Source organism: Pseudomonas sp. NMS19W, assembly GCF_051554255.1.
Taxonomy (GTDB): Bacteria; Pseudomonadota; Gammaproteobacteria; order Pseudomonadales; family Pseudomonadaceae; genus Aquipseudomonas; species Aquipseudomonas kribbensis.
Genome location: NZ_CP136718.1, coordinates 750,172 through 807,842, shown reverse-complemented (window position 1 = coordinate 807,842; position 57,671 = coordinate 750,172). Strand labels below are relative to the sequence as shown.

Annotated in this window: 47 protein-coding genes, 2 tRNA genes, 1 other RNA gene and 4 pseudogenes (1 of these 54 running past the window's edge); 23 read left to right on the top strand and 31 right to left on the bottom strand. The window is 57.9% G+C overall.

Annotated elements, in window-relative coordinates:
* Positions 1-169 precede the first annotated feature (169 nt).
* The 14 genes and pseudogenes from rpsO to rlmE form a co-directional block, all read right to left on the bottom strand.
* Positions 170-439 carry a 30S ribosomal protein S15 gene (gene rpsO / locus R1A29_RS03505; protein ID WP_085698397.1) on the bottom strand — a complete coding sequence of 90 codons (270 nt, stop codon included), beginning with the start codon at positions 437-439 and terminating at the stop codon, positions 170-172.
* A 115-nt stretch (positions 440-554) separates the two neighbouring features.
* A complete protein-coding gene (truB, locus tag R1A29_RS03500) occupies positions 555-1,472 on the bottom strand; it encodes a tRNA pseudouridine(55) synthase TruB (protein WP_007953739.1) in 918 nt (305 codons plus the stop codon).
* 4 nt (positions 1,473-1,476) lie between these two features.
* The gene (gene rbfA, locus R1A29_RS03495; protein ID WP_119426654.1) at positions 1,477-1,875 is read right to left on the bottom strand and encodes a 30S ribosome-binding factor RbfA; all 399 of its coding nucleotides are present in this window, start codon (positions 1,873-1,875) and stop codon (positions 1,477-1,479) included.
* Positions 1,876-2,035: 160 nt separating this feature from the next.
* Complete coding sequence (gene infB / locus R1A29_RS03490; RefSeq protein ID WP_438300666.1) at positions 2,036-4,555, bottom strand: translation initiation factor IF-2; 2,520 nt, start codon at positions 4,553-4,555, stop codon at positions 2,036-2,038.
* Positions 4,556-4,582: 27 nt separating this feature from the next.
* The gene (nusA, locus tag R1A29_RS03485) at positions 4,583-6,064 is read right to left on the bottom strand and encodes a transcription termination factor NusA (RefSeq protein ID WP_217831039.1); all 1,482 of its coding nucleotides are present in this window, start codon (positions 6,062-6,064) and stop codon (positions 4,583-4,585) included.
* Between the two features lie 47 nt (positions 6,065-6,111).
* Positions 6,112-6,570: a ribosome maturation factor RimP gene (gene rimP, locus R1A29_RS03480; RefSeq protein WP_065260004.1), complete on the bottom strand. Its 459-nt coding sequence runs from the start codon at positions 6,568-6,570 to the stop codon at positions 6,112-6,114.
* A gap of 138 nt (positions 6,571-6,708) precedes the next feature.
* Positions 6,709-6,785: transfer RNA gene (locus R1A29_RS03475), tRNA-Met, on the bottom strand.
* Between the two features lie 97 nt (positions 6,786-6,882).
* Positions 6,883-6,968: transfer RNA gene (locus R1A29_RS03470), tRNA-Leu, on the bottom strand.
* 22 nt (positions 6,969-6,990) lie between these two features.
* A complete protein-coding gene (gene secG, locus R1A29_RS03465; RefSeq protein ID WP_011332406.1) occupies positions 6,991-7,374 on the bottom strand; it encodes a preprotein translocase subunit SecG in 384 nt (127 codons plus the stop codon).
* Positions 7,375-7,386: 12 nt separating this feature from the next.
* Positions 7,387-8,133: pseudogene (gene tpiA / locus R1A29_RS03460) on the bottom strand (triose-phosphate isomerase); the annotation flags it as partial.
* A gap of 65 nt (positions 8,134-8,198) precedes the next feature.
* Positions 8,199-9,536, bottom strand: a complete 1,338-nt coding sequence (gene glmM / locus R1A29_RS03455) for a phosphoglucosamine mutase (RefSeq protein ID WP_438300665.1) — start codon at positions 9,534-9,536, stop codon at positions 8,199-8,201.
* 16 nt (positions 9,537-9,552) lie between these two features.
* Positions 9,553-10,404, bottom strand: coding sequence for a dihydropteroate synthase (gene folP, locus R1A29_RS03450; RefSeq protein ID WP_248744004.1), 852 nt, complete (start codon positions 10,402-10,404; stop codon positions 9,553-9,555).
* 8 nt (positions 10,405-10,412) lie between these two features.
* Complete coding sequence (ftsH, locus tag R1A29_RS03445) at positions 10,413-12,323, bottom strand: ATP-dependent zinc metalloprotease FtsH (RefSeq protein WP_085711849.1); 1,911 nt, start codon at positions 12,321-12,323, stop codon at positions 10,413-10,415.
* Positions 12,324-12,525: 202 nt separating this feature from the next.
* On the bottom strand, positions 12,526-13,155 hold the full coding sequence (gene rlmE / locus R1A29_RS03440) for a 23S rRNA (uridine(2552)-2'-O)-methyltransferase RlmE (protein ID WP_085711850.1): 630 nt from the start codon (positions 13,153-13,155) through the stop codon (positions 12,526-12,528).
* Positions 13,156-13,256: 101 nt separating this feature from the next.
* Here rlmE and R1A29_RS03435 point away from each other — a divergent pair, with 101 nt between their 5' ends.
* The gene (locus tag R1A29_RS03435; RefSeq protein WP_011332401.1) at positions 13,257-13,565 is read left to right on the top strand and encodes a YhbY family RNA-binding protein; all 309 of its coding nucleotides are present in this window, start codon (positions 13,257-13,259) and stop codon (positions 13,563-13,565) included.
* A gap of 9 nt (positions 13,566-13,574) precedes the next feature.
* On the opposite strand, the gene R1A29_RS03430 is transcribed toward R1A29_RS03435, so the two are convergent.
* The 8 genes and pseudogenes from R1A29_RS03430 to grpE form a co-directional block, all read right to left on the bottom strand.
* Positions 13,575-13,979 carry an MFS transporter gene (locus R1A29_RS03430; RefSeq protein WP_085711851.1) on the bottom strand — a complete coding sequence of 135 codons (405 nt, stop codon included), beginning with the start codon at positions 13,977-13,979 and terminating at the stop codon, positions 13,575-13,577.
* Between the two features lie 28 nt (positions 13,980-14,007).
* A complete protein-coding gene (gene greA, locus R1A29_RS03425; RefSeq protein WP_085711852.1) occupies positions 14,008-14,484 on the bottom strand; it encodes a transcription elongation factor GreA in 477 nt (158 codons plus the stop codon).
* Positions 14,481-17,702, bottom strand: a complete 3,222-nt coding sequence (gene carB, locus R1A29_RS03420; RefSeq protein ID WP_438300664.1) for a carbamoyl-phosphate synthase large subunit — start codon at positions 17,700-17,702, stop codon at positions 14,481-14,483. Before carB ends, greA begins: the two co-directional genes overlap by 4 nt.
* Positions 17,703-17,828: 126 nt before the next feature.
* On the bottom strand, positions 17,829-18,965 hold the full coding sequence (gene carA, locus R1A29_RS03415; protein WP_085711854.1) for a glutamine-hydrolyzing carbamoyl-phosphate synthase small subunit: 1,137 nt from the start codon (positions 18,963-18,965) through the stop codon (positions 17,829-17,831).
* Between the two features lie 257 nt (positions 18,966-19,222).
* Entirely contained in the window at positions 19,223-20,029 is an 807-nt protein-coding gene (dapB, locus tag R1A29_RS03410; protein ID WP_085711855.1) for a 4-hydroxy-tetrahydrodipicolinate reductase, read from the bottom strand.
* 9 nt (positions 20,030-20,038) lie between these two features.
* Complete coding sequence (gene dnaJ / locus R1A29_RS03405; RefSeq protein WP_249485688.1) at positions 20,039-21,163, bottom strand: molecular chaperone DnaJ; 1,125 nt, start codon at positions 21,161-21,163, stop codon at positions 20,039-20,041.
* Between the two features lie 296 nt (positions 21,164-21,459).
* Positions 21,460-23,377: pseudogene (dnaK, locus tag R1A29_RS03400) on the bottom strand (molecular chaperone DnaK).
* A gap of 102 nt (positions 23,378-23,479) precedes the next feature.
* On the bottom strand, positions 23,480-24,049 hold the full coding sequence (grpE, locus tag R1A29_RS03395; protein WP_085685597.1) for a nucleotide exchange factor GrpE: 570 nt from the start codon (positions 24,047-24,049) through the stop codon (positions 23,480-23,482).
* Between the two features lie 240 nt (positions 24,050-24,289).
* Here grpE and recN point away from each other — a divergent pair, with 240 nt between their 5' ends.
* Positions 24,290-25,963 carry a DNA repair protein RecN gene (gene recN / locus R1A29_RS03390; RefSeq protein ID WP_438300663.1) on the top strand — a complete coding sequence of 558 codons (1,674 nt, stop codon included), beginning with the start codon at positions 24,290-24,292 and terminating at the stop codon, positions 25,961-25,963.
* 75 nt (positions 25,964-26,038) lie between these two features.
* Here the strand turns inward: recN and fur are convergent, their stop codons facing one another.
* The gene (gene fur / locus R1A29_RS03385) at positions 26,039-26,443 is read right to left on the bottom strand and encodes a ferric iron uptake transcriptional regulator (protein ID WP_064119476.1); all 405 of its coding nucleotides are present in this window, start codon (positions 26,441-26,443) and stop codon (positions 26,039-26,041) included.
* A gap of 97 nt (positions 26,444-26,540) precedes the next feature.
* On the opposite strand from fur, the gene R1A29_RS03380 reads away from it, so the two are divergent.
* Positions 26,541-27,068 carry an outer membrane protein assembly factor BamE gene (locus R1A29_RS03380; RefSeq protein WP_085711859.1) on the top strand — a complete coding sequence of 176 codons (528 nt, stop codon included), beginning with the start codon at positions 26,541-26,543 and terminating at the stop codon, positions 27,066-27,068.
* 58 nt (positions 27,069-27,126) lie between these two features.
* Here R1A29_RS03380 and R1A29_RS03375 read toward each other — a convergent pair whose 3' ends face one another.
* The 3 genes and pseudogenes from R1A29_RS03375 to R1A29_RS03365 form a co-directional block, all read right to left on the bottom strand.
* Positions 27,127-27,441, bottom strand: a complete 315-nt coding sequence (locus tag R1A29_RS03375) for an RnfH family protein (RefSeq protein ID WP_085711860.1) — start codon at positions 27,439-27,441, stop codon at positions 27,127-27,129.
* Positions 27,434-27,868, bottom strand: coding sequence for a type II toxin-antitoxin system RatA family toxin (locus R1A29_RS03370; RefSeq protein WP_003221509.1), 435 nt, complete (start codon positions 27,866-27,868; stop codon positions 27,434-27,436). Before R1A29_RS03370 ends, R1A29_RS03375 begins: the two co-directional genes overlap by 8 nt.
* Before the next feature lie 7 nt (positions 27,869-27,875).
* Positions 27,876-29,278, bottom strand: a pseudogene (locus R1A29_RS03365) (sodium-dependent transporter).
* Positions 29,279-29,397: 119 nt separating this feature from the next.
* Here R1A29_RS03365 and smpB point away from each other — a divergent pair.
* Positions 29,398-29,880: an SsrA-binding protein SmpB gene (gene smpB, locus R1A29_RS03360; protein ID WP_007953781.1), complete on the top strand. Its 483-nt coding sequence runs from the start codon at positions 29,398-29,400 to the stop codon at positions 29,878-29,880.
* 50 nt (positions 29,881-29,930) lie between these two features.
* Here smpB and R1A29_RS03355 read toward each other — a convergent pair whose 3' ends face one another.
* A complete protein-coding gene (locus tag R1A29_RS03355) occupies positions 29,931-30,698 on the bottom strand; it encodes an FCD domain-containing protein (protein ID WP_438300662.1) in 768 nt (255 codons plus the stop codon).
* 261 nt (positions 30,699-30,959) lie between these two features.
* On the opposite strand from R1A29_RS03355, the gene R1A29_RS03350 reads away from it, so the two are divergent.
* The 14 genes and pseudogenes from R1A29_RS03350 to R1A29_RS03285 all read left to right on the top strand — a co-directional run bounded on the left by R1A29_RS03350 (position 30,960) and on the right by R1A29_RS03285 (position 48,992).
* A complete protein-coding gene (locus tag R1A29_RS03350; protein WP_085729534.1) occupies positions 30,960-32,654 on the top strand; it encodes a lactate permease LctP family transporter in 1,695 nt (564 codons plus the stop codon).
* 161 nt (positions 32,655-32,815) lie between these two features.
* The gene (locus tag R1A29_RS03345; RefSeq protein WP_305836592.1) at positions 32,816-33,640 is read left to right on the top strand and encodes a (Fe-S)-binding protein; all 825 of its coding nucleotides are present in this window, start codon (positions 32,816-32,818) and stop codon (positions 33,638-33,640) included.
* A complete protein-coding gene (locus tag R1A29_RS03340; protein WP_438300661.1) occupies positions 33,637-35,091 on the top strand; it encodes a LutB/LldF family L-lactate oxidation iron-sulfur protein in 1,455 nt (484 codons plus the stop codon). The genes R1A29_RS03345 and R1A29_RS03340 overlap by 4 nt, the downstream gene beginning before the upstream one ends.
* On the top strand, positions 35,091-35,762 hold the full coding sequence (locus R1A29_RS03335; protein WP_438300660.1) for a LutC/YkgG family protein: 672 nt from the start codon (positions 35,091-35,093) through the stop codon (positions 35,760-35,762). Before R1A29_RS03340 ends, R1A29_RS03335 begins: the two co-directional genes overlap by 1 nt.
* Positions 35,759-38,581, top strand: coding sequence for an FAD-binding and (Fe-S)-binding domain-containing protein (locus R1A29_RS03330; protein ID WP_438300659.1), 2,823 nt, complete (start codon positions 35,759-35,761; stop codon positions 38,579-38,581). The genes R1A29_RS03335 and R1A29_RS03330 overlap by 4 nt, the downstream gene beginning before the upstream one ends.
* Positions 38,582-38,711: 130 nt before the next feature.
* Positions 38,712-38,990: a hypothetical protein gene (locus R1A29_RS03325; RefSeq protein ID WP_085711868.1), complete on the top strand. Its 279-nt coding sequence runs from the start codon at positions 38,712-38,714 to the stop codon at positions 38,988-38,990.
* Between the two features lie 95 nt (positions 38,991-39,085).
* Positions 39,086-39,475: a transfer-messenger RNA gene (gene ssrA / locus R1A29_RS03320) on the top strand.
* A gap of 187 nt (positions 39,476-39,662) precedes the next feature.
* Positions 39,663-40,919 carry an integrase domain-containing protein gene (locus tag R1A29_RS03315; protein WP_438300658.1) on the top strand — a complete coding sequence of 419 codons (1,257 nt, stop codon included), beginning with the start codon at positions 39,663-39,665 and terminating at the stop codon, positions 40,917-40,919.
* A 966-nt stretch (positions 40,920-41,885) separates the two neighbouring features.
* Positions 41,886-43,286, top strand: a complete 1,401-nt coding sequence (locus R1A29_RS03310; RefSeq protein ID WP_438300657.1) for a YfjI family protein — start codon at positions 41,886-41,888, stop codon at positions 43,284-43,286.
* Positions 43,270-43,629: a hypothetical protein gene (locus R1A29_RS03305; RefSeq protein ID WP_438300656.1), complete on the top strand. Its 360-nt coding sequence runs from the start codon at positions 43,270-43,272 to the stop codon at positions 43,627-43,629. The genes R1A29_RS03310 and R1A29_RS03305 overlap by 17 nt, the downstream gene beginning before the upstream one ends.
* Positions 43,607-44,587, top strand: a complete 981-nt coding sequence (locus tag R1A29_RS03300; protein ID WP_438300655.1) for an integrase domain-containing protein — start codon at positions 43,607-43,609, stop codon at positions 44,585-44,587. The genes R1A29_RS03305 and R1A29_RS03300 overlap by 23 nt, the downstream gene beginning before the upstream one ends.
* Positions 44,584-44,861 (top strand): annotated as a pseudogene (locus tag R1A29_RS03295) (hypothetical protein). Before R1A29_RS03300 ends, R1A29_RS03295 begins: the two are co-directional and overlap by 4 nt.
* Positions 44,862-45,016: 155 nt before the next feature.
* Positions 45,017-47,584, top strand: a complete 2,568-nt coding sequence (locus R1A29_RS03290) for a hypothetical protein (RefSeq protein WP_438300654.1) — start codon at positions 45,017-45,019, stop codon at positions 47,582-47,584.
* Entirely contained in the window at positions 47,529-48,992 is a 1,464-nt protein-coding gene (locus R1A29_RS03285) for a hypothetical protein (protein WP_438300653.1), read from the top strand. The genes R1A29_RS03290 and R1A29_RS03285 overlap by 56 nt, the downstream gene beginning before the upstream one ends.
* Positions 48,993-49,098: 106 nt before the next feature.
* Here R1A29_RS03285 and R1A29_RS03280 read toward each other — a convergent pair whose 3' ends face one another.
* A complete protein-coding gene (locus tag R1A29_RS03280; RefSeq protein ID WP_438300652.1) occupies positions 49,099-50,013 on the bottom strand; it encodes a hypothetical protein in 915 nt (304 codons plus the stop codon).
* Positions 50,007-50,909: a hypothetical protein gene (locus R1A29_RS03275; protein ID WP_438300651.1), complete on the bottom strand. Its 903-nt coding sequence runs from the start codon at positions 50,907-50,909 to the stop codon at positions 50,007-50,009. Before R1A29_RS03275 ends, R1A29_RS03280 begins: the two co-directional genes overlap by 7 nt.
* 427 nt (positions 50,910-51,336) lie before the next feature.
* Here R1A29_RS03275 and R1A29_RS03270 point away from each other — a divergent pair, with 427 nt between their 5' ends.
* The 4 genes from R1A29_RS03270 to R1A29_RS03255 all read left to right on the top strand — a co-directional run bounded on the left by R1A29_RS03270 (position 51,337) and on the right by R1A29_RS03255 (position 54,653).
* Positions 51,337-51,819: an isochorismatase family protein gene (locus tag R1A29_RS03270; RefSeq protein WP_438300650.1), complete on the top strand. Its 483-nt coding sequence runs from the start codon at positions 51,337-51,339 to the stop codon at positions 51,817-51,819.
* Positions 51,820-51,957: 138 nt separating this feature from the next.
* A complete protein-coding gene (locus R1A29_RS03265; protein WP_438300649.1) occupies positions 51,958-52,323 on the top strand; it encodes a DUF6124 family protein in 366 nt (121 codons plus the stop codon).
* A gap of 236 nt (positions 52,324-52,559) precedes the next feature.
* The gene (gene rimJ, locus R1A29_RS03260) at positions 52,560-53,147 is read left to right on the top strand and encodes a ribosomal protein S5-alanine N-acetyltransferase (RefSeq protein WP_438300648.1); all 588 of its coding nucleotides are present in this window, start codon (positions 52,560-52,562) and stop codon (positions 53,145-53,147) included.
* 69 nt (positions 53,148-53,216) lie between these two features.
* Positions 53,217-54,653, top strand: a complete 1,437-nt coding sequence (locus tag R1A29_RS03255) for an ArnT family glycosyltransferase (protein WP_438300647.1) — start codon at positions 53,217-53,219, stop codon at positions 54,651-54,653.
* Positions 54,654-54,717: 64 nt separating this feature from the next.
* Here R1A29_RS03255 and R1A29_RS03250 read toward each other — a convergent pair whose 3' ends face one another.
* Positions 54,718-55,539 carry a phosphatase PAP2 family protein gene (locus tag R1A29_RS03250; RefSeq protein WP_438300646.1) on the bottom strand — a complete coding sequence of 274 codons (822 nt, stop codon included), beginning with the start codon at positions 55,537-55,539 and terminating at the stop codon, positions 54,718-54,720.
* Positions 55,536-56,207, bottom strand: a complete 672-nt coding sequence (locus R1A29_RS03245) for a histidine phosphatase family protein (RefSeq protein WP_438300645.1) — start codon at positions 56,205-56,207, stop codon at positions 55,536-55,538. Before R1A29_RS03245 ends, R1A29_RS03250 begins: the two co-directional genes overlap by 4 nt.
* A 254-nt stretch (positions 56,208-56,461) precedes the next feature.
* Between R1A29_RS03245 and R1A29_RS03240 the strand changes: the two genes are divergently transcribed.
* A protein-coding gene (locus tag R1A29_RS03240) for a methyl-accepting chemotaxis protein (RefSeq protein ID WP_438300644.1) crosses the window boundary here: on the top strand, positions 56,462-57,671 show its 5' portion. Its footprint extends 74 nt past the window's final position; 1,210 of the gene's 1,284 nt are visible here — the first part of the coding sequence; it begins with the start codon at positions 56,462-56,464; its stop codon lies beyond the right edge, outside the window.

The window sequence follows — 57,671 nt, the reverse complement described above, 5'->3', positions numbered from 1 at the left end:
TTGGGGGAACTGGTTTCTTGCGAAATTCTTGGGCAACGTCGGGAATCGGCCCGCTGATTGTCCGGGTAAAACGGTAGTTCAGATAAAACTTGAGGCTGGGAGCCTGCCATGCGCCAGCGGGAAACCCGTTGACGCACGACAGACAACCAACCTCTAGCGCAATCGCTGATTAGCGACGCAGACCCAGGCGAGCGATCAGAGCGCTGTAACGGCTCAGGTCCTTGCCTTTCAGGTAGTCCAGCAGCTTGCGACGCTGGTTAACCATGCGGATCAGACCACGACGGGAGTGGTGGTCTTTACCGTTGGCCTTGAAGTGACCTTGCAGTTTGTTGATGTTGGCGGTCAGCAGTGCAACTTGCACTTCTGGCGAACCAGTGTCACCAACAGCTTGCTGGTAGTCAGCTACGATTTGGGCTTTTTCTTGAACGTCGAGAGCCATGAGGCAATCCTTTTATCAGGAAACCGTTACAAAAACGGTTTCAACAGGCCAGGGACAAATCCCTGTATCTATAAATGAGTAGTGACCGTGCCTGTTAACAGCCACACTCGTTCGGTCATTCTGACCGAATCAGTCGACGCGGCGCGATGCGCCCGTCTTCGCTCACTTCACCGATACCGATGAAGCGACCGTTATGATCCTGTACCCGCACCATGCCGAACTTCGGAGCATCCGGGGCACGTACCGGCTGGCCGTTGAGCCAGTAGAACGCGCTCGCTTCCGAAAACTGCAGCAGTGGCCAATCCTGCAGGCCGCTGTCCGATGGCATCAGGAAGCGGTCGACCGCTTCGTTGCCGCCTTCGGCATGTACCGCTTCCAGCTCTTCGAGGGTCACGGTCTGCGCCAGGGTGAAAGGCCCGGCCTGGGTACGGCGCAATTCAGCGACGTACGCACCACAACCGAGTTGCTCACCGATATCCTCCACCAGAGTACGAATATAGGTGCCCTTGCTGCAATCCACCGCAAGACGCGCAGTATCGCCTTCGAAGGCCAGCAATTCCAAGCGCGCAATAGTAACAGAACGCGGTTCGCGCTCCACTACTTCGCCTGCACGGGCCAGCTTGTACAGCGGCTGGCCATCACGCTTGAGAGCCGAGTACATCGGCGGTATCTGACTGATTTGACCGCGAAATTTCGGCAGGACCGCTTCAATGTCGGCCTGACCAACGGTCACCGGACGCTCCTGCAAAACCTCGCCTTCGGCGTCTGCCGTGGTGGTGGTCTTGCCCAGTTGCGCCAGGGTTTCGTAACCCTTGTCGGAATCGAGCAGGTACTGCGAGAACTTGGTCGCCTCGCCAAAGCACAACGGCAGCACACCGGTGGCCAGCGGGTCGAGACTGCCGGTGTGCCCGGCCTTCTCGGCATTGAGCAGCCAGCGAACCTTCTGCAACGCCGCGTTGGAGGTGAACCCCAGCGGCTTGTCGAGCAGGATGATGCCGCTGACGTTACGACGGATACGTTTGACCTGAGCCACCGAGTTACTCCTTGGTGTCTTCGGGTGCAGCAGTTTCGTGCTGACTGTCTTCGGCCACCGCGCGCTCGATCAGAGCCGACAGGTGCGCGCCACGTGCGACACTTTCGTCGTAGTGGAAGTGCAATTGCGGCACGCTGCGCAGTTTCATTTCGCGCCCCAGCTGCATGCGCAGGAAGCCGGCGGCAGCGTTGAGCACCTTGATGGTCTGTGCGATATCGGCAGCGCCTTCCTGCCCCATCACGGTGATGAAGATCTTCGCGTGACCAACGTCACGGCTGACATCGACAGCGGTAATGGTGACCAGGCCGACACGCGGATCTTTGACTTCACGACGGATCAGCTGGGCCAGCTCGCGCTGCATCTGATCGCCGATACGTTGGGTACGGCTGTATTCTTTTGCCATGATTTGTTACCTGTTACTGCCCTGCGGTGAAACCCGCAAGGTCTGAAAGCGGCAAACGCCCGGCCTGACAAAAAGCCAGACCGGGCGTTGCGTTTAGAGTCCTGACGCCGTGCCGCGCATTTTCATGCGACGGCCCGACGTGGCCCTTGAAGTGCGCGAGTCAGAGGCTGCGAGCAACCTGAACCTTCTCGAAGACTTCGATCTTGTCACCGACCTTGACGTCGTTGTAGCTCTTCACGCCGATACCGCATTCCATGCCGGCACGTACTTCGGAAGCGTCATCCTTGAAGCGGCGCAGGGATTCCAGCTCGCCTTCGAAGATCACGATGTCTTCACGCAGTACACGGATCGGACGGTTACGGTGAACAGTACCCTCGATCACCATGCAGCCGGCGATGGCGCCGAACTTAGGCGAGCGGAACACGTCACGGACTTCGGCCACACCGAGGATGTTCTCGCGAACATCGCTGCCAAGCATACCGGTCAGGGCTTTCTTGACGTCTTCGATGATGTCGTAGATCACGTTGTAGTAACGCATGTCCAGACCTTCCTGCTCGACGATCTTCCGTGCGCCGGCATCGGCACGCACGTTGAAGCCGAACAGTACAGCGTTGGAAGCCAGTGCCAGGTTGGCGTCGGATTCGGTGATACCACCGACGCCGCCACCGACCACGCGCACTTGCACTTCGTCGTTGCCCAGGCCGTTCAGAGCGCCCTGCAGTGCTTCCAGCGAACCACGGACGTCGGATTTGAGGACGATGTTGAGCGTCTTCTTCTCTTCCTGACCCATGCTTTCGAAGATATTTTCCAGCTTGCCGGCGTGAGCGCGAGCCAGTTTGACTTCGCGGAACTTGCCTTGACGGAACAGAGCCACTTCACGGGCTTTCTTCTCGTCGGCAACCACGCTCATCTCGTCGCCAGCATCAGGCGTACCGTCCAGGCCGAGGATCTCGACCGGAATGGCCGGGCCCGCTTCCTTGATCGGCTTGCCGTTCTCGTCGAGCATGGCGCGCACGCGGCCGTAGTTCGAGCCGACCAGCACCATGTCGCCTTGACGCAGCGTACCGTCCTGAACCAGAACAGTCGCTACCGGGCCACGGCCCTTGTCCAGACGCGATTCAACCACGACACCACGGCCAGGAGCCGAAGGTGTTGCAGTCAGCTCGAGAACTTCGGCTTGCAGCAATACGGCTTCAAGCAGTTCGTCGACGCCGGTACCCATTTTCGCCGAGACCGGAACGAATGGAGTGTCGCCACCCCAGTCTTCGGAGGTCACGCCGTGGGCCGACAGTTCGCTACGGATGCGATCGAGATCAGCGCCCGGCTTGTCGATCTTGTTCACTGCAACTACCAGCGGAACGCCAGCAGCCTGAGCATGCTGAACAGCTTCGATGGTTTGTGGCATCACGCCGTCGTCCGCCGCAACCACCAGGATCACGATGTCGGTCGCCTTGGCACCACGGGCACGCATTGCGGTAAACGCGGCGTGACCCGGGGTGTCGAGGAAGGTGACCATGCCGCGTTCGGTTTCAACGTGGTAGGCACCGATGTGCTGGGTGATACCACCGGCTTCGCCAGCGGCTACCTTCGCACGACGGATGTAGTCGAGCAGCGAGGTCTTACCGTGGTCAACGTGACCCATTACGGTCACAACCGGCGCACGAGGAACAGCCTCACCTTCAAACTTCAGGGACTCGGCCAGGGAATCTTCCAGGGCGGTGTCGCTGACCAGGGTCACTTTGTGGCCCAGTTCTTCGGCTACCAGCTGAGCAGTTTCCTGATCAAGCACCTGGTTGATGGTCGCTGGAGTACCCAGTTTGAACATGAACTTGATGATTTCAGCAGCCTTCACCGACATCTGCTGAGCGAGATCGCCAACAGTGATGGTCTCGCCGATCTTCACTTCACGCACGACAGGGCCGGTCGGGCTCTGGAAACCGTGGGCGTTGCGTTTCTTCAGCTTGGCCTTTCCGCGACCGCCGCGACGGAAGCCATCGCTTTCTTCGTCGGTAGTGCGTGGTGCCACACGTGGCGCCGGTGCCTTTTCCTTGACCGAAGCGCGGTGCGGAGCGTTTTTGCGCTCGCCATCGCCGCCGCCACGACGATTGTTGTCGTCGGCACGTGGCTTGTCCGGACGGCGCTGTTCGTCACGCTTGCGAGTGTCGGCAGCCGGCGCAGCAGCTACAACCGGCGCGGCTTCGCGCACGGGTTCAGCGGCTGGCGCAGGCGCAGCAACAGGCTCGGCAGAAACGGTCGGTACAGCAGCAGGCTGGCGACGCGCTTCTTCTTCGGCGCGAACGCGGGCTTCTTCTTCAGCCTTTTGACGGGCAGCATTTTCTACTGCGCGACGCTCATCCAGTTCACGCTTGCGCTCGGCTTCGATTTCTTCCGGGCTACGCTGTACGAAAACTTTCTTCTTGCGGACTTCAACGCTGATGCTTTTGCTGCCAGCCACACGCAGGGTGCTGGTGGTTTTACGCTGCAGCGTGATCTTGCGTGGTTCTTCCACTTTCGCCTTGTGGCTGCTCTTCAAGTGAGTCAGCAGGGATTGCTTCTCACTGTCAGTCACATGTTCTTCGGCGGCGGTGTGCGGCAGACCTGCCTCACGCATCTGCTGCAACAGGCGCTCTACCGGTGTTTTGACCTCATCGGCCAGTTGTTTCACCGTGACTTGCGTCATGCATTTCTCTCCTCAGGCCGCGCCTAATTACTCGAACCAGTGGGCTCGGGCGGCCATGATCAACTTGCCGGCACGATCATCGTCAATGCCGTCGATGTCGAGCAGGTCGTCAATAGACTGCTCGGCCAGGTCTTCGCGGGTAATTACGCCGCGCACCGCCAGCTCCATCGCCAAATCCTTGTCCATACCCTCAAGCGAGAGCAGGTCTTCGGCCGGATGGGCGTCTGCCAGCTTTTCCTCAGTAGCGATGGCTTTGGTCAACAAGCGATCCTTGGCACGAGCACGAAGCTCGTTGACGATGTCTTCGTCAAAGCCGTCGATGTTGAGCATTTCTTCCAACGGTACGTAGGCAATCTCTTCCAGGCTGGTGAAGCCTTCGTCGACCAGCACCTGCGCCAGCTCTTCGTCGACTTCCAGCTCGTCGATGAAGTTGCGCAGGATGTCGCCGGTTTCCGCTTGTTGCTTAGCCTGGATGTCCGATTCGGTCATCACGTTCAGGGTCCAGCCAGTCAGCTGGCTCGCCAGACGCACGTTCTGACCACCACGACCGATGGCCTGAGCCAGATTGTCTGCGCCAACAGCGATGTCCATGGCGTGGGCATCTTCGTCAACGATGATGGCCGCCACTTCTGCCGGCGACATGGCATTGATCACGAACTGCGCCGGATTGTCGTCCCACAGGACGATGTCGACACGCTCGCCACCCAACTCGCCCGACACGGCCTGGACGCGCGAACCGCGCATACCGATGCACGCGCCCTGCGGGTCGATGCGCTTGTCCTTGGAGCGGACGGCGATCTTGGCGCGCGAACCCGGATCACGGGAAGCGGCCATGACTTCGATGAGGCCTTCGGCGATTTCCGGCACTTCGATACGGAACAGCTCGATCAGCATTTCCGGTGCGGTACGCGACAGAATCAGCTGCGGGCCACGGTTCTCGGTGCGGATTTCCTTGAGCAGCGCACGCAGACGCACGCCAACACGGAAGGTTTCGCGAGAAATGATGTCTTCACGAGCCAGCAACGCTTCAGCGTTATTGCCCAGATCGACGATCACGTTGTCGCGGGTCACTTTCTTCACGGTGCCGGAGATGATTTCTCCCAGGCGCTCGCGATAAGCGTCGACCACTTGAGCGCGCTCGGCTTCGCGCACTTTCTGCACGATGACCTGCTTGGCGGTCTGCGCAGCAATGCGGCCGAATTCGATGGATTCGATCTTTTCTTCGACAACGTCACCAACCTTGGCACCAGGATGCGTTTCAGCAACCTTGCTTGGCCAGGTCTCGATGGCCGGATCATCGAGATCATTCTCTTCGACGACCGTCCAGCGACGGAAGGTTTCGTAAGAACCGGTGTGGCGATTGATTTCCACACGCAGATCAACTTCGTCTTCAAAACGCTTTTTGGTAGCAGTGGCCAGAGCCAGCTCCAGCGCTTCAAAAATTACGCCTGCCGGTACGCCCTTTTCATTGGATACCGACTCAACAACCAGCAGTACTTCTTTGCTCATCGTACGCCTCGCCTTTCGCAAGCCATTGGATCCGCGGGATCCGCGTCTCAGTCAAAACTGGGAATAATGTTGGCCTTGTCGATCATATCGATCGGCAACAGGAACTCATGGTCATCTACCTGCACCACAACATCCTGTTCTTCTACACCGCGCAGAAGGCCCTGAAAGTTGCGTCGTCCTTCAAAAGGCGAGCGCAACCTGATCTTTACTTGTTCACCGGCAAATTTGGCAAACTGCTCAAGAGTGAACAGTGGGCGTTCCATGCCAGGCGAGGAAACTTCAAGGGTGTATTCAACGGAAATGGGATCTTCAACATCCAGCACACCGCTGATCTGACGGCTGACGATGGCGCAATCGTCCACCAGCACGCCGCCTTCCTTATCGATATAAACGCGCAACATTGAGTGACGACCTTGAGCCGAGAACTCAATACCCCAGCATTCATAGCCCAGGGCCACGACCACCGGGGCCAGCAAGGCCTGCAACTCTTCTAGCTTGCTCGACACCTGAACCCCCTCGTGCATGTATGTGCATGCTTTGCAAAATAAAAAAATGGGCGAAACGCCCATCCTTGAAACGCCGTCGAACAGCGGCGTTGAAAGTGTCCAGCTAACAAAAAGCCCCTTAAAAGGGGCTCCTTAAACTGGTTGCGGGGGCCGGATTTGAACCGACGACCTTCGGGTTATGAGCCCGACGAGCTACCAGACTGCTCCACCCCGCGACAAAGCTGGGGCGGAAGTATACGACCGATCCCTGACAGGGTCAATGTAACCTTCCACCTGCAAGAAAGCCCGCAACAGCGGGCTCTCCTGACTAATTGGTACCGAGAAGGGGACTCGAACCCCTACACCCTATGGGCACAACCACCTCAAGGTTGCGTGTCTACCAATTCCACCACCTCGGCAATACTACGTTTGAAACCCTTCTTACTTCTGCTCTTGAGCTGGAGGCACGTCAGTCGCTGGAGTAGCCGACTTTTGCTCTTGAAGCACCGGTACATCATCAGAAGCCGGTTGTTGCTTTGGAACTTCCAACACTGCCGGATTTGGCAAACCTGCTTGAGTCAGCTGATGAGCCTTCTCTTTAGCAAAGTATCCTAACCCCAAGCTGGTTATGAAGAAACCGGCGGCAAGTATAGCAGTAAACTTACTAAGAAAGGTAGAGGAACCTTGGCTTCCGAACACAGTATTTGAAGCACCTGCTCCGAAAGACGCGCCAGCGTCCGCACCCTTACCCTGCTGCAGCAAAACCAGAGCAACTACGCCCAATGCACCCAGCAGATGAAAAACGACTACGACTGTTTCCAGCATTTTTTCAGTTTCCGCGGCGCGACAGATCGCACCGAACTCATCTGCATTCAGGAAAGCTCCACCAATGAGCCCCCCATCGATATCCGGCATGCCGAACAGTTCGACCGCATTGGCCGCCTTCACGCTGCCGCCGTATAGAAGCCGCACATTTCGCGCGACTTCAGAATTCTCTGCCGCCAACTGCTCGCGAATGGCTTTATGCACATCCTGAGCCTGCTGCGGCGTTGCAGTCAGCCCGGTACCAATGGCCCAGACCGGCTCGTAAGCGATCACTGCATTGGCAAAAGCACCTACACCCAGCTCCTCGATGATACTGCCCAGCTGACGCCCGACAACCTCAAGAGTCTTTCCGGCTTCGCGCTGCTCCAGGGTTTCCCCTACACACAACACCGGAATCAAGCCACATGCCTGTGCCGCTGCGAACTTGCGATTCAGCATTCCGTCTCGCTCGCCCATGATCTGGCGGCGTTCGGAGTGCCCGACAAGCACCAGGGAACAACCTGCATCCACCAACTGACTCGGTGCAATTTCACCGGTCAACGCACCCTGCATCGATTCCACCGCAGAATTCTGCGCGCCGACCGAAATCGACTTTCCTTTCAAGCCATCAATCACTTGATTGATATGCAGGCAAGGCGGGAATACCGCGACATCAACACCGCTTGGCAAGGCCAGATGACGAAGGCCATTGATCAGCTCAGCGACGCTGGCGCGGGTACCGTGCATCTTCCAGTTACCAGCTACCATAGGGCGACGCATGCTGTACCTCGTCGGTCAAAGTGGGCGCAGATGTTACCCAACACAATCATGGCTGGCAAGCCGTATCAGGCAGAAACTTCAGTTACCAGTTTTGCCAGTTCTTCGGCATAGCTGCGAACCTGGGTTTCGTCCTCGCCTTCGACCATGACACGCACCAGAGGCTCCGTCCCGGACTTGCGCAAAAGCACACGCCCACGCCCCGCCATTGCCTCGGTCACACGCTTGCTGGCTTCCTTGACAGCCGGGTGATCGAGCGGACTGTCGCCACCGCCGAAACGGACATTGATCAACACCTGAGGGCACTTGCGCAACGCCTGACGGGTTTGCGCCAGACCTTCGTTTCGGGCTTTCAGCGCCATCAACACCTGCAGGGCCGCGATGATCGCGTCACCTGTCGTGGTGTGATTGAAGCAGACGACATGCCCCGAGTTCTCGCCACCAACCTGCCAGTTACGCTCCAGCAATTCGGCAATCACATAACGGTCGCCGACGTTCGCACGCACGAAAGGAATACCCAGATCCGCCAGAGCCAGCTCCAGACCAAGATTGCTCATCAGCGTGCCGACCACGCCACCCTGCAATTTGCCACGCTCATGCAGGTCACGGGCAATAATGAAGATCAGCTCGTCACCATCGACTATCGCACCGGTATGGTCGACCATTAGCACGCGGTCACCGTCGCCATCGAACGCGATCCCCAGATCAGCGTGCTCGGCAAGCACCGCCGCCTGCAACGGCCCCATATGAGTGGAGCCGCAGTTGTCGTTAATGTTCAGCCCGTTCGGTTGCGCGGACAGCACGACGACCTCGGCACCCAGCTCGCGGAATACGCTCGGCGCGACTTTATAGGTTGCCCCGTGCGCACAATCGATCACGATCTTGAGACCGGCAAAACTGGTGTTGGTCGGCACACTGCTTTTGCAGAACTCGATGTAGCGGCCGGAGGCATCGTTGATTCGCGATACCTTGCCGATCTTGCTCGACTCGACAACGGTCATTGGCGTATCGAGCAACTCCTCGATCATCAGTTCGAGCTCGTCCGGCAATTTGGTGCCCCTGCCGGAGAAAAACTTGATGCCATTGTCATCGTGCGGGTTGTGCGAAGCACTGATCACGATACCGGCTTCAGCCTGGAAGGTACGCGCCAGATAAGCAATGGCAGGCGTCGGCATTGGGCCGAGCAACATGACATCGGCGCCTGCCGATGTCAGGCCGGCTTCCAGCGCCGATTCGAACATGTAGCCGGAAATTCGCGTGTCCTTGCCGACGAGCACCTTGCAGGCACCCATTTTTCGGAATGCCATACCCGCAGCCCAGCCGAGCTTGAGCATGAAGTCAGGAGTAATCGGGTATTCACCGACACGACCACGAATGCCGTCGGTACCAAAGTATTTCTTGCTCATAAGTGCTCCATCATTCTTATTCGGCTGATTCCACGGCCGCGATCATGCGCACGACATCCACCGTTTCTGCCACATCATGGACGCGCAATATACGTGCGCCTTTGACCGATGCCAGTGCGGCCAGGGCCAGACCACCGTACAGACGTTCGCCCACCGGGCGGTTCAGGGCCTGTCCGATCATGCTTTTTCGCGAAACGCCCACCAGCAGAGGTCGCCCCAATGCATGGAGGGCTTCCATGTGCCTGAACAAGCTTAGATTGTGCTGAAGGGTTTTGGCGAAACCGAAGCCAGGATCGAGGATGATCCGTTCGGCGGGTATGCCGACCGAGGCGCATCGCTCCATACGCTCGGCGAGAAACTCCCCCACTTCACGAGTCACATCCTGATAGTGCGGATTGTCCTGCATGTTGCCGGGCTCTCCCAGCATATGCATCAGGCAGACTGGCAATCCGGTGGCCGCAGCGGCATCCAGTGCACCGTCACGCTGCAACGAACGCACATCATTGATCAGGCCCGCCCCCAGACGCGCAGTTTCCCGCATGACAGCCGGAGTGGATGTATCGACCGAAATGATCACATCGAGTTCGCGATTGATCAGCTCGACGATCGGCGCCACTCGCTCAAGCTCCTCGAGTGGAGAAACCGCACGAGCGCCAGGACGGGTTGACTCTCCTCCAACATCGATCAGCGTCGCACCGGCCAACACCATTGCCTCGGCATGACGCAGGGCCGCATCAAGCTGGCTGTATCGGCCACCATCGGAGAAGGAATCGGGAGTGACATTGAGAATGCCCATGACATGCGTCCGGGCCAAATCAAGAACCCGGTTGCCGCAAGGCAACCGGGTCAGGGACTGTACAGAAGTCATTTCAAACCTTAAACGTCAGCAGCCGGACCGCCAATCGGTGTTTCCGGACGCTCATCCTGAACCACCGGAGGAGGCGTGCCAGTGCCGGTGCCGCCCGACCAGTCACGAGGTTCGCGAGGCGTGCGACCCGCCATGATGTCGTCGATCTGTTCAGCATCGATCGTCTCGTACTTCATCAAGGCATCTGCCATGGCATCGAGCTTGTCACGATTGTCGGTCAGGATCTGCTTGGCGGTGCCGTAGCACTGATCGATGATGCTGCGCACTTCCGAGTCGATCAGCTTGGCCGTTTCGCCCGAGAAACTAGCGTTCTGACCGCCACCACCACGACCGAGGAACACCTCGCCCTCTTCTTCCGCATACATCAACGGACCGAGTTTTTCAGACAGGCCCCACTTGGTCACCATGTTCCGTGCAATCTGGCTGGCACGCATGATGTCGTTGGAGGCGCCAGTGGTCACACCGTCGAAGCCCAGGGTCATTTCCTCAGCGATACGGCCGCCGTACAGCGAGCAGATCTGGCTGATCAGCGCGCGCTTGGACAGGCTGTAACGATCTTCTTCCGGCAGGAACATTGTCACACCCAACGCACGACCGCGCGGGATGATCGACACCTTGTAGACCGGATCATGCTCGGGCACAACGCGACCGACGATAGCGTGACCCGCTTCGTGGTAGGCAGTGTTCTGCTTTTCTTTCTCGGACATGACCATGGATTTGCGCTCGGCGCCCATCATGATCTTGTCTTTGGCCAGTTCGAATTCCTTCATCTCGACGATGCGCTTGCCGGCACGGGCAGCGAACAGCGAAGCCTCGTTGACCAGGTTGGCCAGGTCAGCACCGGAGAAGCCCGGAGTACCACGCGCAATAACGGCCGGAGCAACGTCGTCACCCATTGGCACTTTACGCATGTGCACCTTGAGGATCTGCTCGCGACCACGGATGTCCGGCAGACCGACCACTACCTGACGGTCGAAACGGCCCGGACGCAGCAGCGCCGGGTCCAGCACGTCAGGACGGTTGGTTGCAGCGATGACGATGATGCCGTCATTCATTTCGAAGCCGTCCATCTCCACCAGCAACTGGTTGAGAGTCTGCTCGCGCTCGTCGTGACCGCCACCCATGCCGGCGCCACGATGGCGACCAACGGCGTCGATCTCGTCGATGAAGATAATGCAGGGTGCGTGCTTCTTGGCCTGTTCGAACATATCGCGAACACGGCTTGCACCGACACCGACGAACATTTCGACGAAGTCGGAACCGGAGATGGTGAAGAACGGCACCTTGGCTTCGCCGGCAATCGCTTTGGCCAGCAAGGTTTTACCGGTGCCCGGAGGACCAACCATCAGCACGCCGCGAGGAATGCGACCGCCCAGGCGCTGGAACTTGCCCGGATCACGGAGGAACTCGACCAGCTCACCAACTTCTTCCTTGGCTTCGTCGCAACCGGCAACGTCAGCCAGGGTGGTTTTCACCTGATCTTCGGACAGCAGACGCGCCTTGCTCTTGCCAAAGCTCATCGGCCCGCCCTTGCCGCCCGCACCGCCCTGCATCTGGCGCATGAAGAACATGAACACCGCGATGATCACCAGGATCGGGAAGCTGGCTACCAGAAGCTGGGTCCAGATGCTTTGCTGCTCAGGCTGCTTGCCTTCGACCACAACGTGATTGTCGACCAGATCGCCGATCAGGCCATTGTCCTGGATTGCCGGACGAATGGTCTTGAAGCTGTCGCCATCGTTGCGCTTGCCGGTAATCACGTAGCCGTCGACGGCCACGCGCTCGACCTTGCCATCCTTGACCTGCTGGATGAAGTCGGAATAGTTGAGGGTCTGCGGCTCGTTAGGGCTGGAGAAGTTGTTCATCACCGTCACCAGGACAGCCGCGATGATCAACCACAGGATCAGATTCTTTGCCATATCGTTCAATTAACTACCCTCTGAAGCAAGCTCCGCTACTGGCGCGCGCTTCGCATGATATTCACCGGCCTAACTTACTACATTACCTACAGCTCTGGCAGGCGCCGTCTGTAACCCTTTGTGAAACACTTTCTACACAATATTCGCTTATGCATGCAGGGCGAAATACGAAAAACCTATCACCCCGCCAAAAAACCTCGTTTTACTCGCTGCGACCTCGATAACCCCAAGCCAGCATGTATTGCTCGCGGGAACTGTCGCGGGAAGAGTCCGGCTTGATCATCTGGACCTTGTCGAATTTCCGACGAGCGTCCTTCAGGTAAACATCGAACCCTTCGCCCTGAAAAATCTTGATCAGGAAATTACCGCCCGGCTTGAGAATCCGCTCGGCCAGGTCAAGCGCCAGCTCGCAGAGAAACATGGCTTTCGGCATATCTACGGCAGGCGTACCACTCATATTGGGGGCCATATCGGAAATCACAAGGTCCACCTGTGAATTACCCACCGCCTCAAGGATTTGAGCGAGCACTTCATCCTGAGTGAAATCCCCCTGAATGAAGGTCACGTCCGGAATGCTGTCCATTTCCAGGATGTCCGAGGCAATCAGACGCCCCTGGCCACCGATCAGCCGGCTGGTGACCTGAGACCAGCCGCCGGGCGCCGCGCCCAAGTCGACCACGCTCATGCCTGGACGGATCAGTTTGTATTTCTCCTGGACTTCCAGAAGCTTGTAACTCGCACGCGAGCGGTAGCCATCCTTCTGCGCCTGCTTCACATAAGGATCGTTGACATGTCGTTTCAGCCAACCAAGGCTTGTCTTGGAACGCGCCATTGGGCACCTCGTTGATTAGGGTCGTGATTAATTGGGCGGATCCACGAGCCCTCGGGTAAAATGGCCGCCATTTTACAGAATCCAGACGAAAGGGTCAGATTATGCCGCTCACTCCAGAGCAGAAGAAACAGTACAAATCCATCGGCCACCACCTCAAACCAGTTTTGACGGTAGCTGACAACGGTTTGACTGAGGGTGTTTTAGCCGAACTCGAACGCGCATTGGCGGATCACGAGCTGATCAAGATCAAGCTCAACATCCTCGATCGCGAGGCGCGCCTGGCGTCCGTTGCAGAGCTGTGCAAGGTCGGCAAGGCCGATCTGGTTCAGGTCATCGGCAAGATGGCACTGATTTATCGCAAGAACTTCAGCGTCAACAAGCAGCTGTCGAACGTCCATCGCTTCAAGTGATGGCAAGGGTCAAGGGTGTGCTTCGCGCACCCTGCCACTCCACCCCGGCACCGGTTGCAACACCAGTACCAGTCCGGAAAAGCCCAGAACAAGATAACTGAACACCTGCCAGCGCTGCGCATCCGGCCAGCCGACACGCACTGCGACATACATCGCACTCGCATACAACGCCATCAGCAGCACTTGCCCGCGAAAATCCCGCCATAGACTGGCAAGGCCTTCGGCCCGTACCAGCACCAAAGCCTGAAAAACCACACACACGGCAGCAAAACCCACCACCGGCACTTCGAACGCACTGGCGACTTCGTCGATCAGCAGCGGTGCCAGGCCAATCTGACCCAGCACCGGCCGCAGACCAAGGTGCACCAGCCATAATCCGCCGACCCACAACATCTGGGTCAGTTGCCAGAGCATGGCGCCCGCATGCAGCGGGCGCCCTGTTTCAGATGTGACGGACTTCGACAATCTCATACTCGATATCGCCGCCCGGCGTTTTCACGACGACCGTGTCGCCCTCTTCCTTGGCAATCAAGGCGCGGGCGATCGGCGAGCCGACCGAAATCTTGCCGAGCTTGATGTCCGCCTCGTCTTCACCAACGATCTGGTAAGTCACGCTTTCATCGGTCTCGACGTTGGCAATTTCGACGGTAGTGCCAAAAATCACCTTGCCAGTGTGCGGAATGGTCGTCACATCGATGATCACGGCATTCTGCATGCGACCTTCGATGTCACGGATCCGCGCCTCGACCATGCCCTGCTGTTCGCGGGCGGCATGGTATTCGGCGTTTTCCTTCAAGTCACCCAACTCGCGGGCCGTACCGATGTCCTGACTGAGCTTCGGACGAACGACCTTGGTCAGATGAGCGTGTTCCTCTTCCAGGGCTTTCGCGCCCTGGACGGTCATTGGGTATTTATTCATGCCTTCAATCCTGCGTGTAGATCCTGCAAGCGGCGCACGGTCTTCTCGGGACCGAACTTCAGCGCTTCGCAGATGGCTTCGCCAGCAGCAATGGTGGTGGTGCAGTAGATCTTGTGCTGCAAGGCGTTACGACGAATGGAGTAAGAGTCGGCGATCGACTGACGACCTTCGGTGGTGTTGATGATCAGCGTGACTTCGTCATTCTTGATCATGTCGACCACGTGCGGACGACCCTCGGTCACCTTGTTCACGCGACGCACTTTCAGGCCTGCAGCCTCGATCAGCTTGGCAGTGCCGGCAGTGGCGACCACTTCGAAGCCCAAGTTGATCAGATCACGAGCCACACCTGCAACCAGAGGCTTGTCGTCATCACGTACGCTGATGAATGCGGTACCGCCGGTCGGCAGTACTTCGCTCGCACCCATCTGGGCTTTTGCAAACGCTTCGCCGAAGGTGTCGCCGACGCCCATCACTTCACCGGTGGACTTCATCTCAGGGCCGAGGATCGGGTCAACGCCAGGGAATTTGGCGAACGGGAACACCGCCTCTTTCACGCTGTAGAAGTTCGGGATGATTTCCTTGGTGAAGCCGATTTCCTTCAGGGTTTTTCCAGCCATCACGCGAGCCGCGATCATGGCCAGGGAAACACCGATGCACTTCGACACGAACGGTACGGTACGGGAAGCACGCGGGTTGACTTCGATGACGCAGATGTCTTCGCCTTGCAGCGCCAGCTGAACGTTCATCAGGCCGACCACGCCCAGCTCCAGGGCCATTTTCTTGACCTGTTCGCGCATCTCGTCCTGGATGTGCGCCGGCAGCGAGTACGGCGGCAGCGAGCACGCGGAGTCACCGGAGTGAACGCCCGCCTGTTCGATGTGCTGCATGATCGCGCCGATCACTACGTCCTTGCCGTCGCAGACCGCATCCACGTCCATCTCGATGGCGCAGTTGAGGAAGTGGTCGAGCAGCACCGGGCTGTCGTTCGACACTTGCACCGCGTCACGCAGGTAACGCTTGAGTTCTTCTTCCTTGTAGACGATTTCCATCGCCCGGCCGCCCAATACGTAGGACGGGCGCACCACCAGCGGGTAACCGATCTTCGCGGCAGCGCGAACGGCTTCGTCTTCGCTGCGCACGGTGGCGTTTGGCGGCTGACGCAGGTTCAGACGCTCAACCATCTGCTGGAAGCGCTCACGGTCTTCGGCACGGTCGATGGCGTCGGGGCTGGTGCCGATGATCGGCACGCCGGCCGCCTCGAGGGCACGAGCCAGTTTCAGTGGAGTCTGGCCGCCGTACTGGACGATCACGCCTTTCGGCTTCTCGACACGGCAGATTTCCAGCACGTCTTCCAGGGTTACCGGCTCGAAGTACAGACGGTCGGAAGTGTCGTAGTCAGTGGAAACGGTTTCCGGGTTGCAGTTGACCATGATGGTTTCATAGCCGTCTTCGCGCAGGGCGAGAGCGGCGTGTACGCAGCAGTAGTCGAACTCGATGCCCTGGCCGATACGGTTCGGACCGCCACCCAGAATCATGATCTTGTCGCGGCCGGACGGCGCGGCTTCGCACTCTTCCTCGTAAGTCGAGTACAGGTAAGCGGTGTCGGTGGCGAACTCGGCGGCGCAGGTATCGACGCGCTTGTAGACCGGGAACACTTCCAGCTTTTGACGGTGAGTGCGCAGGTTCTTCTCGGTGACGCCCAGCAGCTTGGCCAGACGCTGGTCGGAGAAGCCTTTGCGCTTGAGCTTGAACATCAGGTCGCGGTCGATAGCGGACAGACCGAGGGTCTTGACCTTCTCTTCGTCCTTGATCAGATCTTCGATCTGCACCAGGAACCACGGGTCGATCATGTTCATGCCGAAAATTTCTTCGACAGTCATGCCGGCACGGAAAGCGTCCGCCACGTACCAGATACGCTCGGCGCCCGGCACAGTCAGCTCGCGCTTGAGCACGCTCATGCTTTCCGGATTGCTCAGGTCGACTTTCTCGTCCAGACCGCAAACGCCCACTTCCAGGCCGCGCAGGGCTTTCTGCAGGGATTCCTGGAAGGTACGGCCGATGGCCATGACTTCACCAACCGACTTCATTTGAGTGGTCAGGCGAGCGTCAGCGTTGGCGAACTTCTCGAAAGCGAAGCGCGGCAGCTTGGTCACGACGTAGTCGATGGACGGCTCGAAAGACGCCGGGGTCTTGCCGCCGGTGATGTCGTTCGACAGCTCGTCGAGGGTGTAGCCGACTGCCAGTTTGGCCGCGACCTTGGCAATCGGGAAACCGGTGGCTTTCGAAGCCAGGGCCGACGAACGCGAAACACGCGGGTTCATTTCGATCACGACCATACGGCCGGTATTCGGGCAGATACCGAACTGAACGTTGGAACCGCCGGTCTCGACGCCAATCTCGCGCAGTACCGCCAGCGAGGCGTTACGCAGGATCTGGTATTCCTTGTCGGTCAGGGTCTGGGCTGGAGCCACGGTGATCGAGTCACCGGTGTGCACGCCCATCGGGTCGAAGTTTTCGATCGAGCAGACGATGATGCAGTTGTCCTTTTTGTCGCGGACAACTTCCATTTCATATTCTTTCCAGCCGATCAGCGATTCGTCGATCAGCAGTTCCTTGGTCGGCGACAGGTCCAGACCACGGGCGCAGATTTCTTCGAACTCTTCACGGTTGTAAGCGATACCGCCACCGGTGCCGCCCATGGTGAAGGACGGACGGATGATGCACGGGAAGCCCAGGCGCTCGAGCACCGCGTTGGCTTCTTCCATGCTGTGGGCGATACCGGAACGCGGGCATTCCAGACCGATGGCTTTCATCGCTTTGTCGAAACGCGAACGGTCTTCAGCCTTGTCGATGGTGTCGGCGTTGGCGCCGATCATCTCTACGCCGAACTTCTCCAGAACGCCTTCGCGCTCCAGGTCCAGGGCACAGTTCAGAGCGGTCTGGCCGCCCATGGTTGGCAGCACCGCATCCGGACGCTCTTTTTCGATGATCTTGGCAACGGTCTGCCATTTGATCGGCTCGATGTAGGTGGCGTCGGCCATGTCCGGATCGGTCATGATGGTGGCCGGGTTGGAGTTCACCAGGATGACGCGATAACCCTCTTCGCGCAGGGCTTTACAGGCCTGGGCGCCGGAGTAGTCGAATTCGCAGGCCTGGCCGATAACGATCGGGCCAGCGCCGAGAATCAGGATGCTTTTAATGTCTGTACGTTTTGGCATGGGTTTGTCACTCAAATCCGCAGGTCAGTCGGCAAGCCGTCTTGATCGATTTCTGAAGTCCCGAGGGGGCCGCCGGTTCCGGGGCCGCCCTCGAGGGGCTTCTCGCTACAGTCTCAAGGCGAGCGCTTAGCGTCGCTTGGCCATCTCGTTGATGAAGCGGTCAAACAGGGGGGCCACATCGTTCGGGCCCGGGCTCGCTTCAGGGTGACCCTGGAAGCTGAACGCGCTCTTGTCGGTGCGTTCGATGCCTTGCAGGGTGCCGTCGAACAGCGATTTGTGGATCGCGCGGACGTTGGCTGGCAGGGTCGCTTCGTCAACCGCAAAACCGTGGTTCTGGCTGGTGATCATCACAACGCCAGTGTCCAGATCCTGAACCGGGTGGTTGGCACCGTGGTGGCCGTGGCCCATTTTCAGGGTCTTGGCGCCGGAGGCCAGGGCCAGCAGCTGGTGGCCGAGGCAGATGCCGAACACCGGAATTTCGGTTTCCAGCACTTCCTTGATCGCCTTGATCGCGTAGTCGCAAGGCTCCGGATCGCCAGGGCCGTTGGACAGGAACACGCCATCCGGATTCAGGGCCAGCACGTCGGCCGCCGGGGTTTGCGCCGGCACCACGGTCACACGGCAACCGCGCTCGACCAGCATGCGCAGGATGTTGACCTTGACGCCGTAGTCGTAGGCAACCACGTGGTAAGGCAGCTCGGAGGCTTCGATGGTCGCGTGGCTGTCGGTTTTCAGATCCCAGACAGTGGAGCGCCATTCGTATTGGGTCTTGGTGCTGACGACTTTCGCCAGGTCCATGCCCTTCAGGCCCGGGAAGCCTTGCGCAGCGGCGATGGCTGCTTCTTCGGAGATGTTGTCGCCGGCCATGATGCAGCCGTTCTGTGCGCCTTTTTCACGCAGGATGCGGGTCAGGCGACGGGTGTCGATACCGGCGATTGCCACAACGTTGTTGGCTTTCAGGTAGTCGGACAGAGACATCGTGTTACGCCAGTTGCTCGCTACCAGCGGCAGGTCACGGATGACCAGGCCAGCGGACCAGACGCGATTGGACTCGGCGTCTTCCGGCGTGGTGCCGGTGTTGCCGATGTGCGGGTAAGTCAGGGTAACGATCTGTTGGGCGTAGGAAGGATCGGTAAGGATTTCCTGATAGCCGGTCATTGCGGTGTTGAACACCACCTCACCAACGGTCTGACCGTCGGCTCCAATGGCTTCGCCGCGAAAAATGCTGCCATCAGCAAGGGCGAGTATGGCTGGCTTAGTCAAGAAGACCTCCCGTAAATAACGCATGAAAGGGCAATCGCAGGTTGTAAAAAAGCGGAGTGACGTATGGACACGTCACCCCGCTTCTTCACTGAATTATTCTGCGCGCTTTTAGTGGACACACTAAAGCTGTAGCTTACAGAAAAAGGGATTTTTGGTCTACCGCCAATGAGCCCGAAAGGCCGGAGAATGCGACAGGGCGTCGCCAGGCGGAGCAAAACCGGCACAAACAGGGCGTTTGCGCCGGGTTCAAACAAGGTTCAACGCAGGTCGAGCACGTCCTGCATGTCGTAAAGACCCGGCTCGCGAGCATCCAGCCACAACGCTGCACGCACGGCACCCTTGGCAAACGTCATGCGGCTCGAAGCCTTGTGGGTGATCTCCAGGCGCTCGCCCTCACAGGCGAACAGCACCGTGTGATCGCCCACCACATCACCACCTCGAACAGTGGCGAAACCGATGGTTTCACGCTCACGCGCACCGGTGTGGCCTTCGCGACCATAGACCGCGACCTTCTGCAGATCACGATCCAGTGCACCGGCGATCACTTCACCCATGCGCAGGGCCGTACCCGACGGCGCATCGATCTTGTGACGGTGATGGGCTTCGATGATTTCAATGTCCGCATCATCACCCAGCACGCGAGCCGCCATGTCGAGCAGCTTCAGCGACAGATTGACGCCAACGCTGAAGTTGGCCGCGAACACGATCGGAATGTCCTTGCCCGCTTCGGCCAGCAACTGTTTCTGGGCAGCATCCAGCCCGGTCGTGCCGATCACCATCGCCTTGCCGGCCTTGCGGCAGAAGGCCAGGTTTTTCAGCATGACTTCCGGCAGGGTGAAGTCGATCAAGACATCGAACTCTTCCGCCACCGATTCCAGATTCCCGGACAACGGCACGCCGATTCGACCGAGCGAAGCCAGCTCACCGGCATCCACCCCGATCAGCGTACTGCCAGGGCGAACGATGGCCGCCGTCAAACCGGTCAGCGGCGCGCGCTGCTGCACGGCCTCGACCAGAATCTTGCCCATGCGCCCGGCGGCGCCCATCACAGCTATACGTCGCATGCCGACTCCTTAAAGATCGCCGAAGAAGCGCTTCACGCCATCGAACCAACCGGTGGTTTTCGGCGAGTGGCTGTTGTCGTCCGCCAGGGAGCTGCGGAACTCTTCGAGCAATTCACGCTGACGACGGTTCAGATTGACCGGAGTCTCGACCGCCACACGACACATCAGGTCGCCTGCACCACCGCCACGCACCGGCGCCACGCCTTTACCGCGTACGCGGAACTGCTTGCCGGTCTGAGTCCCCTCAGGGATCTTCAGTTTGACGCGACCGTCGAGGGTCGGGATTTCCAGCTCGCCACCCAGCGCCGCATCGACGAAGCTGATCGGCACTTCGCAGAACAGATGCTTGCCGTCACGCTGGAAGATCGCGTGCTCGCGCACGTTGATCACCACATACAGGTCGCCGGTCGGGCCACCCTGAGTACCCGCCTCGCCTTCGCCGGACAGACGAATGCGGTCACCGGTATCGACACCGGCCGGCACTTTGACGGAGAGGGTTTTGTATTCTTCAACGCGGCCGTCACCGTGGCAGGAGTCGCACGGATCGGAAATGATCTTGCCTTGCCCATGGCAGCGCGGGCAGGTCTGCTGCACCGAGAAGAAGCCTTGCTGCATGCGCACCTGGCCGATGCCGCCGCAGGTCGGGCACGTCGATGGCGACGAACCTTTCTTGGCGCCCGAACCATCGCATGGTTTGCAGTTGACCAGTGTCGGAACGCGGATATTCACGGTGGTACCGCGCACCGCTTCTTCCAGGTTCAGCTCCAGGGTGTAGCGCAAATCGCTGCCACGCTGGGCGCCACCACGGGAACCACCGCGACCACCACCGAAGAAGTCACTGAAGACATCACCGAAAATATCGGAGAAGTTCTGACCGCCGAAACCGGCACCGCCGCCACCCATGCTTGGGTCCACGCCGGCATGGCCGTACTGGTCGTACGCCGCGCGCTTGCTGGAGTCGGACAATACTTCGTAGGCCTCGTTGGCCTCTTTGAACAGCTCTTCCGATGCTTTGTCATCGGGATTACGGTCCGGGTGATGCTTCATCGCCAGACGGCGATAGGCCTTCTTCAGGTCTGCGTCGCTGGAGCCACGCTCAACACCCAACACTTCGTAATAGTCACGCTTTGCCATAAGTCTTTGCACTCTTAAGGACGTCCGGCAAACCCCTCCTGAGCTTCGCCAAACTCGTTGAGCCCCAATACAGGCCCGGACCCAACTCACGTCAATTCAACGATCCTGGTCTTTGATTCTTGCGGTACTTGCGGCGCGAAAAGCAGGAGCATTTCCGGCCATACCGCCAACACGCGAAGCTTGTCGCATGCTGTAAAAATTCGCGTATTCCAGATACGCCAACGCGGGAGCAAGCTCCCGCGCGGCGACATCCTACCAGTCAGTGCCCAAAGGCAGTCAACCGGCCGACCAACAACTTACTTGTGGTCTTTGACTTCTTCGAACTCGGCATCGACAACATCGTCAGCCTTTTTCAGCTTTCTCTGCGTGCGGTGCCGCGCCTTCGGCAGGCTGAGCCTGTTCGGCGTACATCTTCTGGGCAACCGGAGCCGAGACTTTCGACAGCTCTTCAACCTTGGCGTCGATGGCAGCCTTGTCGTCGCCTTTGACGGCGGCTTCCAGGGCAACCACAGCGGCTTCGATTGCAGTCTTCTCTTCTGCAGTCACTTTGTCGCCAGCGTCAGCGATCATCTTGCGAGTCGAGTGAACCAGTGCATCACCCTGGTTACGGGCAGCGGCCAGCTCTTCGAACTTGCGGTCTTCCTCGGCGTTCAGCTCGGCGTCGCGCACCATCTTCTGGATTTCTTCATCCGACAGACCGGAGTTGGCCTTGATGGTGATCTTCTGCTCTTTGCCGGTCGCCTTGTCTTTCGCGCCGACATGCAGGATGCCGTTGGCGTCGATGTCGAAGGTCACTTCGATCTGCGGAACACCACGTGGTGCTGGTGGAATCTCGGCCAGGTCGAACTTGCCCAGGGACTTGTTCTGTGCGGCTTGCTTGCGCTCACCTTGCAGGACGTGAATGGTCACGGCGCCCTGGTTGTCGTCGGCAGTCGAGAACACTTGCGATTTCTTGGTAGGAATCGTGGTGTTTTTCTCGATCAGCGCGGTCATCACGCCGCCCATGGTTTCGATACCCAGGGTCAGCGGGCTGACGTCGAGCAGCAGAACGTCTTTCACGTCACCAGCCAGAACGGCGCCCTGGATGGCAGCACCCATGGCAACGGCTTCGTCCGGGTTCACGTCTTTACGAGCTTCTTTACCGAAGAAATCGGTAACTGCCTTCTGCACCAGAGGCATACGAGTCTGGCCACCGACCAGAATCACATCGTCAATTTTGCTGGCGTCGATGCCGGCGTCTTTCAGAGCGATGCGGCATGGCTCGATGGTACGGTTCACCAGATCTTCAACCAGCGACTCGAGCTTGGCACGGGAGATCTTCACGTTCAGGTGCTTAGGACCGGTCGCATCTGCTGTGATGTACGGCAGGTTGACGTCGGTCGACTGCGAAGAAGACAGCTCGATCTTGGCTTTCTCGGCGGCTTCTTTCAGACGCTGCAGGGCCAGAGGATCGTTCTTCAGGTCCATGCCGGACTCTTTCTTGAACTCGTCGACGAGGTAGTCGATCAGACGCATGTCGAAGTCTTCACCACCCAGGAAGGTGTCACCGTTGGTGGCCAGCACTTCGAACTGGTGCTCGCCGTCAACTTCAGCGATTTCGATCACGGAAACGTCGAAGGTACCACCACCCAGGTCGTAAACGATCACGGTGTGATCGCCCTTGGCTTTGTCCATACCGTAAGCCAGAGCAGCTGCGGTTGGTTCGTTGATGATACGTTTTACGTCCAGACCGGCGATGCGACCGGCGTCTTTAGTCGCCTGACGCTGGCTGTCGTTGAAGTAGGCCGGAACGGTGATCACCGCTTCGGTCACTGCTTCGCCGAGGTAGTCTTCGGCGGTCTTCTTCATTTTCTTCAGGACTTCGGCGCTGATTTGCGGCGGAGCCATCTGCTTGCCGGAGGCCTCGACCCAAGCGTCACCATTGTTGGCCTTGACGATCTTGTAAGGCACCAGCTTGATGTCTTTCTGCACGACTTCTTCGTCGAAGCGGCGGCCGATCAGACGCTTCACCGCGAACAGTGTGTTGTGCGGGTTGGTCACAGCCTGACGCTTGGCGGACTGGCCAACCAGGATTTCGCCATCGTTGGCGTAAGCAATGATCGACGGCGTGGTACGCGCGCCTTCGGCGTTTTCAATAACTTTGGCTACGCCGTTTTCCAGCACGGAGACGCAGGAGTTGGTAGTCCCCAGGTCGATACCGATAATTTTGCCCATGTTCACTCTCCCGAAACTTTGGATTTGGTTGCCGCAGCAGTGGTGGCTAACTGCGGTAATACTTAAACGCTTGACTTCTAAATGGGGGCCTTCCGGCTAATTTCAAGCCTTCTCGTCAATCGAAGGCGAAACTGGCGCCGGCGCCTTGCTGACCACGACCATCGCCGGACGCAGCAGGCGACCGTTGAGCTGGTAGCCCTTCTGGAAAACTTTCAGAACGCTGTTCGGTTCCAGGTCAGCACTTTCCTGCATGGCCATTGCCTGATGTTCCACGGCGTTGAACGGCTCACCTTCCTGCGGGCTGACAGCTACAAGCTGATAGCGCTTGAGGGTGTCCTGGAACATTTTCAGGGTCAGCTCGATACCTTCGCGCATCGGACGGATGCTTTCGTCGTCCGGGCTCGACAGCTCGAGGCCGCGCTCCAGGCTGTCGACGATCGGCAGCAGGTCGCCGGCGAATTTTTCCAGCGCAAATTTGTGAGCTTTCTCTACGTCCTGCTCGGCACGGCGGCGGACGTTCTGCAGATCGGCAGCTACGCGCAGAGATTGATCCTGCGCGGCGGCCAATTGCTCTTCGAGCACTTGTACACGGGTCGCCAGGTCATCACCCGAAGCCTCGGGCGCCTGATTGGCTTCTGGATTTTGCGTATCTACTGTCTGTTCGTCAGCCATAGAATTCTCCTTTCAATATCGTCCGCGAGTTCGATTCGCGCTTCTGCCCCGGTATATGGGGCCGCAAAATCAGGCTTCAAGGGCTGACAATGATTAACCCTACAAAAAAGTGCTGCATTGTCATTCCCGGGCGCGATAAGCATTTGATCGGATCAAGCTAATCGAGCTAAGCGAGGGCATTGTCAGGCCGAAACAAAACACTGTATAAATAACCAGACCTAAAGCCTGGGAGCGGCCTTTATGCTGGTGCACCTGTCCGTACACAACTACGCCATCGTTGAACATCTCGATCTCGAACTCGATCGCGGGATGAGCGTGATTACCGGGGAAACCGGCGCCGGCAAGTCGATCATGCTCGACGCTCTCGGCCTGACCCTGGGCGACCGCGCCGACAGCGGCGTGGTGCGCCCGGGCGCCGACAAGGCCGATATCCTGGCGACCTTCGACCTGGCCGATATCCCAGAAGCCAGCGTCTGGCTGGCCGAGCGCGACCTGGAAATCGACGGCCCGTGCATCTTGCGCCGGGTCATCACCTCGGAAGGCCGCTCCCGTGGCTATATCAACGGCACGCCCTGCCCCCTCGGCGACCTCAAGGCCCTCGGCGAGCTGTTGATCGACATCCACAGCCAGCACGAACACCAATCCCTGCTCAAGACGGATACCCACCGTCGCCTGCTCGACGAGTACGCCGGCGCCACCGATCTGGCCCGACAGGTACAACTGGCCGCCCAGCGTTGGCGCCAGACCCGCCAGGAGCTGGAGCGCCTTTCCAACTCCGGCGACGAGCAACGCGCACGTCATCAACTGCTCAGCTATCAGCTCGAAGAACTGGAAAACCTCGGTCTCGGCGAGAACGAACTGGAAGACCTTGAGCAGGAACACAAGAACCTGACCAACGCCGAAACCCTGCTGGGCATCTGCCGGCAGGTGGTCGAGCAATGCAGCGAAAGCGATTCCGGCAATGTGCTGAATGCACTGACCGCCAGCCTCAATCGCCTGTCCAGCGTGAACAACTCGATCGGTGCCCTGGGCGAAGCCAGCAGCCTGCTGACCAGCGCGCAGATCCAGGTCGAAGAGGCTGTCGGCGAACTCAACCGCTTCCTCGACAACTTCGACGCCGATCCGGCGCGCCTGCAATATCTGGAAGAACGTCTTGATGCCATTTACACCCTGGCGCGCAAGCACCGGATCCAGCCGACCGAAGTCACGGAGATGCAGCAAAAACTGCTGGATGAAATCGAAACCCTGAATGCCAACGACGAATCCATCGAGCGCCTGGGCGAAGAGCTTGCTTCGTATGCCCGCCATTATCAGGAAAAGGCTCGTGAGTTGAGCGATCTGCGTCATCAGGCTGCGGGCAGTCTGGCCAGCGCAGTCGAACAGGAGATTCAACGCCTCGGCATGCCTGGAGGACGCTTCACCATCGAGTTGCGGCCCAACGCCAGCGGCGAACTCCTGCCCAACGGCCTCGAACAGGTCGAACTGCTGGTCAGCGCCAACCCTGGCCAGCCATTAAAGGCCTTGGCCAAAGTAGCCTCCGGCGGTGAACTTTCGCGGATCAGTCTGGCGATTCAGGTCATCACCGCCCAGACCTCACGCGTGCCGACGCTGGTATTCGACGAAGTGGACGTGGGCATCGGCGGACCGACGGCCGAGATTGTCGGCCAGTTGCTGCGACGCCTGGGCGAACGCGGTCAGGTCCTGACCGTTACGCACTTGCCGCAAGTGGCCGCGCAGGGCCATCAGCATTTATTTGTGCACAAGGTGCGGGGCGATCAGGCGACTCACACCGCCGTCTCGAAGCTGAGCAAAAATGACCGTATAGAAGAAGTCGCACGGATGCTCGGCGGCATCGATCTGACCAAAGAGTCTCTGGCACACGCCAAGAAGATGGTTGTAACCGCTAAGGTTTAAGCACGACAGAAAGCACGAAGGCGACCCTTGGGTCGCCTTCGTTCGTTTCGCGAACCTGAAATTCGCGCGACATGCTTACTTTTTCTTGCGTACGTACAGCACCAGGTTGTGATCCACCAACTCGACACCGTGCTCTTCGGCAATTGCCTTCTGGAGCTTTTCGATTTCGATGCTGACGAATTCGACAACCTCACCGGTTTCCACGTTGACCATATGGTCGTGGTGGCCACCGTCGGCCAATTCGAATACCGCGTGGCCACCGTCGAAGTTGTGACGGACCACGAGGCCAGCCGCTTCGAACTGGGTCAGAACACGGTAAACCGTGGCCAGACCGACGTCCTCGCCAGCTTCCATCAACGCCTTGTAGACGTCCTCGGCACTCATGTGACGCTGCTCGGTAGAGTCGAGCATTTGCAGGATCTTGACCCGTGGCAGGGTCACTTTGAGGCCGGCTTTGCGTAGTTCGCTATTTTCAACCATGGTCAGCTTTCTCGCGATGCTGCTTCGCAGCTTCTCTTAATGCGGGTATGATCGGCGTTTACGTTGTCCCAGCCAAGATAGTGGAAGTCGCCCACCGATGCAAAACACCAAGCTCTTGCTAACCAGTTTCACCTTTGTGGGACTGCTCGCACTCGCCGGTTGTTCATTCCCCGGGGTTTACAAAATCGACATCCAGCAGGGCAATGTCGTCACGCAGGACATGATAGACCAGTTACGCCCGGGAATGACCCGGCCGCAAGTACGGTTTATCATGGGCAACCCTCTGCTTGTCGACACGTTCCATGCCGATCGCTGGGATTATCTGTACAGCCTGCAACCTGGTGGCGGTGAACGCCAGCAGGAACGCATGAGTGTCATTTTCGACTCTAACGACCGCCTTGTCAGCCTGTCCGGTGACTTCATGCCGGGCGTGAGCCGTGACGAAGCCATTCTCGGCAAGGACAGTGGCACCAGCGTGACCGCTCCTGCCGAAAACGCCGAGAAGCCAAAACCGGAAAAACCGGTCAAGCCAGGTTCCTTGCTGGATCAGATCCAGAAGGACGTCGATGGTGTAGAAACCGTTCCGGTTCCGACACCAGAGCCGCTGGACACCTCGCCGCAATAATTTGCGATGCAAAAAAAACCCGGAAATTCCGGGTTTTTTTGCCTGCAGATCAGCGCAATCACTGTTTTCCGGCTTTAGCCTCGGCAGCCTTGGCAGCCCGCAATCGGCGCACCTCTTTCGGATCAGCCAGCAGCGGTCGGTAGATTTCCAGGCGATCCCCCGCCTGAACAACCCGCACATCCGGATCGGCAATCACTTTGCCGAAAATCCCGACCGGACAACCCGCCAGATCCAGCTCGGGAAAGTCGGCATCGATGCCGCTGGCCGACAGCGCAGCACGCACCGTCGAACCTTCTGCCACGCTGATCGTACGCAACACCTGACGATCAACCGCCGCATACACCACTTCTATTTCGATCACCGGCTCAACCATGCATCTGCTTGGCGCGCTGGCAGAATGCATCCACCAGAGTGTTCGCAGCCTGATTGAACAGCGGCCCGAGTGTGGCGCGAACCAGCGGGCCGGCATAGTCGAAGGACAGATCGAGGCTGATCTTGCAGGCCTTCTCGTTCAGCGCCTTGAACACCCAGACCCCGTGCAATTGATTGAACGGACCTTCCTCAAGGTTCATCTCGATCGACTGCCCCGGCACCAGGGTATTACGCGTCACGAAGTGCTGGCTGAGGCCGCCCTTGGCCACACCGACACTGGCGCGCATGTGTTCAGGCGAGCTTTCCAGGACTTCCGCAGACGAACACCACGGCAGAAACTCCGGATAACGCGCCACGTCATTGACCAGGTCATAGAGAAATTGCGCCGGATAAGGCAGCAGCGCTGATCGTTGAATATGTGTCGTCATGTAAGCGTCACTTCCAGAGCTGGGTGGCAAACACTACAAGAATGCCGATGGGCGCCACATAGCGCATCAAGAACAGAGACAGGGCGAACAGCGCCGGGCTGCGAATCGACAATTCGTCACGCACCGCTTCACGCCCCATCACCCAACCGGCAAACAGCACAAAGCACAGCCCGCCGAGCGGCAACATGATCCGCGAGGTGAAGAAGTCGATCACACCAAAGAAGTCCAGACCGCCTGCGGCACCCCATTGGTAGAGATGGAACATCCCGCCTTCGTTCACGAAAAATTTCGCTTCCTTCCAGATATTGAAGGAAAACACCGTGCCCAGGCCGACAAACCAGCAGGTAAACGCCAACCAGAATGTCACCCACGCACGACTGATTTTAGTCCGCTCGACCAGATAGGCGACCATCGGCTCCAGCAGGGAAATCGCCGAACTCCACGCAGCAATCGCCACCAGAACGAAGAACACCACGCCCATCAACTGGCCGAACAGCACGTTACCGAACGCAAATGGCAGACTGACGAACATCAGCCCCGGACCTTCGCTCGGGTTCAAACCGCCGGCGAATACAATCGGAAACAATGCCAGACCGGCCACCAGCGAAACGAAGGTATCGAGCAGCGCCACACCCACGACGGTGCCGGACAGCGAGGCTTCCTTGGTCATGTAGGCGCCGTAGATCATGATCGAGCCCACGCCAACGCTCAGGGAGAAGAACGCGTGCCCCATGGCCGGCAGCAAGCCGTCGAGAACTTTCTCCGGGTGGAAGTCGAACATGAAATGCACGCCTTCCATGAAGTGCCCGGTGGTCATGCTGTAACCCAGCAACACCAGCACCATCACGAACAGCAGTGGCATCATGATCCGCAGGCTGCGCTCAAGTCCGGCGACCACGCCTTTGGCGATCACCACCGCCGACAGCAGCATGAACACCGTGTGCCACAGCGTGATCCGCCACGGATCGGCGATGACATTACCGAAGTAGGCGCCCACCTGATCGGCCGTCGCCCCCTGGAAGTCCCCGCGCCCCATATCAATGATGTAATCCAGCGACCAGCCGCCGACCACACTATAGAAAGACAGGATCAGCAACGCCGTGATCATCCCGGCGAACGCGCCCCACGACCACTTGCCCGAGTGTCCGGCTTCGAGCGCCAGCACCTTCAGGGCATTCGCCGGACTCTGGCGTGCACGTCGGCCGATCAGGGTTTCCGCGAGCATCACCGGGATGCCGATCAGCGCGATACAGGCCAGAAACATCAGCACAAAGGCGCCGCCACCGTAGACCCCGACCATGTAGGGAATTTCCAGATGCTGCCCAGTCCCACGGCCGAACCGGTCGCGGCGAATATGAAAACCCAGCGGCTAGCCCAACTGCCGTGGACAGAAACCTTGTCTGTCGACATCGTTTATCACGCCCAAGCGTTAGAAAAAGAGGCCGCATTGTCCGGGATTCACTCAACCTGCTCAAGCACGCAGCATCACCGTAGCCGACAGCCGTTTATCTCCATATAATGCCGCCCCTATGGCTAAACAGAAGAAACACCCAACAGGGACCATCGCGCAGAACAAAAAGGCGCGACACGATTACTTCATCGAGCACAAGTTCGAGGCTGGTCTGGTCCTGGCCGGCTGGGAAGTAAAAAGTCTGCGGGCAAGCAAGCTGCAACTGGTCGACAGTTACGTCCTGCTCAAGGACGGCGAAGCCTGGCTGCTCGGCAGTCACATCACGCCGTTGATGACTGCCAGCACCCACGTCATCGCCGACCCGGTCCGCACCCGCAAGCTGCTGCTCAACCGCCGCGAGCTGGACAAGCTGGCCGCCGCCGTACAGCAGAAGGGTTACGCCTGCGTATGCCTGTCCTGGTACTGGAGCAAGCACATGGTCAAGTGCGAAATCGCTCTGGGCAAGGGCAAGAAGGAATACGACAAGCGTGATACCGAACGCGAACGCGATGCCGGTCGCGAATTGCAGCGAGCGGTGCGCAACAAGGGCAAGGAAGACTGACTTCTCTGCCTGAATGACCGTTCCCGCGCCCGGCACGGGAACGGTCATGCTTACATTCCCTTGCGCCGCTCGGCCCGAGCCATGCGCTGTACTTCCTGACGCACTTCTTCCAGCACTTCCTGCACATACAGAATGTGTCGGCTGGACACCTCACGCGCCTGCTCCGCACGCCCTTCGATAATCGCCTGATACAGTTCCCGATGCTGCGTGATCAGCATGTCGCGGGTTTCCGTGCGCTGCTTGTACATGCCGCCGATGTTGGTCACCACGTTGCGCTTGAGCAGGTCGAACAGCCCGCGAATGGTGTGCAGCAACACAGCGTTGTGGCTGGCCTCGGCGATGGCCAGGTGGAATTTCGCGTCCGCCGCGCCCTCTTCCGCCCGACTCACTTCGTCATGGCGCGAGTAGCAGTCCTGTAGCTCTTCGAACGCTACAGTCAGTCGCTCGCGATCCACATCCGTGGCACGCAATGCTGCGTAATAAGCGCACGATGCCTCCAGGGTGTGGCGAAATTCCAGCAGATCGCGCTGGGCTTCAGGATTGCTTTCCAGCAGTTGCAGCAAAGGATCGCTGAAGGTCGAGCCCAGACTTTCCACCACGTAATTGCCGCCGCCCTGCTTGCTGACCAGCAACCCCTTGGCTGCCAGTTTCTGGATCGCCTCACGCAGCGAAGGTCGGGAAACACCGAACTGCTCCGCCAATGTGCGCTCGGCCGGCAGGCGCTCGCCAGACTTCAGCGTGCCCTCGAGGATCATCCCCTCGAGCCGCTCGACAATATCGTCAGACAAACGGCGCTGACGTATCTGATCAAACCCCATCACTCAATTCTCCACGAGCCCGACCACTCGCCGGGCTCTCTATTCTGGCCTATCGGCGCGTTGCCGACACCTGCCAGATGAAACGCCCCGGACCGGATCAGATCGAGTCTGCACCGGTGATTCGACGAAAGTTTCAGGGCGGCAAATTGACACACCGACATCAAGGCTTTTACCCTAGCCAACAGCGATTGTAAATTGGTCTTACCAATTAACCAAGAACGCTGACAGTGCCTGACCAACAACAATTAGGGGCCACCCCATATGCAAACCTGGCAACAGCTCTACAGCCCGCTCGGCAGTCTCGGCGTGTCCGCACTCGCGGCCGTCATCCCCATCGTTTTCTTCTTTCTCGCCCTGGCGGTGTTCCGCCTCAAAGGTCATGTCGCCGGCAGCATCACGCTGGCGCTGGCGATTCTTGTGGCGATCTTTGCGTTCCAGATGCCGGTCGATATGGCGTTCGCCGCCGCCGGATACGGATTTGCTTATGGTCTGTGGCCGATTGCCTGGATCATTGTCGCGGCGGTGTTCCTCTACAAACTGACGGTCAAGAGCGGTCAGTTCGAAGTCATCCGCAGTTCGGTGCTGTCGATCACCGATGACCAGCGTCTGCAGGTGCTGCTGATCGGCTTCTGCTTCGGCGCTTTCCTCGAAGGTGCAGCCGGTTTCGGCGCACCAGTGGCGATTACCGCCGCGCTGCTGGTAGGACTGGGCTTCAACCCGCTGTACGCCGCCGGCCTGTGCCTGATTGCCAACACCGCGCCGGTCGCGTTCGGTGCCTTGGGGATTCCGATCATCGTCGCCGGGCAAGTCACCGGCATCGACGCATTCAAGATTGGCGCCATGACCGGCCGCCAACTGCCGCTGCTGTCGCTGTTCGTGCCGTTCTGGCTGGTGTTCATGATGGACGGCCTGCGCGGCGTCCGTGAAACCTGGCCAGCCGCGCTGGTTGCCGGCCTGAGCTTTGCCGTGACCCAATACTTCACGTCGAACTTCATCGGCCCGGAACTGCCGGACATCACCTCGGCCCTGGCCAGCCTGATCGCGCTGACTCTGTTCCTGAAAGTCTGGCAGCCAAAACGCACCGCAGGTGCACAGATCGCCGGCGCCACCTCAAACGTCGCGGTCACCGCCAGCGTCGGCGGTTTCGGCCAGAAACGCACCACCATCGAATCCCCCTACAGCCTCGGGGAAATCTTCAAGGCCTGGTCACCGTTCCTGATCCTCACCGTACTGGTCACCATCTGGACCCTCAAACCGTTCAAGGCCATGTTCGCCGCTGGTGGTTCGATGTACGCCTGGGTGTTCAACTTCGCGATCCCGCACCTGGATCAACTGGTGATCAAGACTGCGCCGATCGTCGCCACACCGACAGCCATCCCGGCGGTGTTCAAACTCGACCCGATCTCCGCCACCGGCACAGCGATTTTCTTCTCTGCACTGATCTCGATGGTCATCCTGAAGATCAATTTCAAAACTGGTCTGACCACTTTAAAAGAAACCTTCTACGAACTGCGCTGGCCAATTCTGTCGATCGGCATGGTGCTGGCGTTTGCCTTCGTGACCAACTATTCCGGCATGTCTTCGACCATGGCTTTGGTGCTGGCAGCGACCGGCGCGGCGTTCCCGTTCTTCTCGCCGTTCCTCGGTTGGCTTGGCGTGTTCCTCACCGGTTCCGATACCTCGTCCAACGCGCTGTTCAGTTCGCTGCAAGCGACCACCGCGCACCAGATCGGGGTCAACGACACCTTGCTGGTGGCGGCCAATACCAGCGGCGGCGTGACCGGCAAAATGATTTCGCCGCAGTCGATTGCCGTGGCCTGCGCCGCGACCGGACTGGTGGGCAAGGAATCCGATCTGTTCCGCTTCACCCTCAAGCACAGCCTATTCTTTGCAACGATTGTCGGCCTGATCACTCTGGCTCAGGCCTACTGGTTCACCGGCATGCTGGTGCACTGATAACGACAAGAAGACTACAAGAAGCATGGAAATAACCGACGCCGGTTCGTGATTCCGGCGTCAGCAATTCACGACCCGGTCTGTAAGGCTGCTGAAAGCAATGCGCTCTATATTCGGCAGCCTCACAGACGGATAACCGGGCCCACCCGGAGACACGCCTGATGAGCGAGCTTTTTTACAACGCAGTGCCCAACGCCACTCGCGTCGCACCGCCACTGCCAGAACCCCGGCAATACCCGAGTGAGAAACCGTCGCGGGTCTACCTGTTCGGCACTTGCGTGGTGGACCTGTTTTATCCCGAAGCCGGGATGGACGCGATCCACTTGCTGGAGCGCGAAGGCATCCGGGTCGAGTACCCGCAAGGGCAGAGCTGCTGCGGACAACCGGCCTACACCTCGGGTTACACCGAGCAGGCGCGGACGGTGGCGCGCTCGCAACTGGCGCTGTTTGCCGGGGATTATCCGGTGGTGGTGCCGTCAGGTTCCTGCGCAGGAATGATTCGCGAGCATTACGCCGACTTGTTCAAGGACGAGCCGGAAACGTTGAAACAGGTTCAGGCCCTCGCGGCCCGCACCTATGAACTGGCCGAGTTCCTGCTGTTCGTCTGCAAGGTGCAGCTCAAGGACAGCGGCGAGCCGGTGAAAGTGGCGCTGCACACTTCGTGTTCTGCGCGACGGGAAATGAACACCCACCTGCACGGCCGCGAGTTGTTGGCGCAGTTGAGCAACGTGGAACGGGTCAACCACGATCACGAAAGCGAATGCTGTGGCTTCGGTGGGACATTCAGCGTCCGTATGCCAGACATTTCCGGCGCGATGGTGGCCGACAAGACCCGGGCGTTGAAGGAATCCGGCGCGCATCAGGTACTCAGTGCCGATTGCGGCTGCTTGATGAACATCAACGGCTCGCTGGAAAAACAGAAAGAAGCGCTGCGCGGGCAACATTTGGCGAGCTTCCTCTGGCAACGAACCGGAGGTGCCCGATGAGCACTTCCACGATTATTCCTACGGTGGCCGTAGAAGAAGATTTCCGCACCCGGGCGCACAACGCCCTGGGCGACCAGCAGTTGCGGAACAACTTCCGTACTGCGATGGATTCACTGATGACCAAGCGGGCAGCGGCTTTTAGCGATGCCCACGAAAGAGAACACCTGCGTGAACTGGGCAATGCGATCCGTGCCCGCGCGCTCTCCAAGTTGCCCGACCTGCTTGAGCAACTGGAACAGAACCTGACCCGCAACGGTGTGAAAGTGCACTGGGCGGAAACGGTGGACGAGGCCAATGGCATCGTCCTTTCGATCATCCGCGCTCACGAGGCGCGGCAAGTGATCAAGGGCAAATCGATGGTCAGCGAAGAGATGGAGATGAACCATTTCCTCGAGGCTCGGGACATTGAATGTCTGGAGTCCGACATGGGGGAGTACATCGTCCAGCTCGACCACGAGAAGCCTTCTCACATAATCATGCCGGCAATCCACAAGAATGCCGGTCAGGTCGCGTCCTTGTTCCACGACAAACTTGGCGTGGAATACACCAAGGACGTTGACCAACTCATTCAGATCGGTCGCAGGGTCCTGCGGCAGAAATTCTTCGAAGCGGACATCGGCGTCTCCGGCGTCAACTTCGCCGTGGCCGAAACCGGCACCCTGCTGCTGGTGGAAAACGAAGGCAACGGGCGCATGACCACCACTGTGCCGCCGGTGCACATCGCCGTCACCGGCATCGAAAAGGTTGTGGAAAACCTGCGCGACGTGGTGCCGCTGCTGTCGTTGCTGACCCGCTCGGCGCTGGGCATTCCGATCACCACCTACGTCAACATGATCTCCGGCCCGCGCAAGGAACACGAACTCGACGGCCCGCAGGAAGTGCATCTGGTGCTGCTCGATAACGGTCGCAGCCAGGCGTTTGCCGACAGCGAACTGCGCCAGACTTTGAACTGCATCCGCTGCGGCGCCTGCATGAACCATTGCCCGGTCTACACCCGTGTCGGTGGCCATACCTACGGCGAGGTTTACCCCGGCCCGATCGGCAAAATCATCACTCCGCACATGGTCGGCCTGGCGAAAGTCCCGGATCACCCGAGCGCGTCTTCGTTGTGCGGCGCCTGCGGTGAAGTGTGTCCGGTAAAAATTCCTATCCCCGCACTGCTGCGCCGCCTACGTGAAGAGAACGTCAAAGCTCCGGACTCACCGCATCAGGTAATGCGCGGCCAGGGCAGCAAGTATTCGCGCAAGGAACGCTTTATCTGGAACGCCTGGGCGAAGCTCAACAGCTCGCCGACTTTGTATCGGCTGTTTGCGTTTTTCGCCACGCGCCTGCGGGCCCTGGCGCCGAACAACGTCGGCCCGTGGACGCAGAACCATAGCGCTCCGAAACCCGCCGCCCGCTCACTGCATGACATGGCTCGCGAACACCTGGCCAAACAAGGAGACCGTTGATGAGCGCCAAGCAAAACATCCTCGGCAAGTTGCGTAAAAGTCTGACGGGCACCACACCGATTGCCGACAACTTCGATGTCGATCTGGTGACCCAGCCTTACACCTACAGCGCCGAACAGCGGATCCCGCAATTGCGCAAACTGATGGAAGCGGTGCACACCGAAATCCATCTGACGTCCGCTGATGCGTGGCCGGCGCTGCTGGCGCAATTGCTGCGCGACCGCCAGTTGCCGAGCCTGTTGATCGCACCGACTACGCCTCACGGGCAGCGCATCACACAGCACTGGGCGAATAATCCGGATCTGCCGGCGCTGAAATCCTACAACCGGCCGATGGAAGACTGGAAAGCCGAGTTATTCAACGACACCCCGGCCAGCCTCACCGGCACCCTCGGTGCCATTGCCGCCACCGGCAGCCTGATTCTCTGGCCGACCCGCGAAGAGCCACGGCTGATGAGTCTGGTACCGCCAGTCCATTTTGCGCTGCTCAAGGCCAGCCAGATCCGCGACAACTTCTATCAGGTCCAACAGGAATTCAAGTGGACCCAAGGCATGCCGACCAACGCGTTGCTGGTATCCGGCCCGTCGAAAACCGCCGACATCGAACAAGTGCTGGCCTACGGCGCCCACGGCCCGAAAGACCTGGTGGTGTTGATCCTGGAGGACCAATGACCTTACCGGCGACTTTCCTGCGCGATGCGCAACAACTGATTCCTGCCGAACGGCGTTTCGACGATCCATTGTCGACTCTGGCCTTCGGCACCGATGCCAGTTTCTACCGGTTGATTCCGCAACTGGTGATCCGCGTCGAGTCCGAAGACGAAGTGGTGGCGCTGCTGAAACTGGCCCAGCGTGATCAGGTCCCGGTGACCTTCCGCGCCGCCGGCACCAGCCTCTCCGGCCAGGCGATCAGCGATTCGGTGCTGATCGTGCTTGGGGATAACTGGAATGCCCGGGAGATTCGAGGGCAAGGCACGCAGATCCGCCTGCAACCCGGCGTGATCGGTGCCCAGGCCAACGCCTGGCTCGCGCCATTCGGGCGCAAGATCGGTCCGGATCCGGCGTCGATCAACGCCTGCAAGATCGGCGGCATCGTTGCCAACAACGCCAGCGGCATGTGCTGCGGCACCGCGCAAAACACATACCATACGCTGGCCGGGATTCGTCTTGTTCTGGCCGACGGCACCCGACTCGACACCGAGGACGCATCCAGTGTCGCGGCATTTCGCACGAGCCACGGTGAATTGCTGGAACGCTTGGCGACACTTGGCCGCGAAACCCGCGCAAATGCCGAACTCGCCGCGCGAATCCGCCACAAATATCGTCTGAAAAATACCACCGGCCTATCGCTCAACGCCCTGGTGGATTTCGATGAGCCTGTGGATATCTTGAGTCACTTGCTGGTCGGCTCCGAAGGCACCCTCGGCTTCATCAGCGCAGTGACTTACGACACGGTGATCGACCACCCGAACAAGGCCTCGGCGCTGATCGTGTTCCCCGACGTGGAAACCTGCTGCAACGCCGTCACCGTGCTGAAAAGCCAACCGGTGTCCGCCGTGGAACTGCTTGACCGCCGCAGTCTGCGCTCGGTGCAGGACAAACCCGGCATGCCGGATTTCGTACAGCACCTGTCGAACAACGCCTGCGCACTGTTGATCGAATCCCGCGCTGCCTCTTCCACTTTGCTGCAAGAGCAACTGGCGCAGATCATGGCGTCGCTCAACGGCTTCCCGGTGGAAAAACAGGTCGACTTCACCGAAGACCCGATTGAGAACGCCCGCCTCTGGGCGATCCGCAAGGACACCTTCCCCGCCGTCGGCGCGGTGCGCAAGACCGGCACCACGGTGATCATCGAAGACGTCACCTTCCCGGTGGAACAACTGGCGATCGGTGTGAACCGCTTGATCGAGCTGTTCGACAAACATCACTACGACGAAGCGATCCTTTTCGGACACGCGCTGGAAGGCAATCTGCACTTCGTCTTCACCCAAGGCTTCAACAGCCCGGAAGAAGTCGCACGCTATCAGACGTTCATGGACGACGTGGCGCAACTGGTGGCCGTGGAGTTCGGTGGTTCGCTGAAGGCCGAACATGGCACCGGGCGCAACATGGCGCCATTTGTCGAACTGGAATGGGGCAGCGACGCCTATCAACTGATGTGGCAGCTCAAGCGACTGCTCGACCCTCAGGGCATTCTCAACCCGGACGTGGTGCTCAGCGAAGATCCGCAGATCCACCTCAAGCACCTGAAGCCGCTGCCGGCGGCCGATGAGATTGTGGACAAGTGCATCGAATGTGGTTTCTGCGAGCCGGTTTGCCCATCGAAAGGCCTGACCCTGAGCCCCCGGCAGCGCATCGTAATCTGGCGCGACATTCAGGCGCGAAAACGCGCCGGGATCGACACCACCGAACTGGAAAAAGCCTACGAGTACCAAGGCATCGACACCTGCGCCGCGACCGGGTTGTGTGCGCAACGTTGTCCTGTAGGCATCAACACCGGTGAGCTGGTGAAAAAGCTCCGCGCCCGCAACGCCACGCATACGAAAGCTGCCAACTGGATCGAAGGAAATTTCGCCACCACCCTGCAAGGGGCGCGCTTCACCCTGCACGTGGCCAACGGTGCGCGGATGCTGCTGGGGGCGCCGCGCCTGGCGAAGCTGTCGGCGACGCTGACGCGCCTGTCCAAAGGCCAGGTGCCGCAGTGGACCAACGCCATGCCGCAACCGGAAAAAGCCATTCGCCTCAGTCCGACCGTCTCGGACGAACGCCCGCGCGTGGTGTATCTGGCGGCCTGCGTATCGCGTGTGATGGGACCGGCGGCGGGCGACAAGGAGCAGATGTCGCTGTACGACAAAACCCGTGGCCTGCTGGAAAAGGCCGGTTATCAGGTGGTGTTCCCGGACAATCTGGACAACCTCTGCTGCGGCCAGCCGTTCGCCTCCAAAGGCTACGCCGAACAGGCCGAGCACAAGCGTCAGGAACTGATCGGCGCCTTGCTGCACGCCAGCCGTGGCGGGCTCGATCCGATCTATTGCGACACCAGCCCCTGCACCTTGCGACTGGTGCAGGATGTGGGAAATGTTCGCCTGGATCTGTATGACCCTGTGCGTTTTATCCGTACGCATCTGATCGACCGACTGGAGTTCATCCCGCAGGAAGCACCGATTGCTGTTCATGTGACATGCAGCACTCAGCACCTGGGGGAAAGCCAGGCGTTGATCGACCTGGCGCGCAAGTGCAGCAAGAACGTGGTGATCCCGGAAGGCATTCATTGCTGCGGCTTTGCCGGCGACAAGGGCTTCACCACACCGGAGCTGAACAGCCATTCCCTGCGCACCCTCAAGGATGCGGTGCAACATTGCAGCGAAGGGGTTTCCACCAGCCGCACCTGTGAGATCGGTCTGACGCAACATGGCGGCATCGACTACCACGGACTGGTCTATCTGGTGGATCGCGTAACCCGTGCCAAACCCCGAGAAACCGCCACCTGAAGAAAAATAGAACCCCTGCGAACGAGCGCAGTCCACAGAACAGGCCCCGAACAATCGGGGCTTTTCCTCCATTCGGTTGCCCGTCCTGACGGCCAGCGAAGTCGGGATCCCTCAGTTCAAGGAGATTCATATGAAACGTTCTGTACTGTTAGGTCTGTTCGTTACTGCCTCGATGATGGCTTCCACGTCCTTTGCTGCAGACAAGCCTGCCGACCTGTGCGATGCCAACATCCAGACCATCAACAATGCTAAGGGGCAGCTGTCATCGTCGCCTGAACTGAGCCAGCGTGCTGAAACCAGCGTGCAAAAGGCCCAGGCGCTCAAGGCCCAGGGCAAGATCGATGACTGTGTTGCGGAAACCTCGCAAACCATTCTGGAACTGCGCAAATCCACCGGCACCAACAATTGATCCAGGCCCGGCCAACCTTCGGGTTGGCCTGGCGGGCCGTTTGGCGTACACTGCGCTTGCTTGTTGCTCGAACAGATGTACCGGGCAATGAGTTCGGGGCCGTTTAGGATTCGACGCCGGTTGCGAAACTCTAGGTGCATGCCGACTTGGTAACAGAAGTCGTAAATCCACTGTTGCAACTTCTTATAGTTGCCAATGACGACCAATACGGTGCTGCTCTCGCTGCTTAATTGCAGCTGACATGCACTCCTGGTGCCTTCGGGCCCAGCAATCATCAGGGGATGTCTGTAAACCCGAAATGATTGTCATATAGAACAGAATCGCCGTGCAGTACGTTGTGGACGAAGCGGCTAAAACTTACACAACTCGCCCAAAGCACCCTGCCCGTCGGGTCGCTGAGGGTTAACTTAATAGACACGGCTACGCATGTAGTACCGACAGCGGAGTACTGGCGGACGGGGGTTCAAATCCCCCCGGCTCCACCAAATGATCAATCAAAGACGTCCACGGACGTCTTTTTTTGTGCCTGCGATCCAGTAAATATGCGGTCTCCAGCGCTTTTTCGGTCTTTTGAGCGTTTTTGAGTTCCAGCCGTTCGGGTATTCCAGACGGTATTCCAGCTCACCCGGTGCTAATCTTTGGAATACCGAATCAGTGCTTGAGGACAATCTCATGCCTGCTCAAAACCTCCGCCTCTCCGATCGACAGCTCAAGGGAGTCAAACCCGCGTCCAAGGATTACGTCCTTACTGACGGTGATGGTTTGCAGCTCCGCGTACGCAGCAACGGCTCGTTGCTGTGGAATTTCAACTACCGCGAACCGGTGACCAAGAAGCGCATCAACATCGGGTTTGGGACCTACCCCGACCTGTCACTGGCGAATGCACGAAAGATGGCAGTCGATGCCCGCGAGCTGCTCGCCCAAGGCATCGATCCGAAGGTGCAGCGCAATACGCTGAATGAAGCCAAACGCGCGGAAACCGAACACACCTTCGAGAACGTGGCCACCGCCTGGTTTGAACTCAAGAAAGACTCGGTCACCCCGGCCTACGCCGAGGACATTTGGCGGTCGCTCACGCTGCACGTGTTCCCCGACTTGAAGACGACGCCACTCGCGAAAATCACTGCGCCGATGGTGATCGAATTGCTTCGTCCGATCGAAGCGAAAGGCAGCCTGGAGACGGTCAAGCGCCTTAGTCAGCGACTTAACGAGATCATGACCTACGGCGTCAACGCCGGCCTGATCTTCGCCAACCCACTCAGCGGCATCCGAGCGGTTTTCAAGAAGCCCAAGAAAGAAAACATGGCCGCGCTTCCGCCCGAAGAGCTCCCCGAGCTCATGCTGGAAATCGCGAATGCCAGTATCAAACGCACGACCCGCTGCCTGATCGAATGGCAGTTGCACACCATGACTCGCCCTGCCGAGGCGGCAACCACTCGCTGGGCGGACATCGACTTCGAAAAACGAATCTGGACCATCCCACCTGAGCGTATGAAGAAGCGCCGCCCTCACAGCATCCCGTTGAGTGGTCAAGCAATGGCATTACTGGAAATACTCAAGTCCCACAGCGGTCATCGGGAATATGTTTTCCCGGCAGACCGAAACCCACGCACTCATGCCAACAGCCAGACCTCAAACATGGCTTTGAAACGCATGGGCTTCCAGGACCGCTTGGTCAGCCATGGCATGCGGTCGATGGCTAGTACCATCTTGAATGAACATGGTTGGGACCCGGAACTCATCGAGGTCGCGCTGGCCCACGTCGACAAGGATGAGGTGCGGAGCGCCTACAACCGAGCTGACTACATCGAGCGCCGGCGGCCGATGATGGCTTGGTGGAGCGAATACATTCAAAAGGCGTCGACGGGTAATCTCTCGGCCAGCGCGATCAATGTAATCAGAGATCGGAACGTAGTACCGATCCGTTAAGGCGGCGACAGCGGCGACACTGGCGACAGACCGCGCGGCGTCTACATCCCTGCCGCCGAAGTTGATGGCGACAGTCGCCAACTCCCCTTGCTCTTAGCCTCTCCGGCTAAGCCCCTGAGCATGGGGAGGCTTCGCATCCCCATGCTCAGGGGCTAACACTATAAAAGCGACAAACGGCAACTTTGCTACTGACTGCCACCGATCTCCAAGGCAGGCCAGGCCATGTACCTGGCAAACTTCTAGACGCCCTCCCCCGATTGACCCATGCCCCTGCGACCGATAGAACGAAACTTCAAAGCGCTGCCATCGGCAGCACCCACGATGGCCAGAACCTTCAAGGTCATGCCGCTGACGCGGTGGTTCAACCCAAAGTGCGATTCGCGCCCGGAGGCTCGCACAGTCATTCGCCAGAGTGATGGACGCCTACTTAACGATCCGCCAAGTGCGGCAACCCGCTAATCCTCAGGCCCTGCAGCAACGAACCTGCTCGGCCAACTTTTTGCGCAACCCTTCGGCCGTCTCTTTCTCCAGAAAAGAGACGGGCGCATCTCACACTGCTGCAGCCCTGCTCGCACGGGCCTTTGCAGCTCTCCCCTCGTGACAATCGGCGTGACAAACATCGAATGCTCACTCGCCACAGCGATGCCGATGATGGTGCCGCAGTCCAAGGAATGGACTGCCCCTGACTGACAGTCAGGCATGCCCCGGTCATCACCTCGCAGCCTTTACCCGACTCAGGATCTCACGGCACCGGACTCGTCAGCCAGTGCAGCCTCCACCCGCCCACTTCCTCGGAAGTGCTCAGGAGGCCAGATCATGTGATGCCCAAGCTCCCGGTCGTAAAGAGCCGTCAGTCCCGCGTTAGTGGACAACCCTCACAGGTCGCAGGGGCCTTGATCCCTGATAACACTCAACAACCGTGGCGGGATGAGTGAGGACGAAATCGAAAATCTTAGGAGAATTGCGATGCAACTGTGCGAAGCGTTCGAGCCACCACAACCATTGCTGGAGTACCAGCAGGCGCCACTGCCCTACCCGGTCGAAGCACTGGGGAATATGTTGGGCCCTACGGTCGAGCGACTGGCCGAGGTGATCGGCGTGCCCTGCGCCATGGCCGCGCAATCGGTGCTGGCCAGCGCTGCTCTGGTGAGCCAGGGTCATGCCAATGTCCAACTCGACGGTCGAACCTATCCGCTGTCCCTCTACCTATTAACGGTCGCGTCCTCAGGTGATCGAAAAAGCGCGGTGGACCATCTGGCACTGAAACCTGCGCGTGACTGGGAACGACAGCAGTGGACCTTGTATGCGGAAAAACTCAAAGCCTATCGCGCCGCTACCAGCATCACAGCCAAATCCAAAACCGCAAAGAAACACGCGGACGCGGAAGACAGTGAGCTATCCGAGCCGGTCCCGCCGAGACTGATCATTGCCGAACCCACCATTGAGGCTCTGGTCAAAAGCCTGTGCCATGGTTTGCCCAGCATGGGCTTGTTCAATGATGAAGGTGGCCAGTTCTTGGGCAGCAGCACCATGAGCAAAGAGAACCTGCTTAAGGCGATCACCACCTTGTCGACACTGTGGGATGGCAGTCCGATCGACCGGGCGCGCTCCATGGCCGGAGAAAGCCTGCGCGCCTATGACCGCCGCCTCAGCCTGCACTTGATGCTGCAGCCTTACTTGGCCAACCAGCTACTCAAAGACCCGGTGATCAAAGGCCAAGGCATCCTGGGCCGCTGCCTGATCAGCTGGCCCGAACGTCTGGTCGGTCGGCGCTTATACAAGGCAGTCGACCTGACGCGAGATGCCAAGATCCAGCGCTACCAAACGCGCATCACCGCCCTGCTGGAAAAGCCATTGTCGCTGCACAAAGACGGTTCACTTAACCCCGCCAGGCTGGAACTGACGCCCAGCGCTCGCACTGCCTGGATTGATATTCACGACACCATCGAATGCCAGTCTGGCGAGTTCGGTGAGCTGGCAGGCGTCCAATCCGTCGCAGGAAAAGCGGCAGCCAATGTGCTGCGCATCGCCGGTGTGCTCGCGGTAATTGAAGATGCCAATGTAGTGAGTGAGGCCCATATTCAACGCGCCTCAACACTGATGGATTACTACCTGGCGGAGATCCAACGCCTGACCGAACAAGAGCCAATCAATACTGTACGCGAGGAAGCGGATCGACTGATGCGCTGGCTGACGCAAAAAGGCTGGACCCAGTTCACTATCCGCGATCTCAATCGCAACGGCCCTCGTTTTGCACGCAAGAGCAGCCATCACACCGCCACACTTCTCGTCGAGCTGATCACGCATTACTGGCTGAACAGTCGCGATGCCAAAACTTTCGAGGTGCGCCATGTTCCGCCTCAATGACGCAGTGCGCCGTTATCAGGCGCAGCATCAAACACGACCTGCGCTGCGGTGTGTCGCCACTTCTGTCGCCGCCTTGTCGCCGGGTCCCAGGCCGGCAACTGCGGGCGTTGTCGTCACTGTCGCCGTTGTCGCCACACCTACCTTAGGTTCCGCCGACATCGACCTGCTTATCCAGCAGTTGCGCGAAGAAGGGGTCATGCTGCGGCACCAGCAAAATGCCCTGCTAATTCGCCCCACACACTGGCAACAGGTGGACAAGATCAGCACCCACTGGAAAGCCGTGCTGCACTTTCTGCAAGACAATGAAAACGGTGACGCAGATGGCGTTGGTCGGTCGGCGTGATGGGCGAAACTTTGGCTACGGCCGCCAATTGAGCTATGCCGGCCCGCAGGCACTGAAAGATATGTTTGCGGGCGGCCACTTCGCCACGGTCATAGCACACAGCGATCGCTGGCAGGCGTTTGTGAAATGGTGTCGGTCTACGGACGGCCCAGGTTACAACGATGCCCGCCAGATAGATCGCAGTACCTTGCAAAGCTACGCCGCGCACCTGCGCCAGCAGATCCAGCAAGGCGAACTCTGCATCGCCACCGCGCAGAACCGCCTGAGTAGCGTCAACCGCACCCTCGCTGCGCTACGAGGTGATCAGTACGTGAAAATCGCCAGCCCGAGCAAGGCACTCGGCATGCAGCGATCAAGCGTACGCACCCGAGCACCGGATGGCCAAGACCACCAACAACTGAGTCGAGTGATTGAAGCGCTTCGCGAACAGCAGCACCACCGCGTAGCCGCGATTGTCTGCTTGGCCCGCGCAACCGGCATGCGCCTACGCGAAGCAGTCCTCGCTGACTTGCCACGCTTGCAACGTGAGGCTGAGTGTTTAGGTCGCATCAATATTCAGGACGGTACCAAAGGTGGCAGGTCCGGGGCTTCGGCACCGCGCTGGATCGAGGCCAATGAAGAGGTGAAGGCGGCGCTGCTGATCGCTTGTCATACCTCGCCGACCGGCAGCCGCAATTTGTTAGCCCGAGACGAAAGCTACGCCAAGTTCCTGCAACAGACAGCGCGCCCTGCTCGTGAATTACTTCAGGAACAAGGGTTGAAGGGGTTTCATGAATTGCGAGCAGCGTACGCCTGCGAACGTTACACACAGCTCACGGGCCACCCCGCGCCCATCAATGGTGGCCGATGCTATCGCATTGACCGCGGTCTTGATCAGAAGGCACGACGGCAAATCAGCATTGAGCTTGGGCATAACCGAATTGATGTGGTTTCGGCCTATGTAGGAGGAAGAACGTGACCAAGCCCTTCGAAATGGAGATGTTTCTGAGTGGTGCCCTGACCGGCTCGCAGATCACACAGCGACGACACCTACGCCAAGCTCGAATCATGCAAGCTGCCATCCAGCAGCAATGGCAGCGCGAAAACCCTTGACCTGGCAATGCAAACATGTGCGTTGGTTCCTGGCTCACTACTTGAAGGATCGCTCCGAGGCTACTCGATATTACTATCAACTCACCGCCATTTTGATCTGGCACCGAATGGGTAAGCCGGCTTTGCGCATCACCATGTGATCTACATATCCTGGACGTTCCATTGGTCCCCAGCGTTGGGATATTATCTTGCTACTGAAGAAACACCGAGCCCCCCGCGTTTTTTCCTGTGCCACATCACGAGAAAGTAGAGGGTTGCCAACCAACCGAGGCTGACAAAAGGCCTGGAAATCGCTATGGAAAACTTCGACGATGAGATTGGCAGAGCTATAGAAGCAGGCCAGGCCAATCTCCGGGCAATGACACTTGTACGTAACTGGTGTTTCCACGCCGAAATCACAAGGAGTGGTGGCAGGGGGATGATAGAAGAAATGACCAACCTCCCTATTGGTCACATGGGCATGCAATGCAAATACTCCAAATCGCACTCAATGCAAAGTTGGCGACTAGAAGATGCTGCTTATGACTTCTACATAAATAACTGCAAAGGGTGTACAAAACGTGTTCACGTAGGGCTCCCCAACATATCTGCCTTCATTGGACCAAGGGAACAAGCTGCTGATCTCCGAAAAAAAGAACGTGAGAAAGAAGAAAATTTAAGAAAACAAAACCAAGATCTTAGACGCCAAGCACGGGCAAAACTACGTCACGAGTCCTCATTAGAAGAAAGCTTCGTCCTTGACCTGCTGGACGAACTTGATCAGGACTCAATCGATAGCGAAGATCCTCGCCTCGAACAGCTTGCAAAGCTAGCACCTGAGACCTTCACTAGAAATATCATCCTACATGTACTACCCGATGTCTTATGTGGAAACTTACCTTATTCAATTTCAGCAGGTAAAGCATTACTCAAAGCCTCGCTGGAAGACGAGGAGCGGCTCCTAATCGCTATCCGATTGATAAAAGCGGGTGAAATGTCAACCTATGCCGTTGATATTGTTCTGTCTAAATCTGAGGCGATCCCCTCAACGGATCTCCCAATGATAGTACGCCGTTTTGCAACACTAGCCTTAGGTGCTCCCCCTGGACAAATATTCGGATCCGTAGTGCGAGAAAGCCTCGACAGCAGACCTATTCGTCAACTTTTCGCATCCAAATCAACAGAAATCAGCTCAAAAATAAAAGAGTTATTAAGTGATCCAAGATCGGACGCGGTGCAGGATGCCTTAGAGATTATACTTGCCACCAACGATAATGACTTACTCTTGCTGCATGCAAGAACGGTCATTTCGAAACTTATGCGCAGGCGAACATTATTCCCTAACGAGAGGAAAGACAGCGCAACCATTTATTATTTACGGAAGGCTGCAGAAAAACTTCTAGAATTTTCTCCAGCCAGTACCGACCTGCTTCTTGAGTCCTATCTCGCAGACAATGACGAAATAGGGCGGAAAGAATACTGCAAAGTCTACTACTCAGTTCTTAATCAACCCTATGATGAAGCTCCACGTATCGGCCAGGCACAACGAATAGCATTCAGAAGGCTACTATGGAGCGCTGTTCAAAGCCCTACAGACTCAGGAAGTGAAGCAGCCCATTTCTTTCTTAATCCGCGAGAGCGTTTTGAAGAGCTGGCCGCTTTTCACTTCGACGACATGATTGGGGCCGCTGCCACGCTGGGAAGAATACATGATGACGAACGAGAAAAAGGACTTGTTGATGTTCCCGAAAATCTATTCTCTGAAATAGACAAAAGGAACAAACTTTCGGCAATTGATAGGTTACAAGGAGCATTAATCAGTTGGGCAGCGAAAGGCGCAAACTATAAAGGTGTCGAAGGCATCGAAGACTTTTTGCGGCTTTACCGAGGTTTGCCCAACGACCAAATTCTATTACGCGGAAAGATGATCGGCGCTATCTCTTTACTCCTCACGGATGTGCAAAGTATAAATCTTATACTATCAGATTGGTACCGCGCGATTTTGGACGAACATAGCTTCATCCGGGCCTCCGCCATTGAGGCATGGGAGAAAGTCCCAAGAAAATTAATCGAAAACTTTCCTAATCTCTTCATAGAATCAGTGGCCGTTCTCTTAACAGACCCTTATATAATTGTCCACAAGGCTGCCGTTCGCACCTTACGACACAACCCCTTACCCAAAGAACACTCTTCCATAATACAAAATAAGCTTTGGAGCTTAATCCTCCACTATTCAAATACAAACAAACAGGATGAGTTCACGGTAGACTGCATTGAAACACTGATATCCACTGGCATATCAGCAGAACAAATAGAGGGATCAACGGGCAAGTTTTTATCAGAAGTTACTTTAAGGCTTGAACAGGGCGCACTATACCGCGCAATCGAACACCTAGGGCGCAGCTTAAAAAACGCTCCGAATTTTACAAAGGTCGCGACTAAAGCAATTCAAGATAATTATATCCGATCTATCTCTATCGATTCCGCTTCTGCCATTATACTACGCGCGAGCAAAAACGAACTCAGGAACTGTTCAGACGATTTAATTTCAGCATTCAACAAACTTGACCTCTCCAACCCAACAAACTTCAGCGAGGCTTTGCTGTATATCGCCTCACTAAGCAGGGCCGGACTACAGGAACTTGCTGAGGGCTGCCTATTAAAAATAACAGAAAACATTCCTAATGAAGACAGAGCTACACATTGGCTACTACAAGCTAGTTTAGTTTCCACATCCAGCCGCATTGAAAAAACCATCAAAAGCGGAATCACCAACAAAGAATTGTTCAGCAACTGGAAAAAGCTAACATCTGACCTGGAGAAAGAGAATGAGGCAAGAGCCAAAACTAGAAATTTTCCACCAGATTTTTTCTTTGAGAATTGAAATCTGGTCGGCACTTGAAGATATTCTACTGCCAACACACAGAGAATTCTCCGAATTAAATACGGCCTGTACCAAGCTGCAAGACAATCTTGCAACATTCACATCCTCAGACATAGTGGACGATTACAAGGCTCATTGCACTGCGGCTACAATATTCATACTGTTAGCAGAGTGGCGACACAGTATTCGCGTTGCGGCACCTGACTCCCAACGTTTCTTGCAGTCAGCGAAGCTTCACGTTTCCGATATAGATCGCAGTTTAAGTTTCACAATGAATGACCGGTTACTAAAATTCTTTTCCACAGTGGAGAACCTTGTCAATCCAAGCGACTTATTTGCCATACAGAAAGATTTGCTCAACTGGCCTCTCCCTCTACCGCTTTTTTTGAAAAGCCGGAGCAGCGGCTTATCGATTTCACACACTAAACTACCAGATCAACCCGCTGAAAATCTCGATTCCACGATCGCCTTTCTAAAATTTGATATCGATGGCCAACCTGCAAAAAACTGGAATTATTTGAAACCAGGAATATCATACGATCTGGCCATTGAGGTCAGAGTGTCGAATTGGCCAAACGACGCACACTCACTTTCTCTCTCTCCAGTGACAATGGACTCAAGAGAGAGAAATTGGCTTCCGAGCTTTAGATTCTCGAAACCTGATGGCGTACACCCATTCACATTTACGGCGACTGGTCGAGCAGTTTTAGAAGTCGCACACTCATTTGGCTCACGGCCCTATGAGTTTCTCTACGCAGCTGAGTTTGACCAAATAAATGGTCGGCAAAAGGTCACTACGATAGGCCATAGACGACTTTTGCTAGAAGGCTGCGATGTTGTAGCCAACCCGCTTACCGGTTTCTCAAATATCGACCAATATCTTCTTAAAATAAGGAACGAGTTAAGAAGCCAACCTGGGATTAACCCTGACGACATTTCCAACGCTATGGTTTTACTTTCAGGGATTGGGAACATTGCTGGCCAAGCCCTGAGAGATGCAATCTTTGAGACTGGGACTTCTGAGCGTGCTTTTCAAAGCAAGGCGACCGAAATGCTGCGAAACCGCAGCGATATTGGAGAAAGCCTTCAAGCTCATGGCGAAGCCGCTGGAGGTATAACCGACCTGAGCTTTCACAGCATTCCTCTGGAATTGAAGGTGGAGCACAAGAAAGCTTTACTGCCAGAACACTTTTCGAAATATTTTGAACAAGCGGCCGCATATGCAATTGGGTTTGGCAAACGGATCGCTATACTTTCCGTACTTGAAACCTCTGAGAAATTGACCCCCATCGGAGTTATCGAAGACGATATAAAAGTCTTTGCCCATCAATCAGGCCAATCAATTATTCTGATTATAGTGGCCGTTATTAGAGGCGGTTTTCCTAAACCAAGCTCATACTCACGTTGAAACAAATTACATCCTACTACCAAAAAAGCTGGCTCCCCCATTAGGCGATCAAGACCCAGACTAATAAAAAAGGGCAACGGCCACCTCGCCTCGAGTTTCTCTGGGATCACTCTTGGCAAATCACACAACCGAAAGCCCCTACCTCAGCACACGCGGCAAAGTAAGACGAGAGGAGCCAATAGAGCTGCACAAAATAAGGGTCAACCCGTCCTCCGACGTTCATCCTGTCAAATTCTGCCGCTACGGCAGCCTTGCTGAGCGATGACGTCACAATCGCTACCCTCTTCATGGTATGCGGAGCACTACGACACTGGGTAACAGCGGCTTGGACGGCGGCCATGGTCCCTCTACAGACTCGCTGGATCCTAGTTCTTTGTCTGTCGTTGTTGTAACAGCGGTCCCATACCCCAAATTTCGCTGCCATTTTCGGTTCTGGAAGTGCCAGGTTTCCCAGGTTTTTCAGCGCCTGGCTGACCGAAATATGGAACGGGCTGGCACCCAGTGAAAGCGCCCCATGCTTGGCATGATAAAAGGTGATCCGAGGGGAAGCTGGGTCTGTTCTGAATCCGATGAAGTCAGCCCATTCTTCGTTGAGATCGTCACACACGATGACATCATCCTCTGCCGCAATAGGGCCAAGAATTGCCCCAAAGGTTGAAGTATCATCAAATGTCGTATGCGCTGCCGAGAACGTCCCTTTCTCACCCGTGACGTGAGCAAGCTCTTCACTTGCGAATAGGTAACCCAAGAAAGTAGCCCCTCCGCTCGTGAGGGAGTCGTCCTGGTACACGCTTCCGTCGATATAGGCGTACTGAGGTTGATCGAACAACACAATGAAGGCGTCGTTTTGATCGATGAAGCGTCTAAGCGGCAGGCGGTTTTCATCTGTTCCCAGTACATACTGTGTACTCTCGACAGAGACGTCCGAGATCGAAGGGACGTCCAGGCTCCTCAATGCGATTCGAGTTTTGTTCAGCGCGATTCCGCCAACCTCATCTCCTGTCACAGGATGCTTCAGCAACGCCTTCCCCCTGCCTGCTCAACAGTAAGAACATGCGTCAGATCCTGAATGATGGCTTCAACCTCTACGCGTCCCAGCTCCCGATAGCCCGCACCGTTCGGCTTTACGAATCGTACGGAGGCATCATCAAAAATGCTCTCCTGCAAGAGTGCAGTGTCTACCGCAAATTGTGTCGGCAGTGCACTGAGTTGGGATAGCTCTAAAGGTCGGGCAAAGGTGCTCAGGAAGGCTGAAGAATCGGCGCCGGCATTGGCCGTGATCTGGTCGATAATTGCGGTGGCAAAATCCACCAGATGCTCATGGCCAGATCGGTCAGACCGCTGGGAAATGCGTCCCGTCCGTGGGGTGGTGGAGAAATGCTCTCCGTCGTGGCGGAAGCTGTACCCGAGCGGCGCGAAACGGCTGGATGAAGTCAATCCAACATTGTTCAGAAGGTTCTCCCCTTCAAGCGTCTTCCCTCGCAGGGCTAGTCTAGAGGTCGTCATATGCCGGAGCCGAACGCGACCGAATACAGAGCTCTCGGTGGTTATCCCGGTATCGATATCCTGAGCATTGATACGTAAGAGATGCGCTTTGACAAACGCCGGGGTGAGATCCAGTTGGGATTTGAACACCGCAATGTGATCGCTGTACTCGACAATCAGCAAGTAGCCACTCACCTTTTCAAACACTTTGGTGGTATCGGCCAAGAAGGCTGGCTTACGATCAAACTGGAAACATACAGCCGACCAAAGGGCGTCACCATGCGGCTGGCGGACGTAGCAAAAATGGTTATTAGAAGGGGTAATCTGACCTTGCCGCACCGCTCGAAAAAGCTGATTAACTGCTTTAGCTGTGAGAGGGGCGCTTTGTTTGTAGAAATAGCAGGACTTGCTGGCTTGAAGCTCAGTGATCATAACCGTATCCCTACCGAGGCGTAGTGGCCTGTTGTCGATGCACAAGCCGCCAAAGTAGCCCAATGCTATTACAGGTGTCTAGCCGAGCAGGCATACCTACTTGCCTTCTTGAACTCCCTCTCCTGACCGCTTCTGCCCCACCTATGCCAGGTTGCACAAAGCATCTTGAGAAGAAAAATAGAGGCGAAAAATTTACTACTCCGAATTTTCCTTCATGACATTGACTCATAGAGAAAACCTGAACAGAGCAGTTTTCACTAAAACCGTATTCCAATCGGTATTCCACAAACAAAACATGCTAACTATTATTCATACAAATCATATATATACAGCAGCAGTTCAACTTACCCCGGCCCACCAACTCTCAACGACAAGGCCCGCCAAGTGCGGGCCTTGTTGCATCTGGGGACTTATATCCGGAGTGCTCATGCGCCAGGCACTGCTGATCATCGACGTACAGCCCTGCTTTTCCCCGCCGCAATGGCTGGTCGAAGGCATCCGGTCGCTCATCGGCAAACTGCCCAGCGTCGCCACGGTCGAGCGCCATGATGAAACCCGCACACCGTTCCAGCGCCAGCTTGGCTGGCACCCGGCGGCGGACGATGAAAGCCTGATCGCTGCGGATCGCATTTTCATCAAACACGGTTATGTGCCGTCGATGGACACGATCGATTATCTGGAAGGCCTGAGCCTGGATCGTGTGTTGGTTTGTGGTCTGCAGACCGAGACTTGTTGCCTCGCCGCCGGTTTTGCGTTGTTTGATGCAGGGTTCCAGCCGACGTTGCAGACCGATCTCACCGTGGGTTCTCCGCTGGATCGTTCGGGTGGGCTGGGTGTGCGGCTGTGGGAACACCACTTCAAGCACACGCTGACGATGAGTGAACTTAGATCCTTCCTGCCATCGTCCTAGGAAATTTCCCTCAACACGCGTCGACTTTCATGAACTGGTGCCCCCCGTTATGCAACGTTACTCTCCGGTCTTCGTTGCACGTAGGTGAACGGCACTGACGCCGAAGCGCAAGGATCACCCCTCACATGGAGTCCGGTCATGAAAAAAGACACCCCCGATCCATCCGAAAATCCCCCGGTTGCCGAGTCCAGGACGATCTCGACTTCCGAACGTCCCATTACCGTTGCCCGCAGGCGCAATTCCCGGCTTCTTCCGGTCGATCAGATCTTCAGCGTGCGTCCCGACGCCGACCTGGTCACTCTGTTGACCCACGCCAGCCAGAACCTCGCGGCGCTCAATATGATGGCGCATGATCTCGTCCACCGACCGGATGAGGTGCAACGGGCGCGGATCGTTGCGATGCATCAGTTGGCGGGGTTGGCGGAGATGCTGGTCAGCAGCGCCCTGAGCAAGCTTGATCCATTGCAGCAGGCGGCCGATTCGAAGCCGGTTATCTGCCACTGACCCTCTTGAAAGAGCCGAAATCAGGGGACCTGGCGTCTTGAACGAAGGTGCAGCGAGATGAATTTTTCTTCACTGCTCCGCTTCCGCCAAAGCTGTAAAGTCCGCTCGCTCATTCAAGAAACTACGGTTCGCCCGCTCTCCTGCGGGCTTTTTTTTGCCCGGGTTTTAGCCACGCGTTTGTGTTTTCCCGCCCACCACGCAATTCTGGCGATCAACCCCGATCCCCGGAGCCCCCAATGCCGCTGTTGACCCTCCCCTGCCAACGCCTGACGCTCGCCGTGCTCGACCCTGATCAGGCGTCTCTGGAAAGTGATTTCTACCAACGCAACCAGCGTCATCTCGCCCCGTGGTCACCGATCCGCACCACCGACTACTTCTCCACCGAACAGATCCGCCGACGCCTTGAAGTCCAGGCCAGCGCCTTCGACGCCGGACTGGCGGTGCATATGGCGTTGCTGACTCCGGACGGCCAGCAAATGATCGGCGCCTGCAATTTCAGCGGGATCATTCGTGGCGCGTTCCAGGCGAGTTATCTGGGTTATCACATCGATGCAGCCCATCAGGGTCAGGGTCTGATGCAGGAGGCGCTGGAGTCCGCCATCGCGTACATGTTCGAGGCCCAGAACCTGCACCGGATCATGGCCAACTACATTCCCGGCAATGAACGCAGTGCGCGGTTGCTTGAGCGTCTTGGGTTCGAGAAAGAAGGCTACGCCAAGGCGTACCTGAACATTGCCGGGCGCTGGCAGGATCATGTGCTGACGGCGCTGGTCAATCCGGGGTTTGAGGCGCCGGATCAGCGCTGGTCGCGACGACTCGTGTGAGTTTCACAATTTGTTAAGCATTGACGAAGTATGCTCACGCCTCTCGCCCCTTCCGGTTAACTGAAACCTATGTCGTCGCGTGCCGTCACTTCTCTGTTCCTGCTTGCCGCCCTGCTGTTTTTCTTCGCGTTGGGTAACCATCAATTGCAAGGCTCCACCGAGGCCCGCGTCGCCGGCATCGCCATGGAGATGCATCTGGACGATGACTGGGTGACGCCCCGACTGTTCGGTGAACCGTTTCTGGAAAAACCGCCACTGAGTCTGTGGCTGGACGCCGGCGCCATGCGCGTGTTCGGCGTGTCGCCGTGGGCGGTGCGGCTGGCGTCGGCGGTGGCCGGCCTGCTCAGCGTGATGATTCTGTACGGCATGCTGCGGCGCTTCGGACGGCCGAAAGCGATCGCGTGGACCGCGGGCATTCTGCTGGCGACCATGGCCAGTTACTGGAGCAACGTGCGCGGGGTTGGCGAGGATGCGTTGCTCGCACTCGGCGTGACCACGGCACTGCTGGCGTTCTTCCAGGCACAGCGCGCCTCGACGCCGGGTAATTCGTTGCTGTTTGTGGTCGGGATTGCGATCGCCACGCTGAGCAAAGGCGTGCTCGGTCTGGCGATGCCGGGGGTGGTGATTTTCGCTTACCTGCTGGCGGACAACCTGATGGATAGGCGCTTCAAACTGATCGAGTGGCTGCGGCCCGGTTTGTTGACCGCGCTCGGGCTGATTCCGCTGCTGATCTGGCTCGCGGTGCTCTATCAGCATGGCGGCGCCCAGGCCGTCAGAGAGGTCTTGCTGACCAACAGCGTCGGGCGCTTCAGTGGTTCCTTCGTCGAAGCCGGGCACTATGAGCCGTTCTACTACTACATCGCCAAACTGCCGGAAGCTTTCCTGCCGTGGAACATTCTGGTGTACCTGGGGCTGTGGCACTTCCGCAAGCAATTGAAGGCCAATCGTTACCTGCTGTTTTTCAGCCTGTGGATCGTTGCGCAGTTCATCATGCTGACCCTGGCGTCGAGCAAGCGCACGGTGTACCTGATGTCGATGACGCCGGCAGCGGCAGTGATCGCGGCGGAATATGCGGGTGTACTGTTCGAGAGGTTGAAGGACCGTAACAGCGGGTTTGTCGGATGGATCGCCCGTCATCGTCAGGCATTGGCGGCCGGTATCCTGACGGTGGTGATCGCCAGCTATCTCGGCGCCGCGCAGTGGGCACTGCCGAAGGCGGACAAGGAATTGTCGTTCCTGCCACTGACCGAACATATCCAGAGCCTGCAAGCCAGCGGCCATCAGGTCGCGCTGTTCCAGGCCAACGAACGGGTTGGAGGCGCCAGCGTGTTCTACACCCAGAGCGTCCTCAAGGGCCTGGATACCGATGCGCAACTGAAGGATTACCTCAGTGCCTCGCCTTCGAACATCGCGGTGATGTCAGGCGACAGCGAGCCCGCCGCCCCGTTGAAAGTGCTCAAGACCATGATGGTCGGGCGCCAGGCGTACTACTTCGTAGGCTATTGATACAGCGATGCACAAACGAAAAACCCGCCGGTGATGGCGGGTTTTTCATTTCAATCGCGACGCCTCAGAGAGCAGCCTCAGGCTGTGCACTGAACACCTCTCGCTCACGCTTGCTCAACACCGGCAACTCCAGACGCGCCCGTCCATAAAACGCCAGCGCCGTCAGCAAACACGCCAGCCACACGAAGATACCGGCCCAGAACGTGTGGGACATGTAGTGCCAGCCCTGCAGGACGCGTGTGGTGCCGTAGACGAAACCGAGCAGCAGCGAGCCCCACAACAAGGCGCTGGAGAAGCGCCACTGATAACGTCGCGCGACAAAATACAGCGCCAGCATGGTGAAGCCGCCGGACGCATGTCCGCCCGGCCAGCAACGGCCGTCACCGGCTTCATGGAACAGCTGGAAATTGTTGTACCACTCGATGTGCGCCATCTTGCCGCCGTACAGCGTCGTTTCGATCGGGCAGTAAACGCTGGTGTGGGCCTTGAGGAAGTGAATCACCCCGGTGCACACCGCGAACGCCACCACCACAAACAGAAAATCCCGGCGATGGTCAGCGGCAAAGCGCAGCACAGGCGCCACTTTGCAGCGCTCGAGGAACCCGGCGAGACGCGAGCGCTTCTGCGGATTGACCAGCGGCCAGACCACCGACAGCATCGCACCGACCAAGGCAATTTCAGCGGTCCAGTTCGGAATGATCCGCGCCCACTTGTGGGTCAGCTTTTCAAAGAAGTGAATCTTGTCGAGGGGGAAGGTATTGGTCAGCGGATCGAACAGCAGATTACTGAAGGCAATGTCGATGTTCGTCATGTCGAACATCAGAAACACCACAGCAGCACAAAACAGCGGGATACCGAAGTTGTAAGCGTAAAAGCGAGCACTCATCGGGTGGACACCGTGCGCCAGTCGGAGGCCTCGATGAAGCCGAGCATTTTCGGAGCCGCCGGGTTGGCAGCGGAAACGAACAGCGAGGATCCATAACCGAGGGTCGAGGTCGGCACCTTGAGGTCTTTTTCCAGTTGCGCCATGCATTCGCTGTGGGTAACCAGGATCAGATTGCGCCCCGGGACCTTGTGCGCGAGCGCATCCTGCAACATGCGCCCCTTGCAGCTGATCAGCCAGTCTTCGCCGGTCGTCGCGTGGTTGAACATGTAACCGGCGGTCTGCACGGTGCGGGTCATCGGGCTGTTGTAGATGTCGGCATGGTTCAGGCCCAGGTGTTCGAACTGTGCGCCGACGGCGACCGCGACGCTGCGCGAACGGTCGGTGATGCCGTCATTGCCGCTCAGGCACGGCGCCGGGGAGTGATCGCAGCGCTCGACATGACGCACCAGCACGATCATGTCGCCCTTGGCCCAACCGGCCGCCAACGCCTGCGCACCGGCCACATTACCGTGGGCCAGATCAGGCACCGCCACCGGGGCAAGCAGCCACAGGGTCAATGGCACCACCAGCGCCAAGGTTGCCAGAACAACCCCGGCGTTCCGAAAACGGGCCAAACCGCTCAGGTCGATCGAGCGTTTGACGCCGAACAGACTCAGTCTCAATTCCACAAAAATCCGCCTCGCCAGTTCGCAGCACTGTCATTTGATCCGGCGAAGGTACAGAGGCCCCCGTGGGCAGCCAGTGAAAGTCATGTGAAAAAAGTCTTGGGATCCCTTGTTACAAATTCCGTCGGACAAAATCCTTTCAGCTCTCGGATTTGCGGCCGATACAGTCCTGCTAACACCCTTGCTGGCTCAAAAAAACAACAATCTTCCAGCCTGACCGACGATCAAGACGCACAACGTTTTCTGGAGGAATTGTGATGAATAGCTGGTTCGGCAACATCAGCGTGAACCTCAAACTGGGGCTGGGTTTCGGTCTCGTCCTGGCCCTGACCTGCATCCTTGCCCTGACCGGCTGGACCAGCCTCGGCGGCCTGATTGACCGCAGCAACTGGATGAGCGACATCACCCAGCTGAACGCCGGCCTGACCAAGCTGCGCGTGGTGCGCCTGCAATACATGCTGACCAACGGCGATGAAACCGCCGCACAAAACGTGCAGACCACCCTCGACGGTTTCGCTGCACAGCAACAAGCGCTGATCGGCAAATTCAAGAGTCCGGAAAACGTCAAGCTGCTCAAGGAGCAGGCGGCGACCATCGCCGAGTACCAGACGTCCCTGAACAAGATGCGCAACGCCTACCGCACCGGCAACACCGCGCGCGACACCATGGCCGCCAATGCCGAGACCGCGTACAACCTGATCGAATCGATCAGCAACCGCGTGCAGCAAATGCCGCTGAGCGATGCACGTTTCGAACAGTTCCAGGCCATCACCGAAGCCAAGGAAGCGTTCATCCTGGCGCGCTATGAAGTGCGCGGCTACACCGCCACCGCCAATGCCGACACCGAGCAGAAAGCCGTCGGCCAACTGGATGTGGCCATCGCCAGCCTGAAACAGCTGAGCGTGCATTTCTCCAGCACCCAGCAAGACACTCTGCGTCAGCTGGAAACCGCGCTGACCAACTACCGCAGCGCCCTGCAGGCGTTCAAGAACGCCAACAGCGAGGCGGTGCAGGCACGCAAGGAAATGACCGACCAGGGCGCCACCATCGTGACCCTGAGCGAGCAGCTGTATCAGATCCAGCTCGACCGTCGTGACATCGAAAGCGCTCAGGCCCGCACCTTGCAACTGATCAGCACGCTGCTGGCGTTGCTGGTGGGCGTCATCGCGGCCTTCATCATCACCCGCCAGATCACCCGTCCGCTGCAGGAAACCATGGCCGTGGTTGACCGTATCGCCAGCGGCGACCTGAGCCACAACGTGATCGTCACCCGCCGCGACGAACTTGGCGTGCTGCAACAAGGCATCGCGCGCATGGGCGTGACTCTGCGCGACCTGATCAGCGGCATCCGCGACGGCGTGACCCAGATCGCCAGCGCCGCCGAGGAGCTGTCGGCGGTGACCGAACAGACCAGCGCCGGCGTGAACAGCCAGAAGGTCGAGACCGATCAGGTGGCCACCGCCATGC

Excerpts from the sequence above, each read along its gene's own strand:
- recN (WP_438300663.1), top strand. The coding sequence starts at position 24,290 with ATGCTGGTGCACCTGTCCGTACACAACTACGCCATCGTTGAACATCTC.
- R1A29_RS03315 (WP_438300658.1), top strand. The coding sequence starts at position 39,663 with ATGCCTGCTCAAAACCTCCGCCTCTCCGATCGACAGCTCAAGGGAGTC.
- R1A29_RS03335 (WP_438300660.1), top strand. The coding sequence starts at position 35,091 with ATGAGCGCCAAGCAAAACATCCTCGGCAAGTTGCGTAAAAGTCTGACG.
- R1A29_RS03255 (WP_438300647.1), top strand. The coding sequence starts at position 53,217 with ATGTCGTCGCGTGCCGTCACTTCTCTGTTCCTGCTTGCCGCCCTGCTG.
- smpB (WP_007953781.1), top strand. The coding sequence starts at position 29,398 with ATGGCTAAACAGAAGAAACACCCAACAGGGACCATCGCGCAGAACAAA.
- ftsH (WP_085711849.1), bottom strand. The coding sequence starts at position 12,323 with ATGGCAAAGAATCTGATCCTGTGGTTGATCATCGCGGCTGTCCTGGTG.
- rlmE (WP_085711850.1), bottom strand. The coding sequence starts at position 13,155 with ATGGCGCGTTCCAAGACAAGCCTTGGTTGGCTGAAACGACATGTCAAC.
- grpE (WP_085685597.1), bottom strand. The coding sequence starts at position 24,049 with ATGGCTGACGAACAGACAGTAGATACGCAAAATCCAGAAGCCAATCAG.
- folP (WP_248744004.1), bottom strand. The coding sequence starts at position 10,404 with ATGACTTCTGTACAGTCCCTGACCCGGTTGCCTTGCGGCAACCGGGTT.
- R1A29_RS03355 (WP_438300662.1), bottom strand. The coding sequence starts at position 30,698 with ATGGGGTTTGATCAGATACGTCAGCGCCGTTTGTCTGACGATATTGTC.
- R1A29_RS03435 (WP_011332401.1), top strand. The coding sequence starts at position 13,257 with ATGCCGCTCACTCCAGAGCAGAAGAAACAGTACAAATCCATCGGCCAC.
- dnaJ (WP_249485688.1), bottom strand. The coding sequence starts at position 21,163 with ATGGCAAAGCGTGACTATTACGAAGTGTTGGGTGTTGAGCGTGGCTCC.
- R1A29_RS03380 (WP_085711859.1), top strand. The coding sequence starts at position 26,541 with ATGCAAAACACCAAGCTCTTGCTAACCAGTTTCACCTTTGTGGGACTG.
- dapB (WP_085711855.1), bottom strand. The coding sequence starts at position 20,029 with ATGCGACGTATAGCTGTGATGGGCGCCGCCGGGCGCATGGGCAAGATT.
- R1A29_RS03270 (WP_438300650.1), top strand. The coding sequence starts at position 51,337 with ATGCGCCAGGCACTGCTGATCATCGACGTACAGCCCTGCTTTTCCCCG.
- R1A29_RS03370 (WP_003221509.1), bottom strand. The coding sequence starts at position 27,868 with ATGACGACACATATTCAACGATCAGCGCTGCTGCCTTATCCGGCGCAA.
- secG (WP_011332406.1), bottom strand. The coding sequence starts at position 7,374 with ATGCTGGAAACAGTCGTAGTCGTTTTTCATCTGCTGGGTGCATTGGGC.
- R1A29_RS03265 (WP_438300649.1), top strand. The coding sequence starts at position 51,958 with ATGAAAAAAGACACCCCCGATCCATCCGAAAATCCCCCGGTTGCCGAG.
- R1A29_RS03375 (WP_085711860.1), bottom strand. The coding sequence starts at position 27,441 with ATGGTTGAGCCGGTGATCGAAATAGAAGTGGTGTATGCGGCGGTTGAT.
- R1A29_RS03345 (WP_305836592.1), top strand. The coding sequence starts at position 32,816 with ATGAGCGAGCTTTTTTACAACGCAGTGCCCAACGCCACTCGCGTCGCA.
- R1A29_RS03340 (WP_438300661.1), top strand. The coding sequence starts at position 33,637 with ATGAGCACTTCCACGATTATTCCTACGGTGGCCGTAGAAGAAGATTTC.
- R1A29_RS03430 (WP_085711851.1), bottom strand. The coding sequence starts at position 13,979 with ATGCTCTGGCAACTGACCCAGATGTTGTGGGTCGGCGGATTATGGCTG.
- R1A29_RS03350 (WP_085729534.1), top strand. The coding sequence starts at position 30,960 with ATGCAAACCTGGCAACAGCTCTACAGCCCGCTCGGCAGTCTCGGCGTG.
- R1A29_RS03310 (WP_438300657.1), top strand. The coding sequence starts at position 41,886 with ATGCAACTGTGCGAAGCGTTCGAGCCACCACAACCATTGCTGGAGTAC.
- carB (WP_438300664.1), bottom strand. The coding sequence starts at position 17,702 with ATGCCAAAACGTACAGACATTAAAAGCATCCTGATTCTCGGCGCTGGC.
- fur (WP_064119476.1), bottom strand. The coding sequence starts at position 26,443 with ATGGTTGAAAATAGCGAACTACGCAAAGCCGGCCTCAAAGTGACCCTG.
- R1A29_RS03330 (WP_438300659.1), top strand. The coding sequence starts at position 35,759 with ATGACCTTACCGGCGACTTTCCTGCGCGATGCGCAACAACTGATTCCT.
- R1A29_RS03290 (WP_438300654.1), top strand. The coding sequence starts at position 45,017 with ATGGAAAACTTCGACGATGAGATTGGCAGAGCTATAGAAGCAGGCCAG.
- R1A29_RS03305 (WP_438300656.1), top strand. The coding sequence starts at position 43,270 with ATGTTCCGCCTCAATGACGCAGTGCGCCGTTATCAGGCGCAGCATCAA.
- greA (WP_085711852.1), bottom strand. The coding sequence starts at position 14,484 with ATGAATAAATACCCAATGACCGTCCAGGGCGCGAAAGCCCTGGAAGAG.
- R1A29_RS03275 (WP_438300651.1), bottom strand. The coding sequence starts at position 50,909 with ATGATCACTGAGCTTCAAGCCAGCAAGTCCTGCTATTTCTACAAACAA.
- rimJ (WP_438300648.1), top strand. The coding sequence starts at position 52,560 with ATGCCGCTGTTGACCCTCCCCTGCCAACGCCTGACGCTCGCCGTGCTC.
- R1A29_RS03285 (WP_438300653.1), top strand. The coding sequence starts at position 47,529 with ATGAGGCAAGAGCCAAAACTAGAAATTTTCCACCAGATTTTTTCTTTG.
- infB (WP_438300666.1), bottom strand. The coding sequence starts at position 4,555 with ATGACGCAAGTCACGGTGAAACAACTGGCCGATGAGGTCAAAACACCG.
- glmM (WP_438300665.1), bottom strand. The coding sequence starts at position 9,536 with ATGAGCAAGAAATACTTTGGTACCGACGGCATTCGTGGTCGTGTCGGT.
- rbfA (WP_119426654.1), bottom strand. The coding sequence starts at position 1,875 with ATGGCAAAAGAATACAGCCGTACCCAACGTATCGGCGATCAGATGCAG.
- R1A29_RS03325 (WP_085711868.1), top strand. The coding sequence starts at position 38,712 with ATGAAACGTTCTGTACTGTTAGGTCTGTTCGTTACTGCCTCGATGATG.
- R1A29_RS03300 (WP_438300655.1), top strand. The coding sequence starts at position 43,607 with ATGGCGTTGGTCGGTCGGCGTGATGGGCGAAACTTTGGCTACGGCCGC.
- rpsO (WP_085698397.1), bottom strand. The coding sequence starts at position 439 with ATGGCTCTCGACGTTCAAGAAAAAGCCCAAATCGTAGCTGACTACCAG.
- nusA (WP_217831039.1), bottom strand. The coding sequence starts at position 6,064 with ATGAGCAAAGAAGTACTGCTGGTTGTTGAGTCGGTATCCAATGAAAAG.
- R1A29_RS03250 (WP_438300646.1), bottom strand. The coding sequence starts at position 55,539 with ATGAGTGCTCGCTTTTACGCTTACAACTTCGGTATCCCGCTGTTTTGT.